General features: G+C 54.7%; 51 protein-coding genes (2 of these 51 cut by a window edge). 39 read left to right on the top strand and 12 right to left on the bottom strand.

All coding sequences use genetic code 11. The annotated features are described in order from the left end of the window. Nucleotides 1-509: the 3' portion of an aldo/keto reductase gene (locus FHS18_RS27540; protein ID WP_183603602.1), read on the top strand. It extends 415 nt beyond the left edge of the window; only the last 509 of its 924 coding nucleotides appear in the window; the start codon falls outside the window, past its left edge; it ends in the stop codon at nucleotides 507-509. Nucleotides 510-530: 21 nt separating this feature from the next. Here the strand turns inward: FHS18_RS27540 and FHS18_RS27535 are convergent, their stop codons facing one another. Next, the gene (locus FHS18_RS27535) at nucleotides 531-854 is read right to left on the bottom strand and encodes a DUF5658 family protein (protein WP_183603601.1); all 324 of its coding nucleotides are present in this window, start codon (nucleotides 852-854) and stop codon (nucleotides 531-533) included. Nucleotides 855-1,030: 176 nt separating this feature from the next. Continuing rightward, nucleotides 1,031-1,285, bottom strand: coding sequence for a hypothetical protein (locus FHS18_RS27530; RefSeq protein WP_246427944.1), 255 nt, complete (start codon nucleotides 1,283-1,285; stop codon nucleotides 1,031-1,033). 131 nt (nucleotides 1,286-1,416) lie between these two features. On the opposite strand from FHS18_RS27530, the gene FHS18_RS27525 reads away from it, so the two are divergent. From FHS18_RS27525 to FHS18_RS27490, 8 genes are all read left to right on the top strand, one after another. Beyond that, nucleotides 1,417-1,905 (top strand): hypothetical protein, encoded by a 489-nt coding sequence (locus FHS18_RS27525; RefSeq protein WP_183603600.1) that lies wholly within the window; start codon nucleotides 1,417-1,419, stop codon nucleotides 1,903-1,905. A gap of 184 nt (nucleotides 1,906-2,089) precedes the next feature. Beyond that, nucleotides 2,090-2,377, top strand: coding sequence for a hypothetical protein (locus FHS18_RS27520; RefSeq protein WP_183603599.1), 288 nt, complete (start codon nucleotides 2,090-2,092; stop codon nucleotides 2,375-2,377). 314 nt (nucleotides 2,378-2,691) lie between these two features. Further along, complete coding sequence (locus tag FHS18_RS27515) at nucleotides 2,692-3,771, top strand: BMP family lipoprotein (protein WP_183603598.1); 1,080 nt, start codon at nucleotides 2,692-2,694, stop codon at nucleotides 3,769-3,771. 129 nt (nucleotides 3,772-3,900) lie between these two features. Further along, nucleotides 3,901-5,400 carry an ABC transporter ATP-binding protein gene (locus FHS18_RS27510; RefSeq protein ID WP_183603597.1) on the top strand — a complete coding sequence of 500 codons (1,500 nt, stop codon included), beginning with the start codon at nucleotides 3,901-3,903 and terminating at the stop codon, nucleotides 5,398-5,400. Nucleotides 5,401-5,438: 38 nt separating this feature from the next. Continuing rightward, nucleotides 5,439-6,467, top strand: a complete 1,029-nt coding sequence (locus FHS18_RS27505) for an ABC transporter permease (protein ID WP_183603647.1) — start codon at nucleotides 5,439-5,441, stop codon at nucleotides 6,465-6,467. After that, nucleotides 6,451-7,368: an ABC transporter permease gene (locus FHS18_RS27500; RefSeq protein ID WP_183603596.1), complete on the top strand. Its 918-nt coding sequence runs from the start codon at nucleotides 6,451-6,453 to the stop codon at nucleotides 7,366-7,368. The genes FHS18_RS27505 and FHS18_RS27500 overlap by 17 nt, the downstream gene beginning before the upstream one ends. Nucleotides 7,369-7,388: 20 nt before the next feature. Further along, the gene (locus FHS18_RS27495) at nucleotides 7,389-8,060 is read left to right on the top strand and encodes a sulfite oxidase-like oxidoreductase (protein WP_183603595.1); all 672 of its coding nucleotides are present in this window, start codon (nucleotides 7,389-7,391) and stop codon (nucleotides 8,058-8,060) included. 1 nt (nucleotide 8,061) lies between these two features. Next, the gene (locus FHS18_RS27490; protein WP_183603594.1) at nucleotides 8,062-8,799 is read left to right on the top strand and encodes a nucleoside phosphorylase; all 738 of its coding nucleotides are present in this window, start codon (nucleotides 8,062-8,064) and stop codon (nucleotides 8,797-8,799) included. Between the two features lie 125 nt (nucleotides 8,800-8,924). On the opposite strand, the gene FHS18_RS27485 is transcribed toward FHS18_RS27490, so the two are convergent. Beyond that, on the bottom strand, nucleotides 8,925-9,956 hold the full coding sequence (locus FHS18_RS27485; RefSeq protein ID WP_183603593.1) for a hypothetical protein: 1,032 nt from the start codon (nucleotides 9,954-9,956) through the stop codon (nucleotides 8,925-8,927). A 196-nt stretch (nucleotides 9,957-10,152) separates the two neighbouring features. Between FHS18_RS27485 and FHS18_RS27480 the strand changes: the two genes are divergently transcribed. The 7 genes from FHS18_RS27480 (at nucleotide 10,153) to FHS18_RS27450 (ending at nucleotide 18,619) form a co-directional block, all read left to right on the top strand. After that, complete coding sequence (locus FHS18_RS27480) at nucleotides 10,153-10,698, top strand: hypothetical protein (protein ID WP_183603592.1); 546 nt, start codon at nucleotides 10,153-10,155, stop codon at nucleotides 10,696-10,698. Nucleotides 10,699-10,917: 219 nt separating this feature from the next. Continuing rightward, entirely contained in the window at nucleotides 10,918-11,850 is a 933-nt protein-coding gene (locus tag FHS18_RS27475; protein WP_183603591.1) for a tyrosine-type recombinase/integrase, read from the top strand. Nucleotides 11,851-11,968: 118 nt separating this feature from the next. Continuing rightward, nucleotides 11,969-12,808 carry a DegV family protein gene (locus FHS18_RS27470; RefSeq protein ID WP_183603646.1) on the top strand — a complete coding sequence of 280 codons (840 nt, stop codon included), beginning with the start codon at nucleotides 11,969-11,971 and terminating at the stop codon, nucleotides 12,806-12,808. Between the two features lie 195 nt (nucleotides 12,809-13,003). Then, complete coding sequence (locus FHS18_RS27465) at nucleotides 13,004-13,834, top strand: sugar phosphate isomerase/epimerase family protein (protein WP_183603590.1); 831 nt, start codon at nucleotides 13,004-13,006, stop codon at nucleotides 13,832-13,834. A gap of 169 nt (nucleotides 13,835-14,003) precedes the next feature. After that, complete coding sequence (locus FHS18_RS27460; RefSeq protein WP_183603589.1) at nucleotides 14,004-14,363, top strand: response regulator; 360 nt, start codon at nucleotides 14,004-14,006, stop codon at nucleotides 14,361-14,363. A 212-nt stretch (nucleotides 14,364-14,575) separates the two neighbouring features. After that, entirely contained in the window at nucleotides 14,576-16,267 is a 1,692-nt protein-coding gene (locus tag FHS18_RS27455; protein ID WP_183603588.1) for a methyl-accepting chemotaxis protein, read from the top strand. Between the two features lie 228 nt (nucleotides 16,268-16,495). Next, nucleotides 16,496-18,619 carry a transglycosylase domain-containing protein gene (locus FHS18_RS27450; protein WP_183603587.1) on the top strand — a complete coding sequence of 708 codons (2,124 nt, stop codon included), beginning with the start codon at nucleotides 16,496-16,498 and terminating at the stop codon, nucleotides 18,617-18,619. A 58-nt stretch (nucleotides 18,620-18,677) separates the two neighbouring features. On the opposite strand, the gene FHS18_RS27445 is transcribed toward FHS18_RS27450, so the two are convergent. Together FHS18_RS27445 and FHS18_RS27440 are read right to left on the bottom strand one after the other, a co-directional pair. Continuing rightward, nucleotides 18,678-20,363 (bottom strand): DUF11 domain-containing protein, encoded by a 1,686-nt coding sequence (locus FHS18_RS27445; RefSeq protein ID WP_183603586.1) that lies wholly within the window; start codon nucleotides 20,361-20,363, stop codon nucleotides 18,678-18,680. Further along, nucleotides 20,360-27,073, bottom strand: a complete 6,714-nt coding sequence (locus FHS18_RS27440; RefSeq protein ID WP_183603585.1) for a DUF7507 domain-containing protein — start codon at nucleotides 27,071-27,073, stop codon at nucleotides 20,360-20,362. Before FHS18_RS27440 ends, FHS18_RS27445 begins: the two co-directional genes overlap by 4 nt. A gap of 214 nt (nucleotides 27,074-27,287) precedes the next feature. Between FHS18_RS27440 and FHS18_RS27435 the strand changes: the two genes are divergently transcribed. Next, nucleotides 27,288-27,833: a hypothetical protein gene (locus tag FHS18_RS27435; RefSeq protein WP_183603584.1), complete on the top strand. Its 546-nt coding sequence runs from the start codon at nucleotides 27,288-27,290 to the stop codon at nucleotides 27,831-27,833. Between the two features lie 73 nt (nucleotides 27,834-27,906). Here the strand turns inward: FHS18_RS27435 and FHS18_RS27430 are convergent, their stop codons facing one another. After that, nucleotides 27,907-28,980, bottom strand: a complete 1,074-nt coding sequence (locus FHS18_RS27430; RefSeq protein ID WP_183603583.1) for a branched-chain amino acid aminotransferase — start codon at nucleotides 28,978-28,980, stop codon at nucleotides 27,907-27,909. A gap of 121 nt (nucleotides 28,981-29,101) precedes the next feature. Between FHS18_RS27430 and FHS18_RS27425 the strand changes: the two genes are divergently transcribed. Both FHS18_RS27425 and FHS18_RS27420 read left to right on the top strand, forming a co-directional pair. Then, entirely contained in the window at nucleotides 29,102-30,001 is a 900-nt protein-coding gene (locus FHS18_RS27425; protein WP_183603582.1) for a LysR family transcriptional regulator, read from the top strand. Between the two features lie 106 nt (nucleotides 30,002-30,107). After that, a complete protein-coding gene (locus FHS18_RS27420; RefSeq protein ID WP_183603581.1) occupies nucleotides 30,108-30,902 on the top strand; it encodes a lipase family protein in 795 nt (264 codons plus the stop codon). 110 nt (nucleotides 30,903-31,012) lie between these two features. Here the strand turns inward: FHS18_RS27420 and FHS18_RS27415 are convergent, their stop codons facing one another. Next, complete coding sequence (locus FHS18_RS27415) at nucleotides 31,013-31,795, bottom strand: exonuclease domain-containing protein (protein ID WP_183603580.1); 783 nt, start codon at nucleotides 31,793-31,795, stop codon at nucleotides 31,013-31,015. 116 nt (nucleotides 31,796-31,911) lie between these two features. Here FHS18_RS27415 and FHS18_RS27410 point away from each other — a divergent pair, with 116 nt between their 5' ends. Further along, nucleotides 31,912-33,147: an MFS transporter gene (locus FHS18_RS27410; RefSeq protein ID WP_183603579.1), complete on the top strand. Its 1,236-nt coding sequence runs from the start codon at nucleotides 31,912-31,914 to the stop codon at nucleotides 33,145-33,147. Nucleotides 33,148-33,228: 81 nt separating this feature from the next. Here the strand turns inward: FHS18_RS27410 and FHS18_RS27405 are convergent, their stop codons facing one another. Next, nucleotides 33,229-34,305, bottom strand: coding sequence for a permease (locus FHS18_RS27405; RefSeq protein ID WP_183603578.1), 1,077 nt, complete (start codon nucleotides 34,303-34,305; stop codon nucleotides 33,229-33,231). Between the two features lie 154 nt (nucleotides 34,306-34,459). Between FHS18_RS27405 and selD the strand changes: the two genes are divergently transcribed. The 3 genes from selD to FHS18_RS27390 all read left to right on the top strand — a co-directional run bounded on the left by selD (nucleotide 34,460) and on the right by FHS18_RS27390 (nucleotide 37,870). After that, complete coding sequence (gene selD, locus FHS18_RS27400; RefSeq protein ID WP_183603577.1) at nucleotides 34,460-35,515, top strand: selenide, water dikinase SelD; 1,056 nt, start codon at nucleotides 34,460-34,462, stop codon at nucleotides 35,513-35,515. Between the two features lie 25 nt (nucleotides 35,516-35,540). Further along, the gene (mnmH, locus tag FHS18_RS27395; RefSeq protein ID WP_183603576.1) at nucleotides 35,541-36,596 is read left to right on the top strand and encodes a tRNA 2-selenouridine(34) synthase MnmH; all 1,056 of its coding nucleotides are present in this window, start codon (nucleotides 35,541-35,543) and stop codon (nucleotides 36,594-36,596) included. A 380-nt stretch (nucleotides 36,597-36,976) separates the two neighbouring features. Then, nucleotides 36,977-37,870, top strand: coding sequence for a L,D-transpeptidase family protein (locus FHS18_RS27390; protein ID WP_183603575.1), 894 nt, complete (start codon nucleotides 36,977-36,979; stop codon nucleotides 37,868-37,870). A 75-nt stretch (nucleotides 37,871-37,945) separates the two neighbouring features. Here the strand turns inward: FHS18_RS27390 and FHS18_RS27385 are convergent, their stop codons facing one another. After that, nucleotides 37,946-39,019: a ParB/RepB/Spo0J family partition protein gene (locus tag FHS18_RS27385; protein WP_183603574.1), complete on the bottom strand. Its 1,074-nt coding sequence runs from the start codon at nucleotides 39,017-39,019 to the stop codon at nucleotides 37,946-37,948. A 203-nt stretch (nucleotides 39,020-39,222) separates the two neighbouring features. Between FHS18_RS27385 and FHS18_RS27380 the strand changes: the two genes are divergently transcribed. The 7 genes from FHS18_RS27380 to FHS18_RS27350 all read left to right on the top strand — a co-directional run bounded on the left by FHS18_RS27380 (nucleotide 39,223) and on the right by FHS18_RS27350 (nucleotide 46,691). Beyond that, nucleotides 39,223-39,984 (top strand): AAC(3) family N-acetyltransferase, encoded by a 762-nt coding sequence (locus tag FHS18_RS27380; protein WP_183603573.1) that lies wholly within the window; start codon nucleotides 39,223-39,225, stop codon nucleotides 39,982-39,984. Between the two features lie 51 nt (nucleotides 39,985-40,035). Further along, the gene (locus FHS18_RS27375) at nucleotides 40,036-40,902 is read left to right on the top strand and encodes a pirin family protein (RefSeq protein WP_183603572.1); all 867 of its coding nucleotides are present in this window, start codon (nucleotides 40,036-40,038) and stop codon (nucleotides 40,900-40,902) included. 185 nt (nucleotides 40,903-41,087) lie between these two features. Beyond that, complete coding sequence (locus FHS18_RS27370) at nucleotides 41,088-41,429, top strand: hypothetical protein (RefSeq protein ID WP_183603571.1); 342 nt, start codon at nucleotides 41,088-41,090, stop codon at nucleotides 41,427-41,429. A 64-nt stretch (nucleotides 41,430-41,493) separates the two neighbouring features. Further along, the gene (locus FHS18_RS27365; protein WP_183603570.1) at nucleotides 41,494-41,703 is read left to right on the top strand and encodes a hypothetical protein; all 210 of its coding nucleotides are present in this window, start codon (nucleotides 41,494-41,496) and stop codon (nucleotides 41,701-41,703) included. 298 nt (nucleotides 41,704-42,001) lie between these two features. Beyond that, the gene (locus tag FHS18_RS27360; RefSeq protein ID WP_183603569.1) at nucleotides 42,002-43,069 is read left to right on the top strand and encodes a glucosaminidase domain-containing protein; all 1,068 of its coding nucleotides are present in this window, start codon (nucleotides 42,002-42,004) and stop codon (nucleotides 43,067-43,069) included. Nucleotides 43,070-43,278: 209 nt separating this feature from the next. Beyond that, nucleotides 43,279-45,315 carry a methyl-accepting chemotaxis protein gene (locus FHS18_RS27355; RefSeq protein ID WP_183603568.1) on the top strand — a complete coding sequence of 679 codons (2,037 nt, stop codon included), beginning with the start codon at nucleotides 43,279-43,281 and terminating at the stop codon, nucleotides 45,313-45,315. A gap of 158 nt (nucleotides 45,316-45,473) precedes the next feature. Next, entirely contained in the window at nucleotides 45,474-46,691 is a 1,218-nt protein-coding gene (locus tag FHS18_RS27350) for an MFS transporter (RefSeq protein ID WP_343060699.1), read from the top strand. A gap of 84 nt (nucleotides 46,692-46,775) precedes the next feature. Here FHS18_RS27350 and FHS18_RS27345 read toward each other — a convergent pair whose 3' ends face one another. Further along, nucleotides 46,776-46,982, bottom strand: a complete 207-nt coding sequence (locus tag FHS18_RS27345) for a DUF1657 domain-containing protein (RefSeq protein WP_183603566.1) — start codon at nucleotides 46,980-46,982, stop codon at nucleotides 46,776-46,778. 143 nt (nucleotides 46,983-47,125) lie between these two features. On the opposite strand from FHS18_RS27345, the gene FHS18_RS27340 reads away from it, so the two are divergent. The 5 genes from FHS18_RS27340 to FHS18_RS27320 all read left to right on the top strand — a co-directional run bounded on the left by FHS18_RS27340 (nucleotide 47,126) and on the right by FHS18_RS27320 (nucleotide 51,778). Continuing rightward, nucleotides 47,126-47,986 (top strand): DUF421 domain-containing protein, encoded by an 861-nt coding sequence (locus FHS18_RS27340; RefSeq protein ID WP_183603645.1) that lies wholly within the window; start codon nucleotides 47,126-47,128, stop codon nucleotides 47,984-47,986. A gap of 19 nt (nucleotides 47,987-48,005) precedes the next feature. After that, nucleotides 48,006-48,488 (top strand): stage V sporulation protein AC, encoded by a 483-nt coding sequence (gene spoVAC / locus FHS18_RS27335; protein ID WP_183603565.1) that lies wholly within the window; start codon nucleotides 48,006-48,008, stop codon nucleotides 48,486-48,488. Nucleotides 48,489-48,492: 4 nt separating this feature from the next. After that, nucleotides 48,493-49,515 carry a stage V sporulation protein AD gene (gene spoVAD / locus FHS18_RS27330; RefSeq protein ID WP_183603564.1) on the top strand — a complete coding sequence of 341 codons (1,023 nt, stop codon included), beginning with the start codon at nucleotides 48,493-48,495 and terminating at the stop codon, nucleotides 49,513-49,515. Continuing rightward, complete coding sequence (spoVAE, locus tag FHS18_RS27325; RefSeq protein WP_183603644.1) at nucleotides 49,515-49,880, top strand: stage V sporulation protein AE; 366 nt, start codon at nucleotides 49,515-49,517, stop codon at nucleotides 49,878-49,880. The genes spoVAD and spoVAE overlap by 1 nt, the downstream gene beginning before the upstream one ends. Before the next feature lie 587 nt (nucleotides 49,881-50,467). Continuing rightward, nucleotides 50,468-51,778: a beta-propeller fold lactonase family protein gene (locus FHS18_RS27320; RefSeq protein ID WP_183603563.1), complete on the top strand. Its 1,311-nt coding sequence runs from the start codon at nucleotides 50,468-50,470 to the stop codon at nucleotides 51,776-51,778. Nucleotides 51,779-51,820: 42 nt separating this feature from the next. Here FHS18_RS27320 and FHS18_RS27315 read toward each other — a convergent pair whose 3' ends face one another. Further along, nucleotides 51,821-52,597 carry an alpha/beta hydrolase gene (locus FHS18_RS27315; protein ID WP_183603562.1) on the bottom strand — a complete coding sequence of 259 codons (777 nt, stop codon included), beginning with the start codon at nucleotides 52,595-52,597 and terminating at the stop codon, nucleotides 51,821-51,823. A gap of 152 nt (nucleotides 52,598-52,749) precedes the next feature. Here FHS18_RS27315 and FHS18_RS27310 point away from each other — a divergent pair, with 152 nt between their 5' ends. Further along, nucleotides 52,750-53,766 carry a serine hydrolase domain-containing protein gene (locus FHS18_RS27310; RefSeq protein ID WP_183603561.1) on the top strand — a complete coding sequence of 339 codons (1,017 nt, stop codon included), beginning with the start codon at nucleotides 52,750-52,752 and terminating at the stop codon, nucleotides 53,764-53,766. 37 nt (nucleotides 53,767-53,803) lie between these two features. Here FHS18_RS27310 and FHS18_RS27305 read toward each other — a convergent pair whose 3' ends face one another. Next, nucleotides 53,804-54,193 carry a glyoxalase superfamily protein gene (locus FHS18_RS27305; protein ID WP_409348578.1) on the bottom strand — a complete coding sequence of 130 codons (390 nt, stop codon included), beginning with the start codon at nucleotides 54,191-54,193 and terminating at the stop codon, nucleotides 53,804-53,806. 244 nt (nucleotides 54,194-54,437) lie between these two features. On the opposite strand from FHS18_RS27305, the gene FHS18_RS27300 reads away from it, so the two are divergent. The 3 genes from FHS18_RS27300 to FHS18_RS27290 form a co-directional block, all read left to right on the top strand. After that, nucleotides 54,438-56,309 (top strand): ABC transporter ATP-binding protein, encoded by a 1,872-nt coding sequence (locus tag FHS18_RS27300; protein ID WP_183603560.1) that lies wholly within the window; start codon nucleotides 54,438-54,440, stop codon nucleotides 56,307-56,309. Nucleotides 56,310-56,422: 113 nt separating this feature from the next. Then, on the top strand, nucleotides 56,423-57,136 hold the full coding sequence (locus FHS18_RS27295; protein ID WP_183603559.1) for a response regulator transcription factor: 714 nt from the start codon (nucleotides 56,423-56,425) through the stop codon (nucleotides 57,134-57,136). Beyond that, nucleotides 57,126-57,671, top strand: partial view of a sensor histidine kinase gene (locus FHS18_RS27290; RefSeq protein WP_246427943.1) — the start only. 549 nt of this gene lie beyond the right edge of the window; 546 of the gene's 1,095 nt are visible here — the first part of the coding sequence; it begins with the start codon at nucleotides 57,126-57,128; its stop codon lies off the right edge, out of view. Before FHS18_RS27295 ends, FHS18_RS27290 begins: the two co-directional genes overlap by 11 nt.

The raw sequence follows: 57,671 nt of genomic DNA, 5'->3' as shown, positions 1-57,671 counted from the left end.
AAGTATTGAATCAGCAGGTGAAGGCGGGCAAAATCCGGCATCTCGGCACTTCCATCGGCAGCAACACGAATATTCATCAGACCGAAGCTTCATCGAAGGTGAATTCGCAGGTCATTCAAGTGGTCTACAATCGTCTGGATCGGGCGCCGGAGGAGCTTGTCTTCCCTTCATGCAAACAGCAGGATCTTGGCGTGTTGGCGCGCGTTCCGCTCGCAAGCGGCTATTTGAGCGGCAAATACAAGCCTGGCGCGCAATTCGAAGCGACCGATGTTCGCCATCGTCATGACCAAGCCAGCACGCAGCAGAAGCTGCAAGAGGTGGAACGGATCGCGAAGGAAGAAGTGCCGGAGGGTATCGATATGGCCGCATGGGCGCTAGCTTGGTGCTTGCGCAGCGATGCGGTGAGCGCGGTCATCCCGGGCTGCAAATCGCCTGAGCAGGTTAGCGCCAATGCGGCGGCGGCGGAATTGGTTGAGGATCTCGGTACAGAGTCGCCAACTATCGCTTAGCGAACGTGACATGCCGGGGCATTAAATCAAGTCAAGCGCCTTGAACGCAAGCGCGACCCAGAATATGTGGTACAGATTCACGGCGGCATATGCGGCTGTTGCGATCATCATTAAGGACTTCATCCACATCCGGACTTTCAGGTAAGGGAGCAGCATGAGGAGGATCACGGGGAGAATGATCTTGCCGAAATAATACGCCGCTACATTCCACTCATAAACATGGCGGACAAGCGGATTGAGCTCTTGGATCAGTGAGGCGCGGAGTCCGATATCGGTGAACACGGCATCGGACAAGCAGAGGATGATCAGAGCCACGAGCAGCGGCTTTATGGATAATCGCTTCATTAAGCGCATGGGACACCTCGCAGTAGTCGAATTCAAGTCGCAATCTCTTTTGATGATACAAAATGTATCAATATAGTGCAAGAGGGCTACGCTAAATTTGCGCGAAAAAGGACGCCAACCGACATGCGCGGCATGATGGGCGGCGTCCTTCGCGCTTATATGCCAAGGCATTCTCGCTATCGGCACGCGGGGAACGGGTTAATATCGGCTACATCCTGTAACGGATAATGGAAGGTGGCGAACTGACTGGCGTACAAATACTGCATGATGTAAATTTCGCCGCCTTGTATGCTGCATAACGTGCCGGATACGCCGGTCCCGTCGCGAAGGGAGATGCCGACTTGCCGTCCGAGCAGGGCAGCCGCTTTTTGGGCGACGGTCGCAGATGGCGGCATGGCGCCTGGCGTGAAACTTTGGTTCGGTGGAAACATCGTCTAACACTCCTTTTTCGCATGGCATGGTTACTCTTGCAATATATGTGAATGCGTCACGGTTCGCGTAGGTTTTTGCCAGCTGAAGGGACTGTGCTATAATCACTTGAATAACGAACACGGAGGCTGACATGTTAAGTTTCGAAGACAAACTCGCTATTATCTCTTCCTTCCCGCAGCTAGAGCGGAAGGATGTGTCCCTTGGACGCATCAATTTTGGTTACGAAGCAAGCTTGTACGATAAGAAGAACGTCGTGTATCATCTGCATCCGAACGGGAACGGCTACATCTACGCAGGGCTAGTTGAAGGGGCAGCAACCGATGACAAAGGGTTCGTCAATCTGCGCGACTTGGATGCGCAGGCCATTCGATCCCTGATCGAGCAGTCGATCCAATCGCTGTCGGTGCGCGAGGAAGCGCCAGTTGTCGAGTCCAAACGGAAGCGGAAGAAGAAAGCGAAAGAGCGGCTGTGGAATGGGCCTGACAATCAGACGCTGACAGTGAAATTCGAAGACGAGCTGTGGTATATTTTTGCCGGGATCAATCTGGAGGCTGCCTTCGAGACGATAGAAGAAGCGCATGAATACTTGGCTGAAGAGGGCTTCACGCCAGCGGAGTAATAGCGTTCAAGCGGTCGGTTCTATCGTGATTCTAATTACTTTCTTCGAAATTATCACCATATGGTGCGGTCATATTCTCAAGGCACAATCGGGTACGATAAGATGGGTGCACAAGGTGAAACGGCTGCGTCGTCGTAAAGGCGAGGCGCGTTTCATTCGAGAGTGTGAGAAGGAGTGATTACGAATGAGCGAAGAACAATTCGAAATGTACAACGACCCGTTCAAAATGCTGATTCTGCTGGCGCAAATGGCGGCAGACGAGCAAGGGATTCCGCTGGACTATGCGAACGTCCCGAACATCGACAACGAGACGTTCAGCATGACGAACGGCAAGTTCGTGTACAAGAAGGATCAGACCGTCATCGAGTGGTACGAGTTTCTTGGCCGGGACATTACGAGCAATCACGATCTGACCAGAACGCAATATAATAAAATGTTCGTCGATTGCATGAGTTCGCTGTATAACAGCTAAGCGATACATAAGGCAGGACGGAAGGTAAAGCGAGAACGCCGAGGGGAGCCTTCGGCGTTTTTTGCTGCTAGTTATCGTTAATTTGGCGGATAGCCATGTGCTCCTTTAGTAACGCGAAATATGCGTAATTCAGGCTATCGCTGCACATAATAGGAAAAGAAAGGGATGAATAACCTCTAAATCCGACAATTTCAACATAAATTCGACAGAATATTCGCATTCGCACTAATTTTTCATTGACATTAATCGTATTTCCGACTAGATTGTAAGGATATAAGCGTTTTTACTAGAGGAAGGGAGAGAAACAAGTAACTATGAAAAAGTGGACCGTACTTACAGCCGTTCTGCTGCTCGTTGCAACGGTGCTAAGCGCATGCGGCGGCGGCAACAACAATGGCGGGAACAATGCAGCAGGCAACACGACAGGAAACGCAGCAGCGAACAATGAGGCAGCAGCAGGCAACTCCGACACGGAGGCGAAGAAACGCGTCGCGCTCGTGACACCTGAGAAAATCGGGGTGAACCAATTCTTCACCCAGATGGTCGAAGGTCTGGATAAGGCAGCCGGCGAATTCAACCTCGAAACGAAGGTAATCGAATCCGCAGACCCTACGCAAGTCGAGCAGAACCTGCGTGCGGCAGTTGCGGAGAAATATGACTTGATCATTACTGCAGCTTACACGGCAGCGGATGCGCTGACGAAAGTAGCCGCAGAGAATCCGGACCAAGCTTTCGCGATTATCGATACGGTTGTTGACGCTCCGAATATCCGCAGCATCGAATTCCGTGAGTACGAAGCGGCTTACCTGCTTGGCGCGGCAGCAGGTCTTTCCACGAAGACCGGCACAGTCGGCGCGATTGTAGCGATGGACGCTCCGCTGCTCAGCAAGTATACATCGGGCTTCGACCAAGGCCTGAAATCCGTTAAGCCTGACGCGACGTTCCTGATCAACTATGTCGGCAGCTTCACGGACCCTGCCAAAGCAAAAGAACTTGCGTTGCTTCAGAACCAAAAAGGCGCGGACTTCATCGCAGGCATGGCTGCAGTCGGCGATTCCGGCGTATTCGAAGCCGCGAAGGAAAAAGGATTCTACACAGCAGGTCAAGATACGGACCGCACAGGCGAAGATCCTGAGCACGTTGTCCTGTCCCAGCTGAAAGAAACAGATACCGTAACGTATGAAACCGCCAAAGATTTCGCAGCAGGAAACTTTACTTACGGCTCGATCAGCTATGGTCTGAAAGAAAATGGCGTTGGCGTTACCTTCGTTACTGCAGAGTCGACATCGCCGCTTAGCGCATTCATCGGTCAAGAGAATGTGGACAAGCTGAAAAAAATTCGTGATGATATCGTTTCTGGCGCCATTGTTGTAACCAACCCACTGGCACAATAATGCGCACACTTGCAATAGCGATTCGAACCGGTTGCCCACCAGCAGCCGGTTTCTCTTGTCTTAAGCCCTTTTTGTGATAGGATGAGGAATAGATTGTCGATTGATGCAAAAGGAAAGGAGAAATCTAGCATGCTGCTGCAGATGAAAGGCATCACGAAGCGATATGGCAGTCTGACTGCCAATTCAGGCGTCGATTTCTCGCTGGAAGCAGGAGAGGTTCATGCGCTTGTCGGCGAGAACGGTGCCGGCAAATCGACTTTGATGCGTATTTTGTACGGAGAAGAGCAGCCGTCGGAAGGACGGATCTACATGAATGGGACGGAGCAGTCGTTCTCGTCGCCTTCCGACGCGATTGCAGCGGGAATCGGCATGGTCCACCAGCACTTTATGCTGTTCCCTTCGTTCACCGTCGCGGAGAACATCGTCATCGGCCGCGAGCCGAAGGCCGGCGTGACATTCGATCGTAAAGCGGCAGCCGAACAGGTGAAGGCTTTGTCGGAGAAATACGGCATGCCTGTAGACCCATGGGCCAAAGTCGCAGAATGTCCGGTCGGCGTTCAACAGCGGATCGAGATACTGAAGGTGCTGAATCAAGGCGCCAAGATCGTCATTATGGACGAGCCTACCGGAGCGTTAACGCCGCTCGAGGTGGAATGGCTGCTCAAGGCGATCAAGCGGCTGTCCGAGCAAGGGATCAGCTTCATTCTCATCAGCCATAAGCTGCATGAGGTGCTGGATTCCTCGGAACGCATTACGGTACTGCGGGATGGCCGAGTGACAGGGACGGTGCGTGCGAAAGATACCGATGCATTGCAACTCTCTTCATTAATGGTCGGACGCGAGCTGGTGAAATTGGAGAAGAAGCATATGGTACCCGGCCAGCCTATCCTTGATGTGCAGCAAGTGACAGTCCGGGGCGGCAAAGGCGCGAAGCCGCTGCTCGATCAGGTTAGCTTCCAGGTGCGGGCCGGTGAAATCGTCGGCGTCGCCGGCGTATCCGGCAATGGCCAGTCCGAGCTGCTTCAAGCGGTTACCGGTCTGCGCCGGATCGATGTTGGCAAAGTTGCGTTGTCGGGTCAAGATGTAACCGGACGATCCCCGTTCCAATTTCGCGAAGCCGGCCTTGCCCATATTCCGGAAGATCGCTATATGTGGGGTTCGGCCAAAGAAGAGAGCGTGACCGATAACGGCCTTATGGGTCATCTGCGTTCGTTCAGCAAGGGCGGAATCCTTCGTAAATCGCAGATCCGCCAGACGATGGCGGATTGGGTCCGCTCTTTCAACATTAAGACCGGATCGCTCGATACAAAGGCGGGCCATCTATCCGGGGGCAATATGCAGAAGTTGATCGTTGCCCGCGAGATGGCGCACGGTACGCCGTTCGTCATTGCGGCTGAGCCGACGCGCGGCGTTGATATCGGCGCGATGGAGACGATTCACGAAGCGCTCTTGAAACGAAGGGAAGAGCAAGGAGCGATCCTGCTCGTATCTTCGGAACTTACTGAAATTCTGAAATTATCCGATCGTATTCTCGTCTTATTCGAAGGTCGAATCGCCGGCGAGCTCACTGCCGAAGAAGCGACGGAGGAGCAGATCAGTATTCTTATGGCAGGAGGAGAACAACGTTGAGACGGCTGAATTGGTCCACCTATGCGCAAGCCCTGCTGATGCCGTTAGCGGCGATCCTGCTAGGCCTCCTGGTTGGCGCGATCGCCATCTGGACGGTTGGAGGCTCAGTGCTTACGACCTATCAGGAGATGTGGAAAGGCGCATTCGGCAGCTTCTATTTCACGACAAGCACATTGACGCGGGCAGTTCCGATCATTTTCGCCGCGCTTGGCGTATCGCTCGCTTTCCGTGCAGGTTTCTTCAACCTTGGCGCGGAAGGGCAGATGATCTTCGGCGCGCTTGCCGCGGCGCTGGCTGCGTTGTATGTCCCAGGTCCCGGCGTGGTCAAAATGCTGGCTGCCATCGTAGCCGGCATGCTCGCTGGCGGTCTGTGGTCGACATTGGCCGGTTGGCTGGATACGAAGTTCCGGATGAACCTGCTGATTACGACGCTGCTGCTCAATTACATCGCGTCTTTGTTCGCTGGCTATCTGGTCGCGTTCCCGCTGAAGGAGAAAGGCGGCTCGGGCGGCGCGCAGACGGCAATGCTCGATAAGAGCGTCTGGATGCCCAAACTGTTCGACGGCATGACGCTGCATGCCGGTTTCATCGTCGCGATCGTCATAGCCGTACTACTGGCATTGTTCCTGCGTTATACGACGAAAGGCTATGAAATCCGGATGCTCGGCAGCAACCCGCTGTTCGCTGCTTACGGCGGGGTCAACCGCGGCCGACTCATGCTGATGAGCATGATGATGAGCGGCGCGCTCGCAGGTTTGGCCGGTACGTTCGAGGTGCTCGGTACCCAGTATCGATACATCGATAATATGTTGTCCACGCCGGGTTACGCTTGGTCAGGCATCATGGCGACCCTGCTCGCCGGCTCGAATCCGATCGGCTCAGTCGCCGCGGCCATTCTGCTGGCTGCCCTGCAGACCGGCGGGATGGGCGTCGAGCGGAATACCGAAGTGCCGCTGGAAATCTCGAGCGTTATTCAATCGAGCTTGATTCTGTTCGTTTCCGCCCGGATCACGTTCTCCTTCATCAAACGCAAGAAAGCGAGGGCTGCAGATGGACACTCTGCTTGATTGGTCACTTCTTAGCTCCACCTTGCGCACCGTTGCACCGCTCTTGCTCGCCGCGCTCGGCGGCGCGCTCTGCGCCCGGGTCGGCATCTTCAATGTCGCGCTTGAAGGGATGATGCTGACAGGCGCCTTCACCGCGATATTAGGCAATTATTTGTTCGGGAATGTACTGCTCGCTATTCTATTCGCGTGTGTATGCGTCGGGGTGCTCGCGCTGTTGTTCGGCTATTTGTCCATCCAGCTGCAGGCCAATGCGATCGTCGTCGGTACGGCCATGAACTTCCTGGCGACCGGACTAACCGCGTTCAGCCTGTTCGCGATCTTCGGTGTAAAAGGGCAATACTACGATCAAACGATGAAAGGTCTGCCCAAATGGGACATTCCGCTCATCAAGGACATCCCGGTCGTCGGCGACGTGCTGTCCGGCCATACGCCGCTTGTCTATCTCGCTTTCGTCTTGGCTGCGGGTCTGCAATACCTCATGTTCCGTACGGTCATGGGCTTCCGTCTCATGGCGGTAGGCGAGAACATTACGGCGGCCAAAAGCTTGGGCATCCGCGTGCGCCGTTACCAATACGGAGCCGTCCTTGCAAGCGGCATATTGTGCGCATTGGCCGGCGCGCAGCTGTCGCTCGGCCAAGTCACGCTGTTCGCAGAGAATATGACGGCCGGCCGCGGCTTCATCGCGCTCGTCGCTACGATGCTCGGCCAGAGCAGCCCGCTTGGCGTTACGGCATCGAGCCTCTTGTTCGGCTTTATGGACGCGATCAGCATCCGCTTGCAGGGGTTCTCGCTGCCGACGCATTTTACGATGATGCTGCCTTACGTCATTACGATTGTCGTCATGCTCTTCTTCAAAGATAAATCCTATCTGCGCCAATCCGGCCGGATGGACAGCAAGTAAGGAAAGGGGATCTGTAAAGCATGCATAATAAAGCAGATCGATTAAAGAAATCCAAGACGCCGCAAATCGCGATCGCCGACGACCTGAAACATAGGCTGCCTCCCGGGCAGATGCTGACCGATCGTTTCCCGATTCTGCATGAAGGGGAAGTTCCGGTCTATGATCTCTCCCAATGGGAACTGCGCGTATTCGGCGAGGTCGAAGAGACACGCACTTTCTCGATGGACGAGCTGCAAGCAATGCCGATGACAACGATTAGTTGCGATATTCATTGCGTAACTCGTTGGTCGAAGTTCGATACGAAGTGGGAGGGCATTCGCTTCCGCGACTTCTATAACCTCCTCAAAGTGAAGCCTGACGCTAAGTATGTCATGTTGCATGCGGACAACGACTATGAGACGAATGTACCGCTCGAAGACCTCATGCACGATGACGTATTGCTCGCATTCCGTTACGACGATAAGCCGCTGACAGATAAGCATGGCTTCCCGCTGCGGCTCCTCGTTCCGCATCTGTACTTCTGGAAGAGCGCCAAGTGGCTGCGCGGAATCGAGTTCATGCGCGAAGATCGCCCGGGCTTCTGGGAACGCAATGGATTCCACAATTACGCGGATCCTTTCGAAGAACAGCGCTTCTCCGGTGAGGACTTGCCGATTCCGGAAGACGAGTGGGTCAGAAAGGAGTTCGACTAATATGGCACTGTTACCAATTCTGCGCGTTGAACCTGCTGATCTGCCGCCGCTTGCGATCGTCTGCGGCGATCCATTCCGGGCAGAAGTCATTGCAGGCAAATTAGAAGAAGCCAGAGAGTTGGCTTTTGCTAGAGAATATCGGACGTTCATCGGTGTCTATCAAGGCATGAAACTAGCGGTCGTCAGCCATGGAGTAGGTTGCCCGGGCGCAGCCGTCTGCTTCGAGGAGCTGATTAAAGCCGGCGTCACGACAATCATCCGCGTCGGTACCGCAGGCGCGTTGTCCGGCGGTTACCGGGCGGGCAGCCTCATCGTCAGCACGGCCGCAGTTCGCGAGGAAGGGTTGACGAAGCAGCTTGTTCCTTCTTCATTCCCGGCTGTTGCCGATAGCGAGGTTACTGCTGCGTTATACAAGGCAGCATTGGAAGCTGGCGCGCCGTCCTCGGTCGGCAAAGGCATTACGCTGACGGTCGACGCTTTCTTCAGCGGCGTGGTGGAATTGCCGCATGAAACGTACAAACGCGCAGGCGTCATTGCCGTAGAGATGGAGATCGCGGCACTTTACGTCATCGCGTCGCTGCGGGGGATTCGCGCAGGTGCGATCGTTGCGCTCGACGGCGATTCGACGGAGGTTGACGAGGCGTACGATCCGCATAACAATATCGTGGCCGAAGCGGTGGAAGCCGAGATCCGCGCTGCATTGAATGCGATGGTCGTACTTGCTGGGGAACGCGGCTAATCGTTTAGTTGGGAAGAAGTACAGGAAAGGCTCCTGCTCTTTTATCGAGCGGGAGCCTTTTTTGAGCCTATTATTAATGTCGTTAAATATAAATGACACGAACTAAAAATAGTTAACGTCATTAATTACGTAACTTCATTCTGAATCACAAGCTCATCGACAAGCTCGTTACGGTGCATGAGGGACAAGCTTAGGCCGTCGTAGTCTTTTTCCTTATCCAGCTCCCGCATCAGATAGATCGAAATCTCGGCCGCGTCGTCGATCAATTCCCGCTCGCGGAAATCGATAAATCCGCTCAAACGTCGCTGTCCGATATCGACCGTCGCATGGGCAATCGGCAGGTTGCTATCGTAAGGGGAGAAGATCTCATAGGTAAGCGCGTCGACGTCGTCTCTAACCAGCACGATCTGATAAGGATCAGGCGATTGCCAATCATCCTCGCTATCCTCATCTTCATCGAGCTCACCATCCTGCACGAATTCCGCGGTTTCGATTACCCGGCCTTCATAACGGTGGTAGATCGTGAATGCGTCTACCGCATCCTCATCGAACTCCTGTAAGAGCAACTCCGTTATATGCGTAATAGCGTCATCCTCCGGCTCGAGCAACCAGTGAACTTGACCCTCAACGGCGTTCTCTTGGACGGCCAGGTTGATAAATGCGACGCAGCTGCCGGCATTGTCATACACTTCGTATTCCGCCGATTCCTGTTCTTCATCGACGACAACCAGCTCGTAGTTCATATCGTCGTCTTCGCTCAGCAGTTCGTATTCCCATTCTTCGTCAGCCGTATCGTCTTCGTCTTCGTCGTATTCGTCAAATTCGCTATCTATGCTGTCAGAAGTGGTATGCAATTGCGCCTCATCTTCATCGCCGAAGGAGAAAATATGATCATAACTGCTGTATGTAACAATCATTTCGGAATACTGGGCATTAACGGCGTTGCCGAATGCATGAAGATGGTCTTTGAGGAATGCGAGCACTTCATCTTGGTCCTCTTCATGGAGCACGGTGGCATCTAACTGCGCGGAACCCGCTACCCGATCGCCTTCCCGGTAGACGAGCATCAAGTTGCCGGCGAATTTGTCCTGCAGCAGAATGTCATAAACCTCACCGCCGTGCGTCTTCATATCTGGTCTTAACGTAAGTTGAGCCATCTTTGTTTCCTCCATCCTTTCGGTTCTCCCAACCGTCATCGTGCCAAGCCCATAATTGTCCTTCTTATAGGTTGTGTTTATTCGCTAGAAATATGTATGCCGCTCGTCTTAACTTCGAGGAATAGTTCGATGCGGCGGAGCGCATGATGTGAACGACTAGAGATATCGATAAATTCAATGAAACGAGGGGAATAGCATGCAGCAGCAAGCGCGATTAATCGAACAGCGGCTTCAGACGATCAACCACGTGCTAGGGGGGATCGCCCTAACGGAGGGAAAGGAAACGATCGATCAGGCGATTACGCAACTGAATCTGGTCGCGGATACGATCAGAATAGCCGCTCAGGTTGAAACGAATGCAGAAGAAACCTTCATCCAACAAGTGCTTTCGGACTTGGCACGTTGTAAACTGAAGCTTTCTTCTGTCGCCCACCAGCTCGAAGAGCTCAAGACGCAGGCAGCCGATCGGTACAGAATGGAGCTTGGCGATGAGAAGGCGAACTTCGAGAAGCTGTCGCTCATCATGCAGCAGCAAACGAACGCGGCCGCTTTTCAGCATAAGAGCGTCTTCGATGAGCTGAAGCTGTGCCTGGAAGAGAAAGCCCATCTGATGGGCGAGCTGATGGATTTGAAGAGCAGCATTGAGCATGAACGATTTGCCCGCTTGGGGATTCCGACCGGTGATGGCGCAGTGATCGCTAGCACGAACGATCATGGTGATAGGCCTACATTGTCGCCTTGACGGAAATCTAATATTTTCATCCATGAACAACAACCGAAGGAGTCGTTGCGCAAATGCAGCGCTTCTTCGGTTTTTTATTCCAAAAAATAACGTTTTTCTGCATGGCGGAAGGAGGAATCGGCGGACAATCGTCGAAATAAAATTGCATGAAATCTATATTTCACGCAATTTTGGCTCATTTCCATTAAATCATGCCTGATTAAGAGTAGGAGATACATAATGAACGGCATTATAGAGACGTATGAACGGGATGTACGCCTGTTCCTGAACTATATGAAGGACCGCTGCTACTCGAAGGAAACGCAGCATGGATACTTGCACAACGTAAGGCATTTCTTGAACAGTCTGGATGGGAAGGCATTACGCGAGGTAGACAAGATCGACGTGATGAATCATTTGACGGAAGTGCGAGAGCTGGGCGCGGGTGCGAAATACCGGAACAGGAGCCAATCGGCGATCCGGCTTTTCTTCAAGGTGCTGATGGAATTCCAGCAGGTATCGGCTAATCCGGCACAGGAGATCCCGAAGGCGAAGATCGCCAAGAATCGCGTGCCGACATTCCTGGAGAAAGATCAGCTCGATGCCTGCATGTCGCTTATCGACGGCAAGTATCAGCTGCGGGATACGGTTATCGTGGCGCTCATGTCTTATGCAGGATTGCGCGTCAGCGAGATTGTCCGCCTTAACGTGGATGACCTCAATCCGGACACCGCGCTGCTCAGCGTCCTCGGCAAAGGGGAGAAATGGCGCTACTTGCCGCTGCCGCCGGAACTTGCAGAAGTAATGCTGCAATATCTCAAGGAACGGCTGCAGCCAAAAGGCAGAAGAGATGAGCGGGCCTTCTTCATCTCCCAGTTCGGCCGCCGAATCAGCAAGCGGATGGTGCAGACGATTACGGAGCGGGTATTCACTACCCTAGTCAGTTCGTATCCGCAGCTATCTGGCAAACGTCTATCCGCGCATAAGCTGAGGCATTCCTTCGCGACGGATCTGCTGCGCAACGGTGCAGACTTAAGGACGGTGCAGGAGCTGCTCGGCCATGAAGACATCTCGACGACGCAGATTTACACGCACATATCCGATGAGACGAAGAAGCGCGCGATGTCGCTTATCCGGCCTTCGTTGCCCATTTCCGCAGCATCTGCGCGATAATCGTCGCATTCGGCCGAAATTACACATATTTTTAACAAAAATCCGAGACGAAATGCCTATGGCATCGTATAATGACGATGGTAACAACTTGCCGCATCACAACTAGGGGGCGAATAACATTCCTGCCATCAAAATCGTAACCGATTCCACTTCTGACTTGCCATTAGAGCTGTTAGCGCAACATGATGTCGAAGTCATTCCGCTTTCGATCTATGTGGATGGGGAATCGTTTTTAGATAACGTAACGATTTCACCCGATGAATTTATTACAAGAATGGTAGCTTCAAGCGAGCTGCCGAAGACGTCGCAGCCGGCGGTAGGCGTGTTCTTGGAAGCCTACGACCGATTAGGCGCCAATGGAGATACGATCATCTCCATCCATATGACGAGCGGGATGAGCGGCACTTATGCTTCCGCATGCGCAGCAGCTGAGATGTCCAGCAGCAACGTGCAAGTTATCGATTCGCAAATGATCTCCCAGGCGCTAGGCTTCCAGGTTATTGAAGCGGCACGTATGGCGAAGGAAGGCAGCACGGTAGAGCATATCAAGGCCCGCATGAAAGAGATTCTCGATCATTCCACGCTGTTCGTGGTCGTGGAGACGTTGGAGAACTTGATCAAAGGCGGCCGGATCGGCAAGGCCGCGGGGCTACTCGGGACGATATTGAAAATTAAGCCGATCGCCATGCTGCAGAATGGCGTCTATTCGCCGGTTGCGAAAGTTCGTACTTCCTCGCAGATTGTCAAGACGCTCATCGAACGTTTCGAGCAGGACGTGAAGGACAAAATCGTCCGCGGCGTAGGCATATCGCATGCCAACAATCTTCCGCTGGCACAGCGTATGCAGCAAGAGATCGCCCGGTTCACTTCGGCGCCTGTGCGTATTTGCACGACGACGCCGATTATTTCGACGCATACAGGTCCCGGAGCAATCGGATTTTGCTACTACGCGGAATAGTGTCACGGCACTGCGATAAGCACTCATACTTACAACCGTTATAGCGGGCACTCGGCAGATTCAACTGCAGGGTGCCTTTTTATGTTTGCCAGAAAAGCAGAAAGAATGAGCAATTCGGCTTCTTATGCATTCTGCAGGGAATGTTATGCTAGAGGAATGGAAATCGATTTCAAAAAAACATAAGGCGGGATTGCAATGTCATATTTGTCGGTAAGCACATGGAGTCTGCATCGGCTGTTAGGGCCGCTTCATTGGACGATCTGGGACGAGGAGACGCGCTCGCATCGAACGGTGGCGAAGGAACAGCCGCTAGAACTCAGTTTGCTGGAGCTGCCGAAGATCGCTTCTGAACGGGGATACAAGGCGATCGAGGTTTGCCATTTCCATTTTCCATCCACGGAGCGGGATTACCTTGAACAGCTTCGGGCGGCGTTCGAGCAAGCGGATATTTCGCTGGATACACTGTTGCTCGATTACGGCGATTTGACCGCAGAAGATGAGGGGCGCGTGAAAGAGGATCTCGGCTTGATGAAACGTTGGATCGAGGCCGCCTCCTTCTGCGGCGCCAAACAAATCCGAATTGTCGCCGGAGAGGCCGAACCGACGAACCAGGCGGCATTAGTCCGCTCTGCTGCGTCCCTGCTTGAACTGATCCGTTTCGCGGAGCCGCTCGGCGTTCGCGTCGTTACCGAGAATTTCAAGCCGCTGACTTCGATTGCGACGAATGTCGCTGCGCTTTACGACCAATGCGAAGGTAAATTAGGACTGATCACCGATTTCGGGAACTATAAGGGAGCAGGCAAGTATGGGGAAATCGCGCAGACGGCGCCGTTAAGCGTGTCCGTCCATGCGAAAGCCAATTATGACGAACAGGGCATACCGGACGTTGAAGAATTCAGCCAGTGTCTCGAGGCCGTGAAGGGGACGAACTTCGACGGCGCTTATGTCCTCATTTACGATGGTCCAGGCGATATGTGGGAAGGGCTCGAACGCGTCAAAGAGCTTGTCCAGCCCTATTTGGATTGACTTTTCGCTACTTAACAGCTCGAGTCAACCTGTCTCATGACTGCCATAATGGTTATCTGAATCTCCATGACGAACAAATTTTGGATCACATATAAATCTTACACATTTCTAATGATTTGCGGGTAAACTACAAAAAAGCTCGCAATGACAAATTTCGACGGGGGATCATATGGCCAAAATATTAGTTGTGGATGATGCAGCTTTCATGAGACTGATGTTAAAAGATATATTGACTAAAGGCGGTCATGAGGTCGTCGGCGAAGCCGAGAACGGACTTGTCGCCATTGAACGTTATAACAACTTGAAACCGGACCTCGTAACGATGGACATTACCATGCCGGAGATGGAAGGCATCGATGCCGTGCGCGAGATCAAGAAAGCCGATCCATCCGCGCGTATCGTCATGTGCTCGGCCATGGGCCAGCAGATGATGGTCGTCCAGGCGATTCAAGCTGGCGCAAAAGATTTCATCGTGAAGCCGTTCCAGCCGGACCGCGTTCTCGATTCTGTTAAGAAAGCGTTAGGTTAACGAATAGCTATTATCATCAGCCCCGCTTCGGTAAGCACCACCGAACGCGGGCTTTTTCATGCGACAAGATTTCCCAAGCCCTATGAACGTTCGTTTCTCTCAACGATCGATAGAAGATTGCCGATATAGGTATCGATGCATACGAATTATTTGTGAATGAGCCTTGTCATCATGAAAGCAGAACGATAGATAGATAACTAGGAGGAGACATCGTGAGGCTTAAACAATCGTTACTCGTTAAGCTGTTATTGGCATTTGTCGTTATACTTGCTCTTTTCTCGATCGTACTTAATTATTACGTAGGCTCGAACATTAAGGATAAGATGATTCTGGCCGCGCAAGAGAAACTGAATTCGGATATGGCGCTATCGGAATCGCTCTTGGCGGCCCGCTATCCGGGTGATTGGTCGATTCAGAACGGGCAGCTCCTCAAAGGGAATGTAGCGCTGAATAACAACTTCGATTTTGTCGATGAGGTAGGGCGTCTAACCGGCGATACCGTGACGATCTTCATGAACGATACGCGGATCGCGACGAATGTTATGAAGGATGGCGCTAGAGCCGTCAATTCCACGGTGTCCGCAGCGGTAAATGAAGTTGTGCTCCAAAGCAACCAAACGTATATCGGAGAAGCGGATGTCGTAGGGACGTTGAATCAGACGATCTATAAACCGATTCATGACGCCGCGGGCCAAGTGATCGGGATCTTCTATGTCGGCGTACCGTCAACGCCTTTCGATGAGATGGCCGCTGATGCGCAGCGGGAGATTATGATCATCAGCTTCATAATCTTAGTGATCGCCCTGCTGGCTTGCTACTTTATGAGCCGTCCGACGCTATTATCCATTCGTCAACTGGTCCAGCTGACCGATCGTATCGCCAATAAAGATTTGTCCGAGCCGATCGTCGTGAAGTCAAAAGACGAAATCGGCATGCTGGGACGTTCCTTCGAGCAGATGCGCGTCAATCTAAGCGATATGGTCAGCCAGCTAGGTTCGATGGCCGTATCGCTCAAGGAGAACAGTTCGGGATTGTCCGAGGCGGCTGTCCACACGGAACGCTCTTCGGCCGAGGTGGCAGCGTCGATCCAGCAAGTGGCTGCAGGCGCTAGAGCGCAGGCCGATCTGACACACACCATACAATCCAAGATGGCGGTCAATCTGGATAAGGTTCAAGATGGCAGCTTGAAGATGGAAGAAACTTTGACCCATGCCACGGAAGCCACGAGCATGGCCAGACAGGGAGAAGAAGCGATCAATGCTGCGATCGGCAATCTGTCCTCGGTGACCGCGACGGTCGAATACGCAACGAATGCCATTCAGCAGCTAGGCACGCGGTCGGAGGAAATCGGCAGCTTCATCGACGATATCGCTAACATCGCGAGCCAGACGAATCTGCTCGCGCTTAATGCCGCGATCGAGGCTGCGCGGGCTGGGGAGCATGGGAAAGGCTTCTCGGTCGTGGCGCAAGAAGTACGTAAGCTAGCCGAGCAGTCCAGTCATTCCGCCGAACGGATTGCCAACTTGATCCATCAGGTTCGTCAAGAGACGGACGAGACGGTCCGCAATATGGAGTCGCATCTGACGGACGTGGAAGCGCAGGTGAGCTCGCTGACCCAAGGCGGTAAAGCTCTCAAAGACATCGTGCTCAGCACGAGCATCACGAAAGATAACGCTTCGAGCATGCGCATTCTGCTCCAGGAGCTGAACGCAAGCTCCAAGGAAGTCATGGAAGCGATCGGCAGCATCAATGAACTTGTCGAGGCGGCAGCGGGTGCAGGTCAGCAAGTCGCTTCGGCCGCGGACCAGCAGACGGTTACCGTGAAGGGCATATCCGTCTCGTCCAAGGATGTAGCAGCTATTGCGGGCGAATTGAACAATCAGATCAAGGCTTTCCAAGTGTAAAACGGTTGTGTCAATATGTTTATCATGAGTCGCAAGCACCTCTACAGGGTGCTTTTTTTCATGGGTTTGCAGCAGCAAAGTCCTCCATATGATTCATCCGAGTCCAAGCGTGTGTAAATATGGCAGATACGCGCCGCTTCGCACGCGCGATTTCTGATTGGTGCGACGTACCGAAAAAGGGAGCTCAGTGCGAATGGTGTAGGACTTAAGCAATATGGGGGAAATAGAATGACCAACAAACCGAATACACGTTTTTTCACACGCCGCTTGTTAGGGCGAGTCGCGCTGCTGACCGTAGCGCTTTTCCTGCTTGCAGGCACGATCGGATGGGTTGCGCTGCGTTCGCTGGTCGCTGCCCAAGATGTGAGCGTACTCGATGAGCCGCTGCCCGAGGCTACCATTATCTATGACCGTTACGGCCAGGTGGCCAGCCGAATCTCGCTTAATAAAGTGGAGCCGGTCGAATATGAAGTTCTGCCGGAACATCTGATTCAAGCTGTCGTCGCCGTGGAAGACAAGCGATTCTTCGAGCATAAGGGGATGGACTTGCGCTCGATCAGCCGCGCGTTCTTCAAGAACATGACTGCGGGCGACACCGTCGAAGGAGGCAGCACCATTACGCAGCAGCTGGCCAAAAACGTGTTCCTGGAACATGAGCGGACCTGGCAGCGCAAATGGAACGAAATGCTTCTCGCGCAGAAGATCGAATCCCACTTCGAGAAGGAACAAATTCTCGAGCTCTATTTGAATGTCATTTATTTTGGCGATGGTGCCTGGGGAATTAAGCGGGCGGCGGATGTTTATTTTGATAAACAGGTGCAAGAATTGACGGTTGCCGAATCCGCCTTGTTGGCCGGCTTGATTAAGGCGCCGTCGGCGCTCAATCCGTTCGAACATCCGGAGGAGGCCAAGCAGCGCCGGACGGTCGTATTGGAACTGATGAAAGAACAAGGGATCATTGATTCGGAGACCTATGCCGCTGCAATCATGGAGCCGATCAAGTTGAGATCGGACAAATCGAACCGGGTAACCGATATTAAGTATCCGTACTTCGTCGATCAAGTCATTCGCGAGGCAATGGACAGCTATGGGCTGACCGAAGAGGAAGTGTTGCATGGCGGTTTGCATATCTATACGACCCTCGATCCGAAAGCACAGCAAGCCGTGGAAGCCGTCTACGACAACGCGGCCTTGTTCCCGGAGAGCAAGAACGATCAGTTGATTCAGAGTGCCGCGGTGCTGGTCGATCCGCAAGATGGCGGGATTCGGGCCTTGATCGGCGGGCGAGGCGATCAATCGTTCCGCAGCTTGAACCGGGCTACCCAGTTGAAGCGCCAGCCTGGGTCGACGTTCAAGCCAATTGCGGTGTACACGCCGGCACTGGAGAAAGGGTATCAGCCGAACCATATTATTGTCGATGAACCGATCGATATCGACGGGTACTCGCCTAAGAATGCGAGCGGCACGTATCACGGCCAAGTCACGTTATATGAAGCCTTGATTCAATCGTACAATATTCCGGCGGTCAAAACGCTGCATGAGCTGGGCATCGATGCCGGCCTGCAAGCTGCCGAGAAATTCGGCATCCCGTTAACCGCGGAAGACCGCGCGCTCGGCTTAGCTCTGGGAGGATTGCATGAGGGCGTATCGCCGCTCCAGATGGCGGAAGCGTTCGGAGCTTATGCGAATAAAGGCGTCCGGATTCCCGCGCACACGATCAAGCGAATTACCGGCGCCGAAGAGACGGAGCTTGCGTCTTGGCAGGCTGATGAAGGCATTCAAGCGACAACGCCGGACGTGGCAGCTACGATGACCGCGATGCTCAAGGGAGTCGTGGAATCAGGTACCGGCAAGGCCGCGGCAGTGGCGGGACGGGAAATCGCGGGCAAAACGGGCACGACCGAGATGCCGGGAACGAACGGCGACGGCGCACGGGACAACTGGTTCGTCGGGTATACGCCGCAGCTCGTCGGGGCTGTCTGGATCGGCTATGACCGTTCGGATACGAGCCACTATTTGACGACGACTTCCAAAGCGGCAGCTTCCGTTTTCCAATCGGTGATGAGCCAAGCGCTGAAGGATGAGCCGGTCATGACATTCCCTACGGTGGCTGGTGTGCCGCCGGTCATCGTTAAGCCTGCCGAATCGCCGGGCAATGGCGGCAAGAAGTCTGACGATAGTTGGTGGGACGAAGACAATGACAGCGATGAAGACGACGACCGTGGGAATAAAGAAGAGCGGGAAGCGATTAAGCGTGAAGAGAAGCGCGTCAAAGAGATGCTGAAGGAGCTCGAGAAGCGCTGGAATAAAGGTAATGGGAAAGGGAAAGGGCACGATGAGGACAATGACTAGTCCTCCATAAGGGTACGGAATCGGTACAGACAAAAGCAGCCTTAGCGGGCTGCTTTTGTCATTCATTCGTATAGTCAATCGGCAGAATGAGCTCATTCGACAAGCTCTCGCCGGAATAACGGCTGTCACGGTAGGTATAACGGTAACGCGCGGTATAGCGTGTAGTCACGCTGTCCAGATCAAGATGATCGGTTTCGGCGACCATGACCATATAGGTAACCCGCACTGTGCCGCCAGGTGCGATTAGTCCAAGCGTTAAGCCGTCCTCTAATGTAAAAGCGGGAGCGCTTCGGCCGTCAATTCGCGGATCGAGCACGCGGAAACCTGGCGGGTAAGCCGTTCGGAACAAGATCACATCGGCAGCTAGATTGCCGGTGTTCGAGACGAGCATCGTAAACCGCACCGTTTCGCCCATTTCATAATATTGCGGCTGCGCGGAGGCAATGATCGGAATGATAGGCGCCACGAGTTCCGTCTTGACCGTATTGGACTGCGCGTTCTGTCCGACGACTCTGCTGTCGGTAAGCCGGTACGTGTATAACACCCGAACCCGGTTCAATACCGGCTGTAAACCGCCGGCTATCGCTCCAGGCTGTATGCGTACTTGGTAGATAACTACGACCTGTGAATTTGCCCGAATGGTTCCGAGCGTAATTCCGCCGGCAGGCAATCCTCCGGTGCGCGGCGCGCCGTTGATGGTCATACTGTCCACGACGTAGGACGTTCCTGGCGGGATGAGATCGGTGAGTGATGCATCGACGGCAAAACCGCTGTCGTTGGTGACGACAACCTGGTATGTTAATAGGGAGCCGATGGTCGCTTGTACCTGGTCGACTTCCAGGTTAACGCTGAGCGAAGGTTCGACTATATACAGCTTAAGCGGATTGACCGGTTCATTGTAGGACGTGCCGTTGATGGTATAGGCTACATTGCCTTGAATCGTAACTTCGGGCGTTGGAGATACGCCTTCCAACCTGATACTGACCCGGACGTTAACGATCTGGCCCGGCGTTAGCACGCCGATCGGGATGCCCTGGCTGGGATCGATCCATGCCGCAAGTACGCCGTTAATGACAACGCTGCCCGGTACGAAGGAGAATCCCGGCGGGAGCGGGATATAGATCACGACATTCTCGAGCGTATCCAATCCTTCATTCTTCAGCACCACATCGTAAAGGATGACATCACCGGGGAAGGTTACCGGCGAGCTGAGGCTGCCGGAGACGCTGAGCCGATCGCCTGCGACGGAGACGGAGCTAACGTTGGACAAAGCGGCATCATTGACGATCCGTCCATCATACGTCGAGAACGCATATTCAATCCTTGCCTGGTTGGTGAAGTCAAGCGAGGCTGGTATGGCAATGACGATGGCTTGGAAGCTGAGCGCAATCGTCATTCCGACGCCGATGGTCCCTAGCAGTATGCCGGAGTCAGGCGATGCGCCGGGAATAGGCGCACCGCCAACCAATACACTATTGGGAATGAAAGACAATCCGACAGGAAGCGAGTCATATAACGTGGCGTGCGCTTCACGATTACCAGAATTGTTGACGATGACCGAATACGTGACGGTCTGGCCGAGCGATAGTCTGGAAGGCAACGCTTGTTTGGCCGCTTGGAGGATTGCTCCAACCAATGGTGTCTGCACCGTATTCGAGTACGCGACACTTTCGATCGACCCGCTGCTGAACCGGACATGCGTCTGGTTCAGCAGCTTGAAGTCACGCGCACCGCCTTGCGTCATATCGCGACCACCAAGACCTGGAAGGTAACGACCACGGATGCGTTAGCGGCAATCGTACCGATGGTAATCCCCGTGTTCGGGTTGGCCGTTGGCCGAGAAACGCCGCCGACAGTAACGCTTTCTTCGACGAATACGGTGCCGGTCGGAACAGGGTCGATAAGAACGACGCTATTGACCGGTGCGATCCCGTTATTCGTAACGACTATGGTGTACGTAATCGTATCGCCCACGACCGCATCGATTGCCGTCGTGCTCTTAACGACTGAGACATCCGGCGACGAAACCGGAATCGACAGCGTGTTGGAATTGACTGTACCCGACAGTACGCGACCATCCGGAGCGGTATACGTATAGCTGCCGGTCGATGTGTTCACCAGCTGCTGGGACGGCGGAAGCGTCTGAATGATAACCTCGAAGGAGACGGAAACGACGACCGACTGGCCCGGTTGAACAACGCCGATCGAGAAGCCTGCCGAAGGATTCGCTCCCGGCAGCGGCACGCCGTTCACCTGAACGCTGTTCGGAATGAAAGCACCGCCGCTTGGAATCGGATCCGTCAGCACGACTTCGGCCGGCAGATTGCCGGTGTTCGATACCGTCAGGACGTAAGTAACCGTGTCTCCGACGGTTGCATTGTTGGTATCGGCTGATTTCAGAATCGCGATGATTGGCTGGAATACTTGCAGCGACAAGGTGTTCGAGTAGGAGATACCTGAGAAGGCACCCGATGTAAAGCTAGAACTAGCCTGGTCGACCAGCACGGCAGGCGACGGCAGACTCGTTACCAGAGCTTGGAACGTAATCGTCACCGTCGTTCCGGGAGCGATCGTCCCTAACGAGATACCGGCTGCCGGCGAAGCGTTCTGGCGAACGATGCCGTCGACGGTGACGCTATTAGGAACGAACGCGGAACCGTCGGGAATATTATCGATCGTGACCACGTTGGTTACTGGCGCTATACCGCTGTTCGTTACCGTAATCGTGTACGTGATCGTATCGCCAACGACGGCGTTCGGTACGTTCGACGTCTTCACGACCGCGATATTCGGCGCGGATACCGGAATCGACAGCAGATTGGATTGGAGCGAGCCGCCGAGCGTCCGACTATCTGGAAGCGTATACGCGAAGGTAGCCGAAGCCTGGTTGAGCAGCACCTGTCCCGATGGCAGCGAATCGATGAGCACCGAGAAGGAGACCGACGCGGATGTAGCGACGATGCCAAGCGGGATACCCGTCGACGGATTCACGCCCGGCACCGGCTGATTATTGACGATAACGCTGTTCTCCACGAAAGAAGTACCGGCCGGAATCGTATCGGTCAACGTCACCGCCGCGCCGAAATTACCCGTATTCGTGATCGTCACGGTGTAAGTGACCGTATCGCCTACGGTAGCATTCGAGGTGTTGCCTGTCTTGACTGCATTGAGAATCGGCTGATAGATCGGCGTCGTGACGATGTTCGAGAAAGTGACGCCGGAGAAGGTTCCGGAAGTAAACGTTACGGATGATTGGTTGTTCAATTGCGCCGGTGTAGGGAGCGACGTGACGGTAACGTTGAAGACGACGGTAACCGTTACGCCCGGCGCGATCGCATCGATCGTGACGCCGGTTGCCGGATTCGCGCCTTGTCGTGGGACCCCGTCGACGGTAAGCGAGTTCGCGACGAACGCAGATCCCGCCGGTATCGGATCCGTGAACAGGACATTCGTAATCGAAGCGATACCGCTGTTCGTGATCGTTGTCGTATAGGTAACCGTATCCCCGATGGATACTGCCGTAGACGGCGTGCTCTTCACGACGACCGCGTTCGGCGCCGATACCGGGAAAGTGACCGTATTCGAAGGCGACGACTGATTGAAGGTGCGGCCATCCGGCAGCGTATACGAAGATGCCGCTATCGCCTGGTTACTCAACTGCTGCGGCGTTGGCATGAAATCAATGACGACGGAGAACATAATGTTGGCCGTTTGGCCAGCGGCCAGCGTTCCGCCCGGAATGCCTGTAATCGGATCCGTGCCCGGCAATGGCGATCCATTATACAACACGCTGTTCGGAACGAAGGATGTACCGGTCGGAATATTGTCGGTCAGCGTGATCGTCGCCGGATAGTTGCCGCTGTTCGTGACGGCGAGATTGTACGTAACGGTCTGCCCGACGGAAGCATTCGAAGTGTTCGCGCTCTTCACGACCGAGATAACCGGTTGATACACCGGCGTCGATACCGTGTTCGAGTTGGTCAGTCCGGAGAATGCGCCCGATGTGAACGTAACGGTCCCCGTATTGTCGATCACTGGCGGGGCAGGCACGCTGTTGACGGCGTAATTAAAGGTAATCGTGACTGAACCGCCGGCTGGAATCGAGCTGATCGGAATACCGCCGATAGGGCTAGCTCCTTGTATCGGCGTCCCGTTGACGGTTACCGTCCCCGGAATGAAGGAAGTTCCGGGAGGCGTAAGTGCCGTGAATTGGACGTTATTGATCGCCTCGATGCCGCTGTTCGTGACGACGGCCGTATAGACGATGGTGTCGCCGATCGTAACGGCAGTCGAAGTCGTGCTTAGTACGACCCCGACGTTGGGGGCGGATACCGGGAACGTGACCGTGTTGGATACGGCCGAACCGGATAACAATCGGCCGTCCGGCGGCGTGAAGGTATAGGTGGCCGTGCCGAAGTTACTGAGCTGCTGAGGTGACGGCAATGACGTAATGACGACGGAGAAGGAGACGACAGTGGTGCCCCCCGCTGCGAGCGTGCCGATATCGATGCCCGTTGCCGGCGATACGCCAGGAATCGGAAACCCGTTCACGATGACGCTGTTTTCCGTGAAAGTCGTACCTGCCGGAATCGTATCGGTCAGGACGACAGAGGCAGGCAGGTTGCCTGTATTGCTTACCGTCAGCGTATAGACAACGGTATCGCCTTGCGTAGCGTTGTTCGTGTTGGCGCTTTTGACAACCGCGATCTGCGGCTGCGTGACCGGCGTAACGGTCGTGTTGGACGCCGATGTTGCGGAGAAGGAACCTGATGTGAAGCTTGCTGTCGATTGGTTATTAATCTGAGAAGGAATTGGCATCGATATCGTCACCTCGAATGTTACGGTAACCGAAGCGCCTGGTGCCAGGGTACCGAGTGATAGGCCGGATTCAGGTAATGCTTCCGGCTGGGAAACGCCTTGAACAAGAACAGTGCCAGGCACGAATACCGCATTCGACTGAAGCGGATCGCGAAGAACCACATTGTTGACATTGGCAATACCGTTATTGGTTACGACCGATGTGAACGTCAGCGTATCGCCGACGACCGCATCGATTTGACTCACGCTTTTGACGACGGATACATCCGGCAGCGCGACAGGTACGACCACGCTATTGGATTGGGAGATGCGGTTGATCACGCGCCCGTCGCTAAGCGTGAAAGTATAATTGGCCGTAGCTTGGTTGACCAGCTGTCTGCTAGGCGGGAAAGAGACGACATTAACGACATAACTTACGACGGACGTTCCGCCAGCTGGTATAACGCCCACCGGAATGCCCGTGACCGGATCGTATCCCGGCGCAGGAATGCCGTTCACGAGCACGCTGTTCACGACGAACGAACTGCCGACCGGCACAATATCGGTTAAAGTAACGGTTGCTCCCGCGTTGCCGGTATTCTGCAGCGTGAACGAATACGAGAAGGTATCGCCGACCGTTGCATTGGTCGTACTTGCGGTCTTGACGACCGAGACGACAGCCTCCGATACGGCCGTCGTAACCGTGTTCGAGACCGACGTGCCCGTGAAAGCTCCCGAGGTGAAACCGGCGCTCGCCGCATTGCTGATCGTTGCGGATGCGGGTACTGAGGTGACGCGGATCTGGAAGGTGACGGTGAACGTTGTATTCGGAAGAATCGTCCCGAGCGCGATTCCGGCATTGGGATTCGCGAGCGGGGCGGAGACGGAGTTAATGACGACGCTGCCGGCGACGAAGCTGGCGCCAGCCGGCACGGGGTCGGACAGGACAACGTTCGTGACGGGCGCAACCCCGTTGTTCGTGACCAGAAGCGTATAGGTCAGCACATCATTGACGGCAGCAGCGTTAAGGCTCGTAAGCTTATTGATGATGACATTCGGCGATGAAGCCGGGACGGTCACCGTATTCGAGGTACTGGACCCGTTCAGGACTCTCCCGCTTGGCAATGCATAGGAGTAAGTTGAGGCTGCCTGGTCCATGAGCGTCGGAGGCGAAGGCAGCGTGTTCAGCAGCGTCTGGAACGTTACCGTTATCTGTCCATTCGGCGCTAGAGCGCCGATCAAGATCCCGCCGGTCGGCGTTGAAGATGGGCTGGCCACCCCGTTAATCGTTACTGACCCCGGTATGAAGCTGGAGCCTGCAGGGATATTGTCGGTTAGCGTAACGGTGGCGGACCGATTGCCCGTGTTCCGGGCAATGATCGTGTACGTAATCGTATCGCCGACGGTCGCCGCTGTCGTATTGGCCGATTTGGTCAATTGAATGACGGGCTGATAGATCGGCGTCGTCGTCAAATTGGATGCCGTTGTTCCCGTGAAGGTGCCGATGGTGTACGACGCGTTGGATTGGTTGACGAACTGCTGACTGCTCGGCAACGAACTAACCTGCGCTAGCAGATTGACGGTGACCGCGCTGCCGGGAGCGATTGTGCCGACCGGGATGCCGGTGGCCGGGTTCGCAGTTGCGTTCGATGTCCCGTTCACGGTGACCGATCCGGGGACGAAAGTGGCGCCGGATGGCAGAATGTCCGACAGATTGACATTCGTAACCGCTTCGGAGCTGTTATTCGTAATGACGGAAGAATAAGTAATCGTCTCGCCGACTGCCGCGTCCGTAACGTTAACCGATTTGACGACGGTGACGCTCGCCACGGATACGGGAAGCGTGACAGTATTGGAAGCCGCCGAACCTGAAATAACGCGACCGTCAGGCGGCGAGAAGGTGAAGGTGGCCGTGCCTTGGTCGACGAACTGCGGCGGACTTGGCAGACTGTTCACTTGAACATCGAACGTAACGGTTGCCGTAGCGCCTGCCGCTACCGAACCGATGACAACCCCAAGCGGCGGGTTAGCGCCGGGCACGACGTTTCCGTTGACGCGGAAGGTACCGGGAATAAAGGTGCTGCCGGTCGGAATATTATCTGCGAGGGTAACCGTTGCCGCGCGGTTGCCGGAATTGGTAACCAATAGCGTATAGGTAACGGTGCTGCCTACAATTGCAGTTGTGCGATTCGCGCTTTTGACGATGGAGATAATGGCAGCATATACGGGCGTCGAGACTGTATTCGAGGGGATAACGCCGTTGATCGGCGTGCCGCCCGCGACGCTTTGAAAAGTGAAAGCCGCATTTGCACTATTAGGCAGAATAAAGGACCCGGGTATGGACGTCACCCTGGCTTGATATGTGACAGTCACCGAAGTGCTCAAGTTGACGGCCCCGAGGGGAACGCCGGCGACAATGTCGTAGGTAGGCCGGGGAACTCCGGCTACCGTTACGCTGCCGGTAACGAAAGCGAGACCTTCCGGCAGGGTATCCGACAAGACGACGCTCGCTGCATTCGCCGTACCGGTATTACCGACGGTGACCGTATACGTAATCGTATCCCCGACGACGACGCCGGTTGAGTTTGCACTCTTGTTAACGACTATGTTAGGGGAGTTGATATCGATTTGGATGGCGTTCGCATTTACGACATAGGCGTCCCCGGAGGTGGTCAGAATGAGTACGGCAGACGTCTGATTGTTGATAAGCCTTGCGGAGACATCGACATTCGTAATGTCCCAGCCTTGCCGGCCGCCGGAGATATTCGACCCTGGCGTCCCGTTCGTCTGATTGCGGGTGCCGAATGTACCAGTTGTATTCAGCTGGCCCGCATCATTGTTAATCTGCGAGGCAAAAAAGTTGTTCGCAAAGTTGTTCGGCCCCGATAATGCCACTGCGCTGGCTGAGGTTGGCCCGAATAGCGCTTGGTCGCCGGTGCGGTTCGCGTCGCCTTCTTGCGCACTGAATAGCGCTCTGCCGCCCAGAGCGCCCGATACCGGGGTAGCGAAGCCCGTTAACGTGGTTGTGACTGCGCTCGAAGTCGATTGGACAAGAACGGCGCCTGCGCGAAGCGACAGGTTACGGAAGGGGAGTGAAGGGTTGTAATAGATAACGCCGAGCGTCCAGCCGCAGTGGTTGGCCGTCGGATCATTGTTAATGACGACCGTACCGACGACATTGCCGGTCTGATAGGTTCCCGCCCCGCCTTGGGAGACAAGGGTAGTGACATTGGCCGATCGGGTATACGCGAACGCGCCGCTGCCCAGATTGACCTGATTGGCCGTAGCCGAGTCTGGCGTGATGCTGAATGTGCCTGCCGGCGTCGTGAAGGAAACCGCATTATTGATGAACGCAGTCAAATCTACGTTCCCGTTAATGTAGGACCCGCCCCAAATCAGTTCCGCATACAAAATGGTACTGCCTGCAGGAAAGTTCAATATCGCGGCTGAACGGTTACTTGCATAGGCACTGGTTGTTCCTGCCGGATAAGAGCCGAAAGCGGTTGAAGTGGTTGTCGAGACGAATGCTCCAATACTATCCTGCGTTCCCGGCACCCCCGCCGTATCCGAGCGGCTCAGGCCGAGTGTATTTCCTGTAAAGGTGATGGCTCCGGTCGCATTGAACGATGCCCGAGTGATAAGCGGAATGTAGCTCACCCCCTCATGGTACTCTCTCTTGCCTATAAGCGCAGAAAATTACCGAATCTACACCATTTATCTCCCTAACTATATGAGTCCGCGAAGAGGTGTATGATAACTATAAACACCTAGGAAACATGCGACGGTCAGTGAAGTGCTCGTCATGGATGCTTCGGTAAGGGTACAATAGAAGAAGATTCGCATGAACATCGAAACAGGGGAGGAAAGTCTAATGAGCCGTACAACCCACCAAGTGGAATATGGTTATGAACCGCCAGCCGATCATCGCAAAGGAACGCTCATATTCTATGATGCCTTCGAGCATATTCTCCCGCATGAGCTGGACGAGGCAGCAGCCTATGCCGACACGCGCGCATTCAGCAAGCTGGTGCTTTATCCCTTGCATGAAGAGACAGTAAGACGAATGGTGAAGACGCCGGTGCGTCCGTATTACAAACGCGTCGATGAGCTGCATGCGTGGAAGGACGAACGGGATCTGCCTTATGTAACGATTGAAGCGCTAGAAGGCAAGCGGAAGAAGTACACGCCGATAGACGCCGCGCTTCGGCATATGGCGGAGATATACAAAGCGCCGTTCGTGCTGTACATCACGCCGGAGACCGCTAATTTGTTCGCTTCGTATACGTCTTTCGAGGAGTGGATCGTCAAGCTGCGTCTGGTGCTGATCGAACGACCTTCCGACCTTCATCCCAAGCTGGAGAAGTACCGCCACCGCTGGTCGGTGTCGGGGGAGAAGGAAGAGACGAGGAACGGATAATCACACGCGCAAAAAAAACCTCATGCCACACCCGGCCTGTTACGGACGGATGCTGACATGAGGTTTATTCGTATTATTGTTTGACTTCGACTGTCCAGCCGTACGGATCTTCGATATCGCCGTTCTGGATGCCGGTCAGCGTGTCGTACAGCTTGGCCGTCAATTCGCCCGTGCTGCCATCGCGGATGACAAGTGGCTTGTCTTGCCAGTTCATCTCGCCGATCGGGGAGATGACGGCTGCCGTGCCTGTGCCGAATGCTTCTTCGAGCGTGCCGTTCGCGCCGGCTTCATACAGCTCTTCGATCGTGATCGGACGCTCCACGACAGGAATATCCCAGCTCTTCAGCATATGGATGATGGAATCGCGGGTGATACCGGCGAGAATGCTGCCGTTCAGCGAAGGCGTGTAGACCGTTCCGTCGATTTTGAAAAAGACGTTCATGCTGCCGACTTCTTCGATATATTTGCGCTGAACGCCGTCGAGCCACAGAATCTGGGAGTAGCCTTTCTCCGAAGCGGCTTGTTGGGCATTAAGGCCTGCTGCGTAGTTGCCGGCCGTCTTCGCTTCGCCCACGCCGCCTTTAACCGCGCGCACATGGTCGGATTCGACATAGATCTTGACCGGATTCATGCCTTCCGCGTAGTAAGCGCCGACCGGCGACATGATGATCATGAATTTGTACTCGGTCGAAGGCGCAACGCCGAGCGCGGCTTGTGTCGCAATGACGAAAGGACGGAGGTACAGGGACGTGCCCGGCGCCGACGGAATCCAATCTTGGTCCACACGTACGAGCTCTTGCAGCGCTTGCAAGGCAAGCTCACCGTCAACGTCAGGAATGGACAAGCGTGCGTTCGAACGGTTCAGACGCTCGAAGTTCTTCTGCGGACGGAACAGCTGAATGCGGCCGTCTTTGGTCCGGTACGCCTTCAAGCCTTCGAAGATCGTCTGGCCGTAGTGGAAGACTTTCGCTGCCGGATCAAGCGTGATCGGCTGATAAGGAACGATGCGCGGATCGTACCAGCCTTTCTCGACGGAGTAATCGAGAATGAACATGTGGTCCGTGTAGTAGATTCCGAAGCCGAGCTTGTTCTCGGGCGGCTTTTCTTTTTTGTTCGTTGTCAGGGTGATGTCTATGGTTTGAGCCATGTGGCATTCTCTCCTTTAGTGTCATGTTCTCTTATTTGAATGCTACCACTATGTGAGGTATATTGAAAATATCTATTTGAAATGATTCATATACCTTTTAGGTATAGATGGGAGCCGGGCGATGGATTTACGCCAACTTAAATATTTTGTCACGATTGCGCAAGAAGAGCAAGTGACACGAGCAGCCAAAATTCTCAATATGGAGCAGCCGCCGCTCAGTCGTGCGTTGAAGCAGATGGAAGAAGAGCTCGGCGTTACGCTGTTCGACCGAACCGGCAAGCGGCTGAAGCTGACCGACGCGGGCAGGCTGCTTCGGCAGAAGGCCGAATTGCTGCTTTATCAATTCGAAGAAGCGATGAAGGAAGTGAAGGAGCGGGAAGAAGGCGTCAGCGGCGTCCTGTCGATCGGTTCCGTCGTCTCCTGCATCTCGCTGCTCCCCAAGCGGATCGAGCAATTCCGCAACCGATACCCGCAAATTACGTTTAAGATTGCAGAGGGCGATCATTTCTATCTGGGCGAGCAGCTGGATCGGCGTTCGATCGAGCTTATCGTCGCCCGCTTGCCCTTCGAAGCGATGCATGACGATCAAGAGTATCATGTGCTCACGCTGCCGTCAGATCCGTTCGTCGTCGTGATTCCGAGCGCATGGACCCAATATGAATCCGTTACGTCGATCCGCATGCGGGAGATCGCAGACTTCCCGTTCTTGACCTTGAAGACGGACAAGACGATGAGGATGCACCAGCAGGTCATGAACGAATGCAAGCGGCACGGTTTCGAACCGAACATTATTTGCGAATGCTCCAGCGTCGCCATTATCATGTCGCTCGTCGCCGAAGGAATCGGAGCGACCGTCTTCCCGAAGTCGGTCATGTCTTCGTTCCCGTCGACGATCGTGAAGATGCTGGACATCGAGGACGCCGATTTTCAGTCGGATGTCGGGATCTTGTGGCTGAAGAACAGGTACTTATCGAAATCGGCGCAGCTGTTCATTGAAGGCTTCCGGGAGTCACCTTTTTGACGGCATAGGCATTCAATGAGGGAATGAATGGGTTTTGAACCGCTCATACTACACATAACTGGCAGCTTGGACTGCAAACGGTAAGTAAAGGTGGTGTACTCAAATCATGATCGATAAGACGGTTGTAGCAGAATGGGATATCTACCTATTGGCAGGAATCGGTTCCACAAGGTCCTTCTTCCATGATTGCAAGCACGAGCTGAGGAACCGGCTTGCTACGGATGGGCTCGAGCCTTGCATTCGTGACCTATTCCCTTACGGGGATCAGACGCAAAGCATGGTTCGCCAGATTATGGAGGTTCACGGCGATATGTCCCGCTTCCGCAGCGCGGCGAGGAACGGCGGCAAATCGGCTGCGCAGCAGATCCGCGAGCGCTCGGCCGGACGGCCTGTCCTGCTGGTCGGTCACAGCGGAGGAGGCGTCGCTGCCTATCAGGCGGCTTGCATCCTGCATGATGATGGCGTGATCCCGGATTTTCACGTCATTCAGCTCGGATCGCCCAAAGTGCCTATCCGGAACGATCTTCGGAACCGCGTCAGCTTCTATACGGCGGTAGACAAAGCAAGGAACTATCGCGATCCGATTACCCGTCTTGGCAGCTGGGGAGGGTGGAGCCGGAGCAAGCTTGGCGTCTGGTATTGGGACAGGGCGAAGTACCAGCCCGGCGAGGTCGGGACGATTCCGCTAATTGGCGGACATCCGCATTATTTCCGCCACCGCGCGCCGTTCGTGCACGATGAGTTCGGCTCGAATTTGTCGCTGACCTTGAATGCGATTCTCGGCGAGGCGGCGATGGGAAGTGTGATGACGGAGCAAGATAACTACACGCGAGACAATTACGTTCAGGACAACTACGCGCAAGACAGCGCCCCTTCCATACAACCGATTCCCGAAGGATAGCCGGATACTCGTTTCCTGGCCGTTCGAAGTATGCTTCCTTCCGGCTTGATACACAATAACCCTACCGCTATTGGAAGCGGCAGGGTTATTTGGTCTTGTTTGAACGGAAATTAAGAAGGCATTGGCGTCTGCTGTTTGGCCGTCTGAGGACGAGCGAGCTCATCGTTGAAATAAGCGAGCAGCTCGGCAACCTTGCGCGGATCGGCAAGCGATACCTTGTCCTTCAGATAATGCTCCACCATGAGCTCCCATGTCGGCGCGACGCGCTGCGAGCGCATTCCGCGGATCGCGTTCTTCACCATCCGGCGTTCCTTGGCGTTCGAGTAGGCATCCTTGAATTGCTGGCTGCGGTCGAAGTCCAGGTGCGGGAATATGGCTTGCATGATCTTGGCGGTCATGATCGCATCGTCGAGAGCGCGATGGGCTGATCCGGTCGATTCAATCTGAAGTTCGGCGAGCGCAGCTTCGACGCTGACATCGTTCGTTACGTTCTTATGGCGCAGATAGCCCTTCAGCAGATCGAAGTAGGTGACCGCCATCCAGTAGGCGTCATCGATCTTGTGCATTCTTGTATCGAAGATAATGCGCTTCAAATCCTCGCCGCCCCAGGTAATAAGAAGGAAGGACTCGCTCCGTCCGAGCCATTGCGTAAATTCGGCGATGACCTTCGGGAATCCGTCGGCTACGTCGATATCCGCTTGGGGAATGCCGGTTTTCTTCTTAATGAAGCCGTTCAACTTGGAGAAGTAAACGGGCTTGATGAGCGATGAAAAGACGTCCACCTGATTCAGGTTCTCATCCAGACGGACGGCGCCGATCTCAATGACCTCCATAGGCAGGTCGCTGGCGAACTTGCGGCCGTTAAATTCAATGTCCAACACGATATAATCCACGATAAGGCCTCCTGGTTCGTTACTCGTGGTTTCATTCTAACAGAAAATGAAGCACAGATGACATTCTTGAGCGATTGTTTGCAAAAAAAGCCGCTGGCATGGGAGGAAAGGTCTGCATGGAAAATACGTCCTTGCTCAAAGAACCCAAGACGAGAAAGCTGCTGCTGAGCGCAGGCTTAAGCTGGTTATTCGATGCGATGGACGTCGGCATGGTGTCCTTTATCGTCGCGGCGCTGGCCGTGGAATGGCAGCTTGGCGCGCAGCAGATCGGTTTGTTATCCGCCGTGAATTCGGTAGGCATGGCCGTTGGCGCCGCATGCGCCGGCATTCTCGCAGACAAATACGGAAGACGCTCCGTGCTCGTCTGGACCCTGTTAATATTCTCGCTGGCGAGCGGATTGTCGGCCTTGGCGACAGGCTTCGTCATGCTCTGCCTCCTCAGATTCGTCACCGGTTTCGGCTTGGGCGGCGAATTGCCGGTCGCCTCCACGTTGGTGTCGGAATCGGTCCCGGTCTCCGTTCGCGGTAAAGCGGTCGTGCTGCTGGAAAGCTTCTGGGCCGGCGGATGGATTATATCCGCGCTTATATCGTACTATGTGATTCCGCACTACGGGTGGCGGACGGCCTTCGTCATCGGCGCGCTGCCGGCGCTCTATGCCATCTACCTGCGGCGTGCCATTGACGATTCACCAAGGTTCAAGCAAGGCTCGAGCAAGCGGCTAGGCTTACTCGAGCGGATAGCTGCGGTATGGCAGTCCGACAATCGGCGGGCGACCTTGATGCTGTGGATTTTATGGTTCACCGTAGTCTTCTCGTATTACGGCATGTTCTTATGGCTGCCGACCATCATGGTGAAGCAAGGATTCAGCCTGGTGAAAAGCTTCGAGTATGTGCTCATTATGACGCTGGCCCAATTGCCGGGGTATTTTACAGCCGCATACTTAATTGAAAGGTTCGGGCGCAAATTCGTCCTTGTCTGCTACCTCATGCTCACTGCGGTCAGCGCGCTATGGTTCGGCACGGCACAATCCACCGGGATGCTGCTGGCAGCCGGCATCAGCCTGTCCTTCTTCAATCTTGGGGCATGGGGCGGCATGTACGCCTATACGCCTGAATTGTACAAGTCCGATATCCGTTCGACAGGCGTGGGACTTGCCGCTGCTTTCGGAAGGATCGGTGGCGTCATCGGCCCTTATCTCGTCGGGGCTCTTGTTGCGGATGGCGTATCGATTCGAGCGATCTTCACGCTCTTCTTCATAACGGTGCTGATCGGAGCGGTAGCCGTGCTCGTATTGGGGAAAGAAACGCGAGGCATAGATCCGGATCTCTCAGAAGCTAGGCGAGCGGGCTGACCCTACGGATAGGAAGAAAAAAGACGAGCTGGCGTGTAAGGCGCGTCAGCTCGTCTTTGTACCAGAAGCGATATTCCAACCTTACAACAGGACAGCCCCGATAATGCCGCTCAGAATGCCGAGCGCAATGACGGATCCGAACACGAACCACACGACCCGAGCCGGGAAGGAGCGTCTGATCATGAGCAGCGAAGGGAGGCTGACGGCCGGCAAGGTTACGATCAGGACCGAAGCGATGCTGGCTCCGAAGCCGTAGGACATGAAGGCCTGCGCAATCGGTATCTCCGCCGCGGTCGGGATGACGAACAGCGTACCTGCGATCGCGAACAAGATCAGCATGAGAATGCTATTGAGCGCGGTATCATCCAGCGTCGGGAAGAGCCAGGCTCTCGCGGCGCCGAGCAGCAGAACGGCTATGAAATAAGCAGGGACGACGTGAAGCAGCATCGTGCCCAAGCTTTTCATCCAACGAATGAAGAGCGGCTGGCTGTCCGCCTCTCCGGCATCCATCGGCTGTAGCACTTCGCTCTCGGTGAATGTCTGCTCGCCCGCGATCCTATTCGCCCAGTAACTGACGCCGAACGTGAGAATCAGTCCGAACACGAGCCGCAGCAGCGTGAATTCCCAGGACAGCACGAATGCCATGAAGATGAGCGTTGCCGGATTGATCATCGGGTTGCCGAGCCAGAAGGCAAGCGCGGCGCCGGCGGATACATTCTTCTTGCGCAAGCCGACGGCGATCGGCGCGGCGCAGCAGGAGCACATCATGCCGGGAATGGCAGCCGCACCGGCAATCGCGGTGCTGCGAAAGTTTGTTTTGCCCAGCACACGCAGCAGCCAGCCCGACGGAATGAGCACTTGCACGAGCGATCCGAGCAGAATCCCGAGAATCGCCGCTTTCCAGACGGCTTTATAGTACGTGACGGCGTAGCTCCATGCGGCGTCCCATGAAGGGTCCGGGGCAGTGTCGGCACCGCCGTATAGAATCGAGGAACCGATCGTATGCTCGCCGATCGCTTTGATTGCCTTATGGTAGTAAGGCCACCATTTGACGTAGGTAAGCCCTGCGGCTGCGATGACGAGGAAGAGAATGATGAACACAATCGTTTTCTTGCTCGGGCCATGATGCCCGTGCATGGTGGGAGAACTGTTAGCCATGTTTACCTCCGTTATCTTGTTGTCAAGTGTTATTATACTATAGGACAAGGTGAAATTTTGCAATGGCGGGTCGGATTCGTGTACGATCAAGAAGAAGCATCCCATTGAATGATGTTGCCTCATTACTATTCACCTATAGAAAGGATTTGCCATCATGCCACAAGAAACGCCTATCAAGCTAACTTCGCTTTCTTCCAAAGGAGGCTGCGGTTGCAAAATCGGCCCTGCCGATCTGCAGCAGGTACTGCGCAGCTTGCCGCCCGTAGTCCCGAATCCCGACCTGCTCGTCGGACTCGATACGAGCGATGACGCCGGGGTATACCGGCTTAACGATGAGCTGGCGCTCGTCCAGACCGTCGATTTCTTCACGCCGATTGTAGATGATCCTTATTCCTTCGGCCAAATTGCGGCTGCGAACGCCATCAGCGATATCTACGCGATGGGCGGAAAGCCGCTGACCGTTCTCAATATCGTCGCATTCCCGATCTCAACGCTCGATAAGCAGATACTGGCCGATATTCTGCGCGGCGCGGCCGACAAGGTCGCTGAAGCGGGCGCTACCTTGGTTGGCGGCCACTCGATCGACGATAAGGAGCCGAAATTCGGAATGGCGGTCACGGGTCTTATCCATCCGGAGCGGGTGAAGACGAACGCGGGCGCGAAGCCGGGCGACAAGCTCATCCTGACTAAGCCGATCGGCGTCGGCATCATGACAACGTCGATCAAGAAGGATCAATTGTCCGAGGAAGAAGTCGCTCGCGTAACGAAAGTCATGGCGACGCTCAACAAGACGGCTGCCGAAGTGATGAGCGGCTACGACGTACATGCTTGCACGGACGTCACGGGATTTGGCTTACTGGGACATGCCTCAGAGATGGCCAAGGGCAGCGAAGTCGGCGTGCGGATCGTGAAGGAGCAGGTACCGGTGCTGCCGCGTGTCCGCGAGCTGGCTGAACAAGGCTTCGTCCCTGGGGGCACGAAGAACAATTTCGCGCATGTGTCTCCTTCGGTCATCTTCGACGATGCGCTGGATCAGATCGACCAATACATTCTGTGCGATGCCGTCACATCGGGCGGTCTGCTCATCGCGGTCGCGCCTGAGCAAGCGGAAGCTTTGCTTGCCGCGCTGCTCGCAGCCGGCGTAGAAGCAGGCATGATTGGCGAAGCGGTGAATGAGCACCCGGGACAAATTGTCGTCGCCGTACGTTAGTTCGAGTCGAAGGAGAGAGGCTTAAGTGTTCCAAGATATCACCTTAGAAGAGATGCGAGCCCTTCGCCAGTCGAAGAAAGTCACGATCATCGACGTCCGCTCCGAATCGGAGTATGCCGACAGCTCGATACCGGGCAGCTTGAATATACCGATATTCACCGATAATGAACGGGCCGAGGTTGGCACGCTGTACAAACAGACCAGCATCCAAGCCGCGAAGGATCGGGGGCTTGCGATCGTGTCGGCCAAGCTCCCTGCCTTCATCCGCGAATTCAGCGAGATCGAAGGGAGGAAGGTCGTCTTCTGCTGGCGAGGGGGCATGCGGAGCAAGACGACCGCCACGGTGCTGTCCTTGATGGACATTCATGCGTATCGCCTGGTTGGCGGATTCCGCACGTACCGCAAGTGGGTCGTCGAGCAGTTAGCGGATTTCGAGATGAAGCAGGATGCCTACGTGTTGCACGGCAATACCGGTACGGGCAAAACGGCGCTGCTCCATAAGCTCGCGGAGGAAGGGCATCCCGTGCTCGATCTCGAGCAGCTTGCCGGCCATCGGGGCTCGATATTCGGCCACGTCGGCATGAAGGCGAGCAATCAGAAGTCGTTCGAGGCGGCCTTGCTCGAAGAGCTGCTGCGTCTGCAAGATAAACCCTATCTGTTCTTCGAGGCCGAGAGCAAGCGTATCGGGAAGGTCGTGCTGCCGGAATTTCTCGTCCGCAAGAAAGAAACCGCAACATCGCTGTGGATCGAGACGCCGCTTCAAGCGCGTGTCCGCCAAATTGTGGAGGACTACGAGCCGTCGGCGCATCAAGCGGACTATCTCGCGGCATTCGGACAGATCAAACGCCGCCTCCATACGCCGATCGCCGCCGAGATCGAAGCTCACTTGAAGCAAGGGCAATACGAGCAAGCGATCGCGTTGCTGCTCGAACATTACTATGATCCGCGCTACGAGCACTCGTCGGATCAATACGAGATCAGCCCTAAGCAAATTCGCATCGATGCAACAGGCCTTGACGATGCATTTGAACAAATATTAGAAGAGCTGCAGTTGGATCAGAAATACTCAAGTATCAAGTAACGACAAGACAATTAATTCCGCTCTCGAAGAGGGCGGTTTTTTGTTTTAAAAGGAAAAAAGTAAAAGTAAAGCGTGTCCCCGAAGGGGACGAAAGCGAGGGGTGGCACGTTGTCGATCATCCCGCCCCGAAGTCCGCCAACCTCCCCAAGGCAAACCGTAACGAACGAAGCTCGAAAGAAAGCTTTGTCCAAATCGGAACTAAGAGAGGGGACTTAGGGGAGGTGGTACTATGTCTGCCGGAGGCAAAGCGGATCGGTATACAACATGTATGTCTATTCTTTAGAAATTCTTAAGCGATCACACTGTCGTTAGACAACTTCTTCCATAATATACTGATTAAGAATTTTTAATCTTGGAAAGGGAGGTTGTCTGTTGTTGTTATGAGGTGTATACGCAGCTTTCTAGCGCTGTCGCTCGCTCTCATCATTAGCTGTGTATGGCTGGCTCCAACCTACGTGGACGCAAGCTCTGCAGATAGTGATCTCATCATCGTGAACAAGAAGACGAACAAACTTGCCTATTTTACAGGCGGGAAGCTGGAGAAGGTGTTCCCGGTCGCTACGGGCAAGACGCCGAGTCTGACGCCGGAGGGCAGCTTCGAGATCGTGAACAAAATCAAGAATCGGCCTTATTACAAGGAGAAAATTCCCGGCGGCGATCCCAAGAATCCGCTCGGAGACCGTTGGATTGGCCTCGATGTAGACGGGACGAACGGAACGACCTACGCCATTCACGGGAATAACAATAAGAAGTCGATCGGCAAGTACGTAAGCGCAGGATGCATCCGCATGTACAATGATGACATCCATTGGCTCTTCCCCAAAATCAAGCTCGGTACGATCGCGGTCGTGACCACCTCCTCGCTGTCCTTTGAGGAATTGGCCGTTAAGCATGGATATTCGCTCGGCGTGCAGCCATTCACGGGCATTATGATCCTCGATGGGAAAGAAATTCCGCTGAAGCAGCAGATGATCATCTCGAACTCGAGAATTTATATCCCGCTTCGCGCTTGCTTCGAGCTCCTCGGCGGAACGGTGCTGTGGGACAATAAGACGCAGACAGCAACCGCCAAGGTAGGCACGCGCACCATCACGCATGTACCGCTGACGAAGACCGCCACCGTGAACGGCAAAGCTTATGCGATTGAACCGTCGCTCAGCATCAACGACACGACCATGCTCCCGCTGAAAAATATGTCCGAGTTGTCCGGTTACACCGTGCAATGGGACAACAAGAAAAAAGCCATCATACTTACGTCGCCAGCGCAATCGTAATCGTCCTTGCAACGCAAAAACCTCCGGATGTCTTTGAGACATCGGAGGTTTTTGTTGTTTTACGACAGGTATAAGTTACGGCGTTAAGAGTGCGATCTTCAATTCTTCCTTCACGTTCTTCCATTCTTGGAGATGCTGTTCGAGGTTCGCCAGCAGTCCGTCGATCTCCAGCAGCATGGCCGCTTGCTTATCCGGTGTCAGCGAGGCCTGCGACTTGCGCAGCGCATCGGCCAGCGGGGCAGAAGCGGGCACGGCGCCTGCGATCTTGCGAAGCTTCGTCTCGATTGCCGTTGCTTTCAAGCTTTCTTCAGGTGCGGCTGCCTCTTGCGATTCGCTCGGCTGCGCCGAAGCATTCGCCGCAGCCAGCGCGCGCGCTTCCTCCGCTTGTTTCTTCGCTTCGGCTTGTGCCGCCTGTTCCTCCGCCAGTTTCGCGCGGTACTTGCGATTCTGCTCATGCGTATACCAAGTCTCCAGCAATTCATGACCGCTCTTGTATAGCAGCTTGTCCTTCGTGCTTGCCGACATGTCCGGATCCTTGAACAGCTTGGCGATCTTCTTCACGTCGCTGACAGGCAGTTCATCACGGGCAATGATGAGCGCCAGCGGGTCGCGATGCTCCATCGGCAGATCCTTGATCGGCAGCAGCTGGTCTTCGATGAGCTGATCTTTCTTGATCTGCGTGCCGCTGACGATCAGCTTCCGTACCGCCTTGCCGAACTTGAGCAGCTCGCATTTGTTCTTAATGTACGTCTCCGTCTTGCCGAGCTTGCCTGCGAGAAACTTGGTTGAGCTGTTGAACTTCGAATCCTTGAGCAGCTTCTGGAACGCCTCGGCTTCCTCGATCGGCGAGAAGCCTTCCCGCGTCAGATTCTCGGCGATCTGCTCCAGATAGATCTCGACCTCGTCCGTCACGTTCGAGACGAGACAGGGGATCGTCGCTTTGCCCAGCATCTGGCTGGCCTTGTAGCGGCGGTTGCCGTAGATGATTTTGTACCGGCCGTCCGGCGTCGTTCTAACCTTGATCGGCGATAACAGCCCCAGCTCGTCGATGCTCTTCATGAGTTCTGCCAAGGCTTCTTCATTAAACTGGTATCGCGGCTGATCCTTATCTTCATCGATCAAGTGCATTTCAATATTGATGATATCCATGTTGTTCGCTCCTAACGTTAACAAACTGCCTATCGGCTATGATTACGGTATGCCTCGTGCTGACAGCTCTTGGCGACAAACGTAATTATAAGGGAAAGCGGCGCTCGATAGCTAGTCTTGACGTATGCAAGCCAAGGAAGAGGAGTCCGGCGTCCGTGCAGCGAATAGGTTCGTATGGAAGCGAAGAAAGGAAGAGACGAAGCATGTATACGAAATCCGAATTGCTCGCGCAGATGGAAGCGCTGAATATTGATCCGACCGGCACAATCTTGATTCATTCCTCGATGAAACAGATCGGGAGCGTCGAAGGCGGCGCCGAAACCGTTCTCGATGCCTGGCGCACCTATATGGAGGCAGGCTTGCTCGTGCTGCCGACGCATACATGGCGGACGATCAACGCCGATAATCCGAGATTCTATGTAGCGGATTCCGAGGTCTGCGTCGGGATCCTGCCGGAGCTGTTCCGAAAGCAGGAAGGCGTCATCCGTTCCTGGCATCCGACGCATTCGGTCGCGGCATGCGGGAAGGACGCGGCGCAATTCACGGCGGGCGACGAACGATGGGATACGCCATGCGCCAGAGAATCCGCGTGGGGCAAGCTGCTGGATCGCAAAGCGCAAATCTTGCTCGTTGGCGTCGACTTACGGCGCAATACCTATATCCATGGCATCGAGGAATGGTGCGATATCCCAGGAAGACTGACCGATTCTCATCAGCCGCTCGTTACCGTTCTGCCGAATGGCGACGAGATACAAGTGCCGTCGCGGCGCCATCATGGGCTGAGCTGGTCGAAACATTTTTGGAAAGTGGATGAAGTATTGGTATCTCTTGGGGCCATGACGACAGGCAAACTGGGCGATGCGCTCGTGCGGGTATGCGATGCGGAGCGAACGTATGAAGTGCTCGCGCAGATGCTGGCAGCGAATCCGGATCTGTTCTCGGATAATGAGCCGCTGAAGAAATAAACTAGGCAGGTATGCATGAACGTCACAGATAGCCTGGAGAGGAAGAGTAAGATGAGCGACAACGTATTCGAACGAGCGATTAAACAGGTGTGGACGGCGCACAAAAATCATTTGGGACCAGGTCATCAGAACAGCCTGATCCTCGAACCGGGGAATTGGCGCGCGTATGATCCATTCCTGTTCCTGGCCGAGGATTGGTTCACGCGAGGCTCGTTCGATGTTCACCCGCACCGCGGCATCGAGACGGTGACCTATGTAATGGAAGGCAAGCTTGAGCATTATGACAGCGCAAGCGAAGAACAGGATGAGCTGCTGCCAGGCGACGCGCAGTGGATGACCGCTGGCCGCGGCGTGATCCACAAGGAGGATCCGGCTCCGGGCGAGACGGTCCATTCCTTGCAGCTGTGGGTCAATTTGCCGAGCAAGGACAAGATGACCGCGCCGCGCTATCAGAATTTGCGCAGCGCGAATATGCCCGTTCGTCAGGAAGCAGGGGCGACGATACGCGTATTCTCCGGATCTTCGGGCGGCGTAACGGCTTCGACGCACAATTTTACGCCGATAACGATGGTTGAATTGATTGTGGAGCCTGGAGCGTCGGTGAAACAGGAATTGCCTGGAACGTATAACGGATTCTTCTTCGTCCTCGAAGGGGAAGGCAAGTTCGGCCGCGACGAGACGATCGGCACCGAACGGAGCGCGCTATTATTGGAGCGTGCAGGAGATCATGACAGAAGCGAGGTGACGATCACGGCGGTCAGCAAGCTTCGGGTGCTGCTCTATGCCGGCGAGCCGCTGGGTGAACCGATCGTGGCGCGAGGACCTTTCGTCATGAATACGGAAGAACAAATCAGACAAGCGTATCAGGACTATCGCGAAGGCAAATTCGTCACCTTTGGCGCCTCGTCGGAACACTAATATTCAAGATCTGGATGGTTCTGGAACCTGGTCCTAATTAGGGCCGGGTTTTCTTATTCCCTAAACTCGGCGGGATGACGTATAGCGCAGCCTGTAAAAAAAATTTGCCCCCAATGAACAAATCGCGTACCTCAGCCGTCCTATTACCGACAACATTGAAGCACAATATTGGAGGGTGATGCGAAATGTCCAGACAAGTTCAAATAGAAGATCAGCAATTGGTGCTCCACTTAACCGGATTAACGAGCGTGGGCGCTCTGAAACGCGAGGTCGCGATTCCTTATAGCAGCATCAAGAGCGTAACGGTGGAGGATTTCAAAGTATCGCTGCTTAAGTTTCGCGTCGGCACCTCGATTGCCGATATTCGTCAAGGCCGTTTCCTGATCGGCGACCGCTGGTGCTTCATCTCGTACGAGAACCATCGCGACGTCGTCGTACTCGAGCTAAGCGGGCATGAGTTCGGCAAAGTGGTGTTCCAGATCGACAATCCAGAAGAAGTGAAAGCGCAGATCGAAGCCCGGATATAGCTGTCACGGCATGTTTATCGCCTTCTATAACCGTGTATTAACGTTACAAAAGGAGGCGTTGTCCATGTCGAATCAACCGCAGCGTGAAATCGAGACGAATCCCGTGCCGGAAGTGAACCCGAGGACAATTCCGGAGATACCCGATTCCGGTAATCAAAAGCCGGAGATCGACACGAACACACCTGACCGTGAACGGGAAGTGCCGCAGGAGATTCCGCCGGAGGTGGCGCCGACCGAGCTGCCGAAGCTTCCCCACGAGCTGGATCCCGAATAAATAAGGCAGAGCATTAGACGTTAAAGGTTCACCATTCGTACATGACATTCGATCGTAAGCATCGTTCTTCGACTGCTGCTTACGATCGAATGTCTTTTTTTGTGCGTATGAAGGTATTGTGAAACACGCGCGAAACCCTTGCCATTGCTGGCTTTTTCACCATTCCTGAAGTTAGAGGCGCCACTTGCTCGGCCGTGTTTTTTGTACAGGATCGAACATATTCCCACGGACAAGAGAGTATAGTGGTTAAAGTTAATTCGTAAGCTTCGACCCAAATCTTCAGGAAGAGGTGAAAGTCTTGCGTAAATTGCAAATTCATAAGCTTTTCGTTTATCTACTGAGCGTGACCCTGATTTTGACCTTGGGCATGAATTTCCGTATATTCGCGGATCCTGCCCATGAGCCAGCTCCTGATAAGATGCAAGCCCAAGCCGATACATATGTATCATCGCCTGTACCTACACATAAGCTCGCCGCTCCCGCCATCAATGCCGTTCCAACTGTCAAGCCGAACACTACCCCTACAGCGAAGCAAGCCTCTCAGACTGCCAAGCCGACGGTTGCCGCAGCTGCCAAGACAGCCACAGTGAAGCAGGCCGCCGCCGAATACGAAGTGACCGCCTATTACTTGAATGTGCGCATGAACGGATATAGCACCTCGCAGATTCGCGATATTGTGAAAAAAGGGGACATCCTTAAGGTTGTCCGCACAACGGCCGGCGGCTGGCTTCAGCTCGAGGGCGGAGGCTACGTACACGGGGGATACGCGAAGCTTGTCAGTCCGTCTGCTGCTCCCGCTTCCCAACCGGTGACAACGGCAGCCACCAGCCGAAGCGATGCGCTTCCGATCAAACCTGCCGTCGCGGCGGCCAAGTCAGCGCCTAAAGCCACCAACGCTGTAGTGAAAGTTCAAACCTTAGAGCTAGAGGAACCGAATCAGCCCAAATCGGCTGTCAAATCCGACTCGGGATTATCGAAGGAACATATTGCGGCGATTCTGAAAAATACGGCCCTGGCGGGTCAAGGATTGGAAGAGGTGATCCTTGCCGTCGAAGAGGAATACGGCATTAACGCTTATTTCACCATCGCGGTGATGAAGCTGGAGAGCGGTAACGGCAAGAGCAAGCTCGCCAAGAGCAAAAACAATTTATTCGGACTGAACGCCATCGATGGCAAGCATCACAAAGCGTTTAGCTTCAAAACCAAAGGGGACAGCGTGCGCAAGTTCGGACAGCTGATCTCGAAGAGTTACCTCGGCAAGGGCTATACGACCATTGAGAAGATCGCGAAGAAGTATTGTCCCGCGAATCCCAAGTGGCCGAGTCTCGTCAGCCGAATTATGAAAGCCGACTATCGAAAATTGTGACCGGGTTGCGCCTTGGCGTAAAATCCGATCATTCCCATAAATAAGCTTGATAAAAAAGCCAGGTTCAAATCCCATTGGGGTGAGGAGTCTGGCTTTTATATTTCCCCTTCATTCCCCCTCTATTACGTCCGATAGTAATACTAGAATCTATCTCAATTGTATAGACAAAATCACCCGGATGAGTCTTGGGTGGAGGGGGAACAAGTTACATGAAGCAACAACGTAAGCAAGCGGATGGATCACCGCCTAAGATGGTCTTCCTCTCGATCCGTAAGATCCTCATCGGATCCTTTGCCATTATTCTGTTCGTACCGACGCTATTGCTCGCGTACTTCTCGTATCAGACGGCAAAAGAAAAGATCGACGATCAAATGGTCATGGCAGCTGAAGAAAACCTGAATCTGCTCAATGCCATGCTGGACAGTTTCGTAGAGGGCAAGAAACAAAGTACGGACCTGCTGTCCCAGTCGTTACCTGATCTAAGCTTGGTTCAATCGGGGAATGGAACCAATATCGGCTCGAATGATCAAGTGCGCAATCAGCTTGTTACCGTGAAGGCCACGCATGATGATGTCGAAATGGTATTCATCGGCACGGAAGCGGGACTGTATATGGACTCGGCCGAAGTGACCAAAATCGCGACTGACTATGACCCGCGCAAACGGGGCTGGTATACGCAAGCGAAAGAGAATAAAGGCTCTGCGATCGTCACTTCGCCCTATATTTCCGCGGCAACCGGCAATCTCATCGTCACAATCGCCAAAGAGACCCCTGACGGCCAAGGCGTCGTCGGGTTATCCGTTCAATTGGTCAAACTGGCGGAGATTACGAAGAATGTCAGGATCGGCGAAGAAGGTTATGTATTCCTAAGTGACTCCTCCCGTAAATACGTGTACCATCCGTCCTACGAAGCGGGGGAAGAGGCTGAGCAAACGGCAACGACGGATCAGCTGTATGCCGCAGAATCCGGTTACTTCAGCTTTAACTCCAGCAATGATCAGTCAGGCATGCGAATGATCTTCCAGACGAACGACATGACAGGCTGGAAGCTGGCAGGGGTGATGTACGAACAAGAGGTGGAAGGCGAGGCTTCGACAATCTTCCAGGTAACGCTGATCGTGCTAATCCTCTCGATTATCGTCGGCGCGCTTCTGGTTATCTATATCGTGCTCTCTGTCCTTCGTCCGCTTCGCCGGATGAATGATGGTTCGCTCCGGATTGCGGAAGGCGATCTATCGACCGATATCGAAGTGAAGCAGATGAACGAATTCGGCGTGCTCAGCACGAACTTCAACAAGATGGCGGGATCGCTGCGCACCTTGATTCACCAGGTTAACGAGAATGCGATGCAGCTGGCAGCGGCTTCCGAGCAGCTGACGGCGAATTCGGAGCATATCTCTACGTCCTCCGAGCAGATCTCCCACACGATCGAAGAAGTCGCTCACGGTTCTGTTCAGCAGGTCGAGCGCGTGCAAGATACGCGCAACGAGATGAACGACATGGCTTCCCAGCTAAGCCACATTGCCAGCCGCGCCGATGACGTAACGGCTGCTGCCGGTTCGGCGCAAGTGACGGCGACCGATGGCAATGAAGCGATCCAGACCGCGGTAACGCAGATGAATTCGATTGGCCAAAAGGTCAAAACGTTATCTGACGATGTATCCGGCCTTGGTCAACGATCCGCCGAAATCGTCAAGTTCGCTCAGGTCATTACGGATATTGCCTCGCAGACGAACCTGCTGGCTCTGAACGCTTCCATTGAAGCGGCTCGAGCAGGCGAGCAGGGTAAAGGATTTGCCGTCGTCGCATCGGAGATCAAGAAGCTCGCGGAGCAATCTAGCAATTCGGCGCAGCAAATCTCTCAACTCATCGCCGCGATTCAGAAGGATACGCAAGTAACGGTTACGAGCATGGAGCTGGTATCCAGCGAAGTGCAGTCCGGCGTATCGCTTGTGGACGATGCGGGAAGTTCCTTCCAGGAAATCATGGATTCGATCGCCGCCGTTGCGCTGCAGATCGACAAGGTCTCGACAGCGGCTGGGCAGATGAGCGGCAATGCGGCGAATGTCCTCCAAGCGATCGAGGTCGTATCCGGCATATCGGAAGATGCCGCCGCCAGCATCCAACAGGTCGCAGCGAGCACGAAGGATCAGCTGCTGTCGATGCAAGAGGTTGCTTCCGCATCGACGATGCTCAGCAAGATGGCGGAAGAGCTTCAGGATACAGTTGGAAAATTCAAAATTTAGCGCGCTATATTAACGGAAGGCCTGCGAGTGATCGCAGGTTTTTCGTTTTTTAGTCGAGTGCTTGTACAGAAGCTTGCCGGATTCGAAATCCATCGTATACAATGAACGGATGTCCGCATCACGTTTTTACATCTAGGAATGCAAGGAGTGTCCAAGTAGTGTCTGCATTGCGTTTAACTTCTGAAGTATCTGCTCGTTACCGGTTTATTATGCTCCTGCTCGTCGTTGTCGTGGCAGGTGCGAGCCAAGGGTTGTTATTGCCGCTCTTATCGATCCTGCTGGATCATGCCGGCGTTTCGTCCGACATGAATGGCTTGAATTCTACCGCGCTGTATATCGGCACCTTCTGCACGATGTTTTTCATCGAGAAGCCTGTCGCCCGTTACGGGTACAAAAAAATAATCGTCGCCGGCGTTCTGCTCGTCACGTTATCGATGCTTATGTTCCCGGTCAGTGACGCGCTGCTCATCTGGTTCGTCCTGCGCCTGCTCATCGGCATCGGCGATAGCTCGCTTCATTATGCGAGCCAGCTGTGGATCGTCAGTTCTGCTCCTGCGGATCGCCGAGGGCGATATATCTCGCTCTATGGCATGTCGTACGGCGTCGGTTTCAGCATCGGTCCGCTCGGGATTAACTTGCTGCCGATCGGCCAAGCGGCCCCGTTCCTCATCGTCGGCTTATTGTTCTTCATCGTCTTACTGCTTCTGTTGCGCATTCCGAATGCGTTCCCGGAGAAAGCGCCGCCAGGAGCGGTAACCGAGAATCGTTTTGTCCGCACCTATCGGCTGGCCTGGTTCGTCTTGATCCCAAGCCTGCTCTACGGCATCATGGAATCTTCGATGAACAGCAACTTCCCGTTATATGCGCTGCGTATTGATCTGACCCAAGGGTGGATTTCGCTGCTGCTGCTCTCGTTCGGTATCGGCGGCTTAATACTTCAGCTTCCGCTCGGCATCTGGAGCGACAAGATCGGCCGCAAGCCGATTCTGATGACAGCCGCTATCCTTGGGGCATGCATGTTCTTCCTCGTACCGTTAGCCGGAGACAATGTAGCGCTGCTTATGATCTTATTTGCGCTTGGCGGCGGTTTGGTCGGTTCATTCTACTCGCTAGGACTTGCCTATGCGGCAGATATATTGCCGCGCGCGATTCTGCCGGCCGCGAACGTCATTGCCTCTATCCATTTCAGCATCGGCAGCATCCTGGGTCCGAGCGCAGGCGGTTATAGCATACGATATATCTCGGCTTCCAGCACGTTCCTGGTGCTCGGCGCGTCGTTCTTGATTTTTGGCTTGCTCGGGTTCTGGTTCCGCCCGCACAAGCAAGTCGATAAGCCGCAGGAAAGTGTTCAGCCATCTGCAACCATCTCCCATTAACGTTACGAACGCGAATAAAACGAACAAAAACCCGGTCCACCTGAGCAGGTGAGCCGGGTTTTTGCCGTTCTTAGGGAGTTGATCTTAGAAACCTTTGTACTGCGGTTCCTCGTTCTCGAGCTGCTGCACGCGTGACGCAACCTGATCGACGATCGTTTGCGTCTGCTGCGCTGCTTGCGCAAACATATTCTTCGCATCTTGATTCTGCGTCGCCAGCGCGTACGATTCCAAGCTGGCTTGCGCGCTCTTCAGCGACGCCAAGGTGGTCTTTACTTGAGCTGCTACGGTCATGGTCCAAGCCTCCTTCCCGAAGAAAATACATGTGGTAACGTAACCAGTTTCGCGCAAAATATTACACCCTGCGCATTTTCATAATCTTCGGCTCGAGGTGCACAATATGGCTGTCCTGACATACGAGGAAGGGAATGAAACGAATGCAGGATTGGACATGGGTATTGCTGCGGGCATTAGGATCTGTCGTCATCTTGTTTGCGCTGACCCGCATCTTAGGGAAGAAGCAAATTTCTCAACTGACCTTTTTCGAATACGTGACCGGGATTACGCTCGGGGAAATTACCGGCTATCTTTCCACCGATATTGAGAATAATTATTTTCACGGCCTGGTTGCGATGTCCGTGTGGTTCTTCCTGCCGTTTATCGCCGAACTGTTGACGCTGCGGAGCAAGAAGCTGCGCGAATGGTTCGAAGGCAAAGGTACGATTGTGATCAAGGAAGGCAAAATCCTGGAGGACAATCTGAAAAAGGAACGATACACGGCGGACGAGCTGCTCGAGCAGCTGCGGACGAAGAGCGTGTTCCGCGTCGCGGACGTCGAATTCGCCATGCTGGAATCGAGCGGGGATCTCAGCGTCCTGCTGAAGAAGGAGAATCAGCCGCTCACCCCGGCGAATATGGGGATTCAAGTCGCGCCGGAAGAAGAGCCGCAGACGGTCATTATGGATGGCAATATCATGGATGAACCGCTGTCCACGATCGGCCTCAACCGCGGCTGGCTGCATACGGAGCTCGAGAAGATTGGCATTCCGCTCGAGAATGTGTTCCTGGGGCAAGTCGATGCCTTGAAGCAGTTGTATGTGGATTTGTATGATGATCAGCTGAATGTGCCTGAGCCGCAAAATAAAGCCGTGCTGATGGCCACGCTTAAAAAATGCGCGGCCGATCTGGAATTATACGCCTTATCCGTGCAAAATCCGGAGGCGAAGGTTATGTACGGGGATTGCTCGGAACGCATGTCGAAGGTGGCGAAGGATATGGTTCCGCTGTTGACGCGTTAAGGAAGGAGCGTGGGCTGACGTGAGAGAGTTCACGAAGAGCAAGCAGAAGAAAGTTACGGCCGTTCAGCTGGAGTATCAGACCTTGGCCAAGTCGCTGGAGCCGCCGCGCCCGGTGTTGCGCAATTGTTACCGGGCATTCATCGCCGGCGGCGCGATCTGTTTCCTCGGCGAGGCGTTGATGAAGATGTTCCAGACGTACTTCGGCTTCACCGAACAGACGGCAGGCAATCCGACCGTAGCCGTCCTGATCCTGCTGTCGGCCATCTTAACGAGCCTCGGCGTCTACGACAAACTGGCGCAGTGGGCCGGCGCAGGCAGCGCCGTTCCGGTGACCGGTTTTGCCAATTCGCTCTGTTCGGCCGCGATCGAGCATAAGCGTGAAGGACTGGTGCTAGGCACGGGCGGCAATATGTTCAAGCTGGCCGGATCGGTCATCGTATTCGGGACGGTCGCGGCGTTCGCGGTCGGAATGATCCATTGGATAATCGGAATAAAGGGGTGATCAGATGCTGCAGGGACATCAAAGCTGGCGGTTCGACCAGCAGCCGGTCATCTTGTCGGCGGCATCGGTCGTCGGGCCGGATGAATGTGAAGGACCGATCGCGGAAGATTTCGATATCGGCCATGGCGATCTGATGGTCGGGCAGAAGAGCTGGGAGCAAGCGGAGAAGAAGCTGCTCGAAGAGGCAGCGACCTTGGCGCTCGAACGGGTGCATTTGTCCAAGGAGAACATTCAATTCTTCATCGGCGGCGACTTGATGAATCAGATCATCAGCAGCGGCTTCACGGCGCGCACGCTAGGTATTCCTTACTTCGGCGTATTCGGCGCGTGCTCCACGTCGATGGAGAGCTTGGCGCTTGCCGCGCAGTTCGTCAACTCCGGATCCGCCAAGTATGCCATGGCCGGCACGTGCAGCCACAACTGCACGAGCGAGAAGCAGTTCCGCTATCCGACCGAGTACGGCTCGCAGAAACCGCCGACCGCGCAGTACACGGTAACGGGCGCTGGCGTTGCGATCGTCGCGGCTGAAGGCGACGGCCCGGTCATAACTCGCGCCACGATCGGTCGAGTCATCGATATGGGCATTACCGATCCGTTCAACATGGGAGCGGCGATGGCGCCGGCCGCCGTCGATACGATTCAGGCGCACTTCCGCGACTTCCGGATCGAGCCGGGTTATTACGATCTGATCGTCACCGGGGATTTGGGCCGAGTCGGTTACGACATCGCCAATGCTTTGTTCGATAAGCACAACTTCCCGATCACCCAGACCAATTATTACGATTGCGGTCTAATGATCTATGATCTGAACAAGCAGACGTTCGTGAACTCAGGCGGCAGCGGTTGTGCCTGCTCGGCGACCGTCACGTACGGGCATCTGCTCAAGCGGTTGAAGAAAGGCGATCTGAACCGCATTCTCGTGGTGGCGACCGGCGCCTTATTCTCTCCGATCTCGTTCCAGCAAGGCGAGAGCATCCCTTGCATTGCGCATGCCGTCGCGATCGAGAACAGGGGGAGCGCGTCATGATGGACTTTGTCTGGGCCGTGATTATCGGCGGCGCGATCTGCGTCATCGGCCAACTGATGATGGATGTCGGCAAATTGACGCCGGCCCATACGATGTCAATCCTCGTCGTAGCGGGAGCCGTGCTCGACGGCATCTCCTTCAACGGCACGAGCCTGTACGACCGCTTCATTGACTTCGCCGGCGCAGGCGCCACGGTGCCGATCACGAGCTTCGGCAACGCGCTCGTCCACGGAGCTACCAAAGAGCTGCAAGAGAACGGCTGGATCGGCATCTTCATGGGTATCTTCGAAATCACAAGCGCCGGCATCACCGCCGGGATCGTCTTCTCGTTTTTGTCAGCGTTAATCGCCAGACCAAGAGCATAGTTGAGAATAGAATTATTACAGGCCTGAACGGAATATGTTCAAGGCCTTTTTTCTTATAGGCATTAAGGTAAGCGTGTCCACGAAGTGGACGTCAAGCGAGTGTCAGCTCATTATCCGCTAATGACTCGAACCAAACAGGTCACCTCCCAAGGCACGAAGTAACGAACGAAGCTCGAAGAAAAGCTTTGTCCCCTGAACGGAAGTTATACTAACGAACAATATGGGACAACGCGAGCCCACCACGAAAGGACAAATCAACGACGGCCGCGTAACGAGATTCGCCTAATACGGGTGTCAAGAGGGCCGGGGCTAAAAGTTTTCCGGAGGAAAACTCGCTACGGAAGCATAAGCTTTGTTCCCCTCGGCGGAGGGGGAAGGGGCGAGGGAGAAGATAAGAAGTGGAAGGCGAAATCTGGGATGAAAGTAAGGTAATGTTGAGAAAGCAGGTGCTTGAGGGTGCAACCCTCAATTTTTTGGTGGAAAATAAAAGTTCCCCATTGGGGCGAGGGGAAACAGGCGAAAAATAGGGTTCTCTCTCACGACACGCTCATAGACTAGAGTATGGTCACGAAGAGAGGAGACGGTCTATGCCCATTCTGGATTCAGGACTTCTAATCAATGCCGCGGTAAACAAGACAGCGAAACTTATGGTATCGGTCATAAATACGGGACTATACGTACCGTCTATTCGCATGGAACTCTATACGGTCCAGCTGGCGGGGGCGACGGAAGGTTACGGCAAACTGTGCGCGCTGGATTCGCAGAGGATGATGCTGTCGCGCAGCGGCGTGGAAGAATCGGTCTATCTGGCGTCATTCGACGTTAACTGGCTGGACACCTTCGGCATTCGCATTCTGGCGGACGGCCTCGGAGCCAATGACGTAATCGCGACCGTCACGGAACTTGATGAACAAGGCGCGGTGCTGCGCCGCCGGCTGCTGGAGCCTTCGGCCGTTCGGTTGGAGGAGTATCAGCTGGCTTATATCGTCAATCATGCCCAGCATTCGGTCACGGTCATGCAGACGGTGACGCATGCGAGAGTGGCCGCGATTCAGCTGCCAAAGGGAAGCCGGCCTCGCCATATTGCCGCTTCGCCGGACGGTGCGCGCGTCTATCTGACGTGCCATGGCGACCGGACCGTCAAAATCATTGAGAACCTGACCTATAACAGCGAACGGGACATCACGTTCCCCGGTTCGGCCGTCCCCTATGCGATCGCCTTATCGAACGACGGGCGCAAAGCGTATGTTACGACGCTGGTGACCGACGCCTTCCATATCATCGACACGGATACGGGGCGAATCCAGCACACGGTGACGCTGCCCGTTTCTTGTGAAGCCTCGGCAATTGCCCTGTCGCCTGATGGGAACAGCATCTGCATCTGCATGACGGGCGCAGCCAAGCTTGTCTTGATGGATGCGGAGTCCGGCCAGGTCCGTACGGTCGTTCAGCTCCCCGAGGGCAGTCAACCTTCGTCGGCCGCCTTCCTGCCGAACGGAAGCGCCATCTACGTCACCGATGTCAAATACAATTGCGTCTTCGTGATCCAGATCGAAGGGCGATTGGTCGCCGCTCGCGTGGAGCTCGAAAAAGGCGGCAAGCCGAGTGCGGTGATGATTACGCCGGATGGCGCATTAGCCTATATCGCGAACCGCGAAGGCGACGAGCTTACGGTGATCAATACGGCGCGTCAAGAAGTGCTCACTTCCGTTGAACTTCCGAGCGGCAGCAGCGCGAACGGACTGGCGTGCACCAGCGACGGCACCAAGATTTATGTGCCGCTGCTCTCCTTCGGCTATGTCGCCGTCATCGACGTGCAAAGCCAGCTGCCGATCGCCATCGTGCCGACGGGCAGCTTTCCGTCCGCGGTTGCCATTACGCAGCAGCCGCCCCTATAAATCAAAGAGGCTAGGGTCTATACCGACCGTAGCCTCAGTTGTTTATGTACGCCTTGCAAGCGGCAGCCACTCGAGCACGCGCTTGATTTTCATATCCCAGTAGCCCCATTCGTGCTCGCCGGGTTCTTCCTCATAAGTAACGTCGATTTGATGTTGGCGCAAATAGTCCCGGAACTTCACATTATCCTCATACAGGAAGTCCTCGGTGCCGCAGCATTGATAGAGGGCAGGCCGCTTGGCATCCGACTTAGCCAGTTGCGCGGCGAGCGCGAACAGATCGTCTTGGCTGCCCGTGAAGGTGTCCTTCGTGCCGAAGATGCGCTCGAACTCGGTCTTGAAGTGCGTGTAGAAATGGTTCATATCCATCGCCCCGGACAAGCTTGCTGCGGCCGCGTACCGGTCCGGACAGCGCAGGCCAAGCTTGAACGCGCCATATCCGCCCATGGACAGCCCGGCGACGAAGTTATCTTCGCGGCGATCCGACAAAGGGAAGAAGGAGCGGGCGATCGCCGGCAACTCTTCGCTAACGAACGTCCAATAGTTGTAACCGTGCTTCATGTCCGTATAGAAACTCCGATGAACGGCCGGCATAACGATCGCAATGCCGTAGGCCGCGGCATACCGCTCGATCGACGTGCGGCGGAGCCAGATCGTATGGTCGTCGGACAAGCCGTGAAGCAAATATAACACCGGGAATTTGCCCGTTCCCGCAGTTGAATCCATGCCGATCTGCGTTACCGTCTGTTGGGGCAGAATGACGTTCATGGATGTGGACAAGCCCAAAGTCTCCGAATAGAAATCGCATTGAATCAATGCCATTGCTCATTCCTCCATATCGCAATAATGTCTCGTATCCAACACATTGTAGCATTTCATCGGTCGCGAGCGCAGCCCCTCGTTATATAATGATTGGGTTCATGTTTTCGCCAAACGCGGTTAATGCTACATAGATAGGGAAGGAGCGTGGTGGCATGAAACGATTTCAGGAGCTGGAATCCTTCGAAGCCGGAACGGACGCGGAGGTTGGCCTAGATGATAAGCGCATAGCGCGGCATATACCGGAGTGGACCGCATGGAAAGTGAAAGATGTCGTCCTGCTCAAGGGGGATCGTCTGCTGATCGACTATCATGAATCCGGCTCGGATCGGGTTGGTGCCGTCTATTCGGTAACCAAGAGCATCCTGTCCGCGCTGATCGGCATCGCGATCGACCGGGGAGAGCTGGGCACCCTGCATGACAGCGTATCGATCTACTTCCCGGAACATGAAGACGTCATCGATCTCGATCCGAGGAAGCGGGACATTCAGATTCGTCACCTGCTCGCGATGACGCCGGGCTTCGATTGGCCGGAGTTCGATAAGCCCTACTGGGCGATGAAACGAACCGATGATTGGGTGCGTTACGTATGGGAGCGTCCGATGGGCCACGTGCCCGGCGAGGTATTCACGTATAATTCAGGCGGTTCCCACCTGCTGTCGGCGCTGCTCCGCCGGGTTACGGGCCGGGATGTATACGATTATGCCGAGGAGCATCTCTTCCGCAAGCTGTCCTTCCGCAAGCCGAGATGGAATCACGCAGGGGGCGTACATGAAGGCGGTGCGGGGCTGCATCTCAGCGTGCGGGATATGGCCAAATTCGGTCAGCTTTACTTGCGCGGCGGGAGATGGGGAGATGAGCAGGTGCTGCCCGCAGATTGGGTTGCGCAATCGACGAAGATGCACCATAAGGGCTTCAGCCATTATGAACCTCCGATCTTCGGCGCATACGGTTATCATTGGTGGATCTCTTCGAAGGAGCATAATGGCGAGGTGGACTGCTTTTTTGCCAAAGGGTATGGCGGGCAGTATATCTTCGTTGTGCCGGAGGTTGATCTCGTCGCCGCGATTCGCAAAGAACCGACGGACAAGAGTGAGGCGATCTATTCGAAGCGCGTGCTGTTCGAACATCTTTTGCCTGCCATTATAGACGGGCGGCTCGCTCCCGTATAGGGAAGCAAGCCGGTGTACGTGCTGCGTATGGCGCATCTCATTGCACAGGCTCATAGAAGACAAGCCGGTTGCCGAAAGGATCGCCTACCCGGATTTCACGCGTCCCCCATGGCGTCTCTTCAAGACCGGGACGAGCGTAGCCGTAATGAGTTGCCGATAGCTTGCGATGGAAGTCCGCCACGCCGGTTGTCGCGATGCGGATCGCGGAGCCGGGCGTACAATCGCCATGATGCTCTGACAAATGAAGGATGCAATTTCCCAAGCTCATCTGCATGTAGAGCGGCATGCCCGGTTCGAAGCGGTGCTCCCAATCGACGGCGAAGCCTAAATAGCCGTTATAGAACTCGAGGGCTTTGGTCACGTCGAACATACGCAAGATCGGAATGACGGATTGCAGCGAATAATCCGCAGGTTGAGGGTTGGACACGAAGATCAGCTCCTTGTCGGGAATCAAGACCATACGTACGGTGACCATATATTGACATTACAGAGGAAGACTGTCAAGCTGAACCTGATTGCGCGCAAGGCAGCGCCATTGGACTCGCGGGCAGTCTTTTTCTCTTGTTCAGCATTTTTTTTAGTTCATATTGGGTTCATTAACCCGCGGTATGCTGTGTCCTGTCTTCCATGAAGCCGGTCATTCGCCACCCCCTATAGAAAGGAACGAACCGATGTCTACGACACCTCAACCTACATCTATTCAAGGCACAGAACCAAGTGTTATACCCGCTGCCCCAAAAGGCAATTGGCGCTCCTTCCTGGCGCTCATCCGCCAGACGAACCCGCCGATACCGATGCTGATCACGGCCCTCATCATGAGCATCGCCTCAACCGGCGTCGGACTCATCATCCCCTTGTTCACGAAAAATCTGGTAGACGGCTTCTCGCTCGATAGCTTGAGCTTCGGCCAGATCGCCCTGATCGCGGCCACGTTCATTATTCAGACCGTCGCCAGCGGCCTGTCGATCTATCTGCTGAACCGGATCGGCCAACAGGTCGTCGCGAAGCTGAGAGATCGGCTATGGCGCAAGCTGCTCGATCTGCCGATCCCGTATTATGATAAGCATCGGACCGGCGAGACGATCAGCCGCCTGACCAACGATACCGGCGTCGTCAAGTCGCTCATCGCCGAGCATATGACGAACTTCTTCACCGGCATTATCGCCGTCATCGGTTCTGTCGTCGTGCTGCTCTACCTCGATTGGCAGATGACGGCCGTTATGCTGGGCGTCATCCCGCTCGCGGCGCTGTTCCTCGTGCCTCTGGGCAGACAGATGTTCCATATCTCCAAAGGGCTGCAGGAAGAGACGGCCTCCTTCACGACGTTGCTCACGCAAGTGCTCTCGGAGATTCGTCTGGTGAAAGCGTCGAATGCGGAATCGCGCGAATACGACAGCGGCAAGCAAGCGATCAACAGCCTGTTCCGGTTCGGCCTGAAGGAAGCGAAGGTGCAAGCGATGATCGCGCCGCTGATGTTCCTCGTTATGATGCTGCTGCTCGTCGTCATCGTCGGTTACGGCGGGATGCGCGTATCTTCCGGTGCATTAACGGCCGGCGAATTGGTCGCCTTCATCTTGTATCTCATTCAAATCGTCATGCCGATGGGTCAGATTACGACTTTCTTCACCCAATTCCAAAAAGCGATCGGCGCTACCGAGCGGATTATCGATATTCTCGACGAGAAGGAAGAGCCGCAAGCAGGCGGAGTCGAGGTCGAACAAGCGCAGCTGCCGCTTGCCGCGCATAACTTAAGCTTCGCCTATCCGAGCGGCGAACCGATTCTGAAACAACTGAGCTTCCGGGTCGAACCCGGTACGGTTACGGCTGTCGTCGGCCCTAGCGGAAGCGGGAAGACAACTTTGTTCTCACTGTTCGAACGGTTCTATACGCCGACGTCCGGCCAGATTACGCTCGGGAACCGGGACATTCAAGATTACTCGCTTCACTCCTGGCGCAGCCAGTTCGGCTATGTCTCGCAGGAAAGCCCGCTGATCGCAGGCACGATCCGCGATAACATCTGTTACGGCATGAGCCGCGAAGTGACGGATGAAGAACTGCGGCGCGCCGCCGAGATGGCCTATGCGGATATCTTCATCCGCGAGCTGCCCAATGGTTATCTCACGGAAGTCGGCGAACGCGGCATCAAATTATCCGGCGGGCAGCGTCAACGCATCGCGATCGCAAGAGCTCTGCTGCGCAATCCGCGGATCCTGATGCTCGATGAAGCGACCTCGAGCCTGGATAGTAAATCCGAAGTCGTCGTCCAGCAGGCGCTGCAGAACTTGATGCAAGGACGCACGACGCTCGTTATCGCGCACCGTCTCTCTACGGTCGTCGATGCCGACCAGATCTTATTCGTCGAGAAAGGCGTCCTTACCGGCGCAGGCACGCATGAAGAGCTGCTGCAGACGCACAAGCTGTACCGCGAGTTCGCCACCCAGCAACTTCGCTTGCAGGAGCCTGGGGCTTTCCTTGGCGAAGACAGCTTGCGAGATGGCGCACAGGCTGATGCAGGGGCAGCGGCTGGCGTATCTGCACCATAGCGTTATAATAGACAGGCGGGGAAGGAACCTTCTTCCTCGCCTGTTTTTTGCCATACTAGAATAAACTATTTCACCATCAGGCTCGTCTTAACGGTTGGAAAGGGGTAACAGGCATGAATCGACATATACTCATCGTGGACGACGATCCGAAGATCGCCCAGTTGATCGAAATTTATTTGACGAACGAAGGATTTGCCGTCAGCAAAGCAAACGATGGGCTGGAGGCGCTTAGCAAGATGGACGAGGCGCATGTTGACCTCGTCATTCTCGATATTATGATGCCCGGCATGGACGGATTAAGCGTCTGTCTCAAGATTCGGGAGAGCCGTACGACGCCGATCCTCATGATTAGCGCCAAGGACGGCGATATGGACAAAATCACGGGGCTCATGACCGGAGCGGACGACTATCTGGTCAAGCCGTTCAATCCGCTGGAGCTGATCGCGCGCGTCAAGTCGCTACTGCGGCGTTCCGGCTATACTAGCCTTGCTCAGCCCGGGCAACCTTCGGGGCCCGCCCAAGAGGAGCACATCATCCGGATCCAGTCGCTGGAGATCAATAAGCAGACCCATTCGGTGCAGTTCGACGGGCGGGCGATCAAGCTGACGCCGATCGAATTCGGCATTTTGTATTTGCTTGCGAGCCATACGGGGCGGGTGTTCAGCTCGGAAGATATTTTCGAAATGATCTGGAAGGAAAAGTATTACGAATCAAACAATTCCGTTACGGTGCATATGAGCCGTCTGCGGGAGAAGCTCGTGAAGGAGATGGACGGCGAGAAGCTGATTCATACCGTATGGGGGGTCGGCTACAAAATTGAGCTTTAGGTGGATCGTCCCGTTATTCTGGAGTATCGTCAGTACGATCCTGATGCTGTTCGCCTTCGTGCTCATCGGTCGGTTCCTGTACTACTCTTCCGTCGCCGAACTCAGCTTCGAGCGTATCTTCACGTGGATTAATTATCACATCGGCTACCCGCTGATGTACGGGATCAGCATGATTCCGGTCTTCTTGCTGCTGCTTCCCTACTTCGTGAAGCGGGACCGCCGGCTGCGGCAGGAACGGTATTGGAACGAGATGGCCGAGCATGTGCAGCGGCTGGCAAGCGGCGACTTCAATCACAAAATCCCGGTGCAGCAGATCGAGGAATGGGGCCGAATGGCCGCGAACATTAACCGGTTCGTCGAGCAGCTCAATACGTCCCTCGCCGAGGAGCGCCGAGCGGAGCAGACGAAGAATGAGCTCATTACGAGCGTCTCGCACGATCTGCGAACCCCGCTTACCTCGATTACCGGGTATCTGGGCCTGATTGAGCAGGACCGTTACCGCGATGAGGTGGAGCTCCGTTATTATATTTCGCTC

It is taken from the genome of Paenibacillus phyllosphaerae, assembly GCF_014192105.1.
In the GTDB taxonomy this organism is placed as follows: Bacteria; Bacillota; Bacilli; order Paenibacillales; family Paenibacillaceae; genus Paenibacillus_Z; species Paenibacillus_Z phyllosphaerae.
This window is presented reverse-complemented; position numbering and strand designations above follow the sequence as displayed.

What these genes read in the sequence shown, in the direction of transcription:
- spoVAE (WP_183603644.1), top strand. Translation starts at nt 49,515, where the DNA reads ATGGACTTTGTCTGGGCCGTGATTATCGGCGGCGCGATCTGCGTCATC.
- FHS18_RS27300 (WP_183603560.1), top strand. Translation starts at nt 54,438, where the DNA reads ATGTCTACGACACCTCAACCTACATCTATTCAAGGCACAGAACCAAGT.
- FHS18_RS27320 (WP_183603563.1), top strand. Translation starts at nt 50,468, where the DNA reads ATGCCCATTCTGGATTCAGGACTTCTAATCAATGCCGCGGTAAACAAG.
- FHS18_RS27435 (WP_183603584.1), top strand. Translation starts at nt 27,288, where the DNA reads ATGAGCCGTACAACCCACCAAGTGGAATATGGTTATGAACCGCCAGCC.
- FHS18_RS27475 (WP_183603591.1), top strand. Translation starts at nt 10,918, where the DNA reads ATGAACGGCATTATAGAGACGTATGAACGGGATGTACGCCTGTTCCTG.
- FHS18_RS27515 (WP_183603598.1), top strand. Translation starts at nt 2,692, where the DNA reads ATGAAAAAGTGGACCGTACTTACAGCCGTTCTGCTGCTCGTTGCAACG.
- FHS18_RS27510 (WP_183603597.1), top strand. Translation starts at nt 3,901, where the DNA reads ATGCTGCTGCAGATGAAAGGCATCACGAAGCGATATGGCAGTCTGACT.
- FHS18_RS27485 (WP_183603593.1), bottom strand. Translation starts at nt 9,956, where the DNA reads ATGGCTCAACTTACGTTAAGACCAGATATGAAGACGCACGGCGGTGAG.
- FHS18_RS27310 (WP_183603561.1), top strand. Translation starts at nt 52,750, where the DNA reads ATGAAACGATTTCAGGAGCTGGAATCCTTCGAAGCCGGAACGGACGCG.
- FHS18_RS27445 (WP_183603586.1), bottom strand. Translation starts at nt 20,363, where the DNA reads ATGACGCAAGGCGGTGCGCGTGACTTCAAGCTGCTGAACCAGACGCAT.
- FHS18_RS27340 (WP_183603645.1), top strand. Translation starts at nt 47,126, where the DNA reads ATGCAGGATTGGACATGGGTATTGCTGCGGGCATTAGGATCTGTCGTC.
- FHS18_RS27370 (WP_183603571.1), top strand. Translation starts at nt 41,088, where the DNA reads ATGTCCAGACAAGTTCAAATAGAAGATCAGCAATTGGTGCTCCACTTA.
- FHS18_RS27425 (WP_183603582.1), top strand. Translation starts at nt 29,102, where the DNA reads ATGGATTTACGCCAACTTAAATATTTTGTCACGATTGCGCAAGAAGAG.
- FHS18_RS27345 (WP_183603566.1), bottom strand. Translation starts at nt 46,982, where the DNA reads ATGACCGTAGCAGCTCAAGTAAAGACCACCTTGGCGTCGCTGAAGAGC.
- FHS18_RS27505 (WP_183603647.1), top strand. Translation starts at nt 5,439, where the DNA reads ATGCCGTTAGCGGCGATCCTGCTAGGCCTCCTGGTTGGCGCGATCGCC.
- FHS18_RS27295 (WP_183603559.1), top strand. Translation starts at nt 56,423, where the DNA reads ATGAATCGACATATACTCATCGTGGACGACGATCCGAAGATCGCCCAG.
- FHS18_RS27460 (WP_183603589.1), top strand. Translation starts at nt 14,004, where the DNA reads ATGGCCAAAATATTAGTTGTGGATGATGCAGCTTTCATGAGACTGATG.
- FHS18_RS27410 (WP_183603579.1), top strand. Translation starts at nt 31,912, where the DNA reads ATGGAAAATACGTCCTTGCTCAAAGAACCCAAGACGAGAAAGCTGCTG.
- FHS18_RS27355 (WP_183603568.1), top strand. Translation starts at nt 43,279, where the DNA reads ATGAAGCAACAACGTAAGCAAGCGGATGGATCACCGCCTAAGATGGTC.
- FHS18_RS27450 (WP_183603587.1), top strand. Translation starts at nt 16,496, where the DNA reads ATGACCAACAAACCGAATACACGTTTTTTCACACGCCGCTTGTTAGGG.
- FHS18_RS27480 (WP_183603592.1), top strand. Translation starts at nt 10,153, where the DNA reads ATGCAGCAGCAAGCGCGATTAATCGAACAGCGGCTTCAGACGATCAAC.
- FHS18_RS27420 (WP_183603581.1), top strand. Translation starts at nt 30,108, where the DNA reads ATGATCGATAAGACGGTTGTAGCAGAATGGGATATCTACCTATTGGCA.
- selD (WP_183603577.1), top strand. Translation starts at nt 34,460, where the DNA reads ATGCCACAAGAAACGCCTATCAAGCTAACTTCGCTTTCTTCCAAAGGA.
- FHS18_RS27525 (WP_183603600.1), top strand. Translation starts at nt 1,417, where the DNA reads ATGTTAAGTTTCGAAGACAAACTCGCTATTATCTCTTCCTTCCCGCAG.
- FHS18_RS27520 (WP_183603599.1), top strand. Translation starts at nt 2,090, where the DNA reads ATGAGCGAAGAACAATTCGAAATGTACAACGACCCGTTCAAAATGCTG.
- FHS18_RS27490 (WP_183603594.1), top strand. Translation starts at nt 8,062, where the DNA reads ATGGCACTGTTACCAATTCTGCGCGTTGAACCTGCTGATCTGCCGCCG.
- FHS18_RS27380 (WP_183603573.1), top strand. Translation starts at nt 39,223, where the DNA reads ATGTATACGAAATCCGAATTGCTCGCGCAGATGGAAGCGCTGAATATT.
- FHS18_RS27500 (WP_183603596.1), top strand. Translation starts at nt 6,451, where the DNA reads ATGGACACTCTGCTTGATTGGTCACTTCTTAGCTCCACCTTGCGCACC.
- FHS18_RS27390 (WP_183603575.1), top strand. Translation starts at nt 36,977, where the DNA reads ATGAGGTGTATACGCAGCTTTCTAGCGCTGTCGCTCGCTCTCATCATT.
- FHS18_RS27465 (WP_183603590.1), top strand. Translation starts at nt 13,004, where the DNA reads ATGTCATATTTGTCGGTAAGCACATGGAGTCTGCATCGGCTGTTAGGG.
- FHS18_RS27495 (WP_183603595.1), top strand. Translation starts at nt 7,389, where the DNA reads ATGCATAATAAAGCAGATCGATTAAAGAAATCCAAGACGCCGCAAATC.
- FHS18_RS27315 (WP_183603562.1), bottom strand. Translation starts at nt 52,597, where the DNA reads ATGGCATTGATTCAATGCGATTTCTATTCGGAGACTTTGGGCTTGTCC.
- FHS18_RS27375 (WP_183603572.1), top strand. Translation starts at nt 40,036, where the DNA reads ATGAGCGACAACGTATTCGAACGAGCGATTAAACAGGTGTGGACGGCG.
- FHS18_RS27430 (WP_183603583.1), bottom strand. Translation starts at nt 28,980, where the DNA reads ATGGCTCAAACCATAGACATCACCCTGACAACGAACAAAAAAGAAAAG.
- FHS18_RS27535 (WP_183603601.1), bottom strand. Translation starts at nt 854, where the DNA reads ATGAAGCGATTATCCATAAAGCCGCTGCTCGTGGCTCTGATCATCCTC.
- spoVAD (WP_183603564.1), top strand. Translation starts at nt 48,493, where the DNA reads ATGCTGCAGGGACATCAAAGCTGGCGGTTCGACCAGCAGCCGGTCATC.
- FHS18_RS27530 (WP_246427944.1), bottom strand. Translation starts at nt 1,285, where the DNA reads ATGTTTCCACCGAACCAAAGTTTCACGCCAGGCGCCATGCCGCCATCT.
- FHS18_RS27385 (WP_183603574.1), bottom strand. Translation starts at nt 39,019, where the DNA reads ATGGATATCATCAATATTGAAATGCACTTGATCGATGAAGATAAGGAT.
- FHS18_RS27365 (WP_183603570.1), top strand. Translation starts at nt 41,494, where the DNA reads ATGTCGAATCAACCGCAGCGTGAAATCGAGACGAATCCCGTGCCGGAA.
- FHS18_RS27405 (WP_183603578.1), bottom strand. Translation starts at nt 34,305, where the DNA reads ATGGCTAACAGTTCTCCCACCATGCACGGGCATCATGGCCCGAGCAAG.